Annotated in this window: 50 protein-coding genes and 1 riboswitch (2 of these 51 cut by a window edge); of the genes, 15 read left to right on the top strand and 35 right to left on the bottom strand. The window is 69.9% G+C overall.

Annotated features, from left to right (window positions below):
* The 9 genes from ACFC09_RS00525 to ACFC09_RS00485 form a co-directional block, all read right to left on the bottom strand.
* Positions 1–2,057 carry the beginning of a DNA repair ATPase gene (locus ACFC09_RS00525; RefSeq protein WP_376522262.1) on the bottom strand. It extends 2,806 nt beyond the left edge of the window, so the window shows 2,057 of its 4,863 coding nt (coding positions 1–2,057); the start codon lies at positions 2,055–2,057; the stop codon falls past the left edge of the window.
* Positions 2,058–2,138: 81 nt separating this feature from the next.
* Positions 2,139–4,172 carry an SPFH domain-containing protein gene (locus tag ACFC09_RS00520; RefSeq protein ID WP_376522259.1) on the bottom strand — a complete coding sequence of 678 codons (2,034 nt, stop codon included), beginning with the start codon at positions 4,170–4,172 and terminating at the stop codon, positions 2,139–2,141.
* A 678-nt stretch (positions 4,173–4,850) separates the two neighbouring features.
* On the bottom strand, positions 4,851–6,152 hold the full coding sequence (locus ACFC09_RS00515; protein WP_376522256.1) for a cytochrome P450: 1,302 nt from the start codon (positions 6,150–6,152) through the stop codon (positions 4,851–4,853).
* A gap of 333 nt (positions 6,153–6,485) precedes the next feature.
* Positions 6,486–7,205 carry a GntR family transcriptional regulator gene (locus ACFC09_RS00510; RefSeq protein WP_376522806.1) on the bottom strand — a complete coding sequence of 240 codons (720 nt, stop codon included), beginning with the start codon at positions 7,203–7,205 and terminating at the stop codon, positions 6,486–6,488.
* Positions 7,206–7,423: 218 nt separating this feature from the next.
* Complete coding sequence (locus tag ACFC09_RS00505) at positions 7,424–8,425, bottom strand: proline racemase family protein (RefSeq protein ID WP_376522253.1); 1,002 nt, start codon at positions 8,423–8,425, stop codon at positions 7,424–7,426.
* A gap of 30 nt (positions 8,426–8,455) precedes the next feature.
* Complete coding sequence (locus ACFC09_RS00500; protein ID WP_376522250.1) at positions 8,456–9,385, bottom strand: dihydrodipicolinate synthase family protein; 930 nt, start codon at positions 9,383–9,385, stop codon at positions 8,456–8,458.
* Between the two features lie 178 nt (positions 9,386–9,563).
* Positions 9,564–11,105, bottom strand: a complete 1,542-nt coding sequence (locus tag ACFC09_RS00495; protein WP_376522248.1) for an FAD-dependent oxidoreductase — start codon at positions 11,103–11,105, stop codon at positions 9,564–9,566.
* The gene (locus ACFC09_RS00490; protein ID WP_376522245.1) at positions 11,086–11,406 is read right to left on the bottom strand and encodes a (2Fe-2S)-binding protein; all 321 of its coding nucleotides are present in this window, start codon (positions 11,404–11,406) and stop codon (positions 11,086–11,088) included. Before ACFC09_RS00490 ends, ACFC09_RS00495 begins: the two co-directional genes overlap by 20 nt.
* An 87-nt stretch (positions 11,407–11,493) precedes the next feature.
* Positions 11,494–12,663 carry an NAD(P)/FAD-dependent oxidoreductase gene (locus tag ACFC09_RS00485; protein WP_376522242.1) on the bottom strand — a complete coding sequence of 390 codons (1,170 nt, stop codon included), beginning with the start codon at positions 12,661–12,663 and terminating at the stop codon, positions 11,494–11,496.
* A gap of 279 nt (positions 12,664–12,942) precedes the next feature.
* Between ACFC09_RS00485 and ACFC09_RS00480 the strand changes: the two genes are divergently transcribed.
* From ACFC09_RS00480 to ACFC09_RS00465, 4 genes are all read left to right on the top strand, one after another.
* A complete protein-coding gene (locus tag ACFC09_RS00480) occupies positions 12,943–15,324 on the top strand; it encodes a collagenase (protein WP_376522239.1) in 2,382 nt (793 codons plus the stop codon).
* Positions 15,325–15,871: 547 nt separating this feature from the next.
* A riboswitch (cobalamin riboswitch) is annotated at positions 15,872–16,048 on the top strand.
* Positions 16,049–16,106: 58 nt separating this feature from the next.
* Complete coding sequence (locus ACFC09_RS00475; protein WP_376522236.1) at positions 16,107–17,132, top strand: ABC transporter substrate-binding protein; 1,026 nt, start codon at positions 16,107–16,109, stop codon at positions 17,130–17,132.
* A complete protein-coding gene (locus ACFC09_RS00470) occupies positions 17,129–18,142 on the top strand; it encodes a FecCD family ABC transporter permease (RefSeq protein ID WP_376522233.1) in 1,014 nt (337 codons plus the stop codon). The genes ACFC09_RS00475 and ACFC09_RS00470 overlap by 4 nt, the downstream gene beginning before the upstream one ends.
* Entirely contained in the window at positions 18,139–18,930 is a 792-nt protein-coding gene (locus ACFC09_RS00465; protein ID WP_376522230.1) for an ABC transporter ATP-binding protein, read from the top strand. The genes ACFC09_RS00470 and ACFC09_RS00465 overlap by 4 nt, the downstream gene beginning before the upstream one ends.
* Here ACFC09_RS00465 and ACFC09_RS00460 read toward each other — a convergent pair.
* From ACFC09_RS00460 to ACFC09_RS00420, 9 genes are all read right to left on the bottom strand, one after another.
* Positions 18,918–19,697 carry a GntR family transcriptional regulator gene (locus tag ACFC09_RS00460; protein ID WP_376522227.1) on the bottom strand — a complete coding sequence of 260 codons (780 nt, stop codon included), beginning with the start codon at positions 19,695–19,697 and terminating at the stop codon, positions 18,918–18,920. The two genes, ACFC09_RS00465 and ACFC09_RS00460, sit on opposite strands and share 13 nt — an antisense overlap.
* A 133-nt stretch (positions 19,698–19,830) precedes the next feature.
* Positions 19,831–20,799, bottom strand: a complete 969-nt coding sequence (locus ACFC09_RS00455; protein WP_376522226.1) for an SIS domain-containing protein — start codon at positions 20,797–20,799, stop codon at positions 19,831–19,833.
* A 3-nt stretch (positions 20,800–20,802) separates the two neighbouring features.
* Positions 20,803–21,702 (bottom strand): PfkB family carbohydrate kinase, encoded by a 900-nt coding sequence (locus ACFC09_RS00450; protein ID WP_376522223.1) that lies wholly within the window; start codon positions 21,700–21,702, stop codon positions 20,803–20,805.
* Positions 21,699–22,148 (bottom strand): secondary thiamine-phosphate synthase enzyme YjbQ, encoded by a 450-nt coding sequence (locus ACFC09_RS00445; protein ID WP_376522220.1) that lies wholly within the window; start codon positions 22,146–22,148, stop codon positions 21,699–21,701. Before ACFC09_RS00445 ends, ACFC09_RS00450 begins: the two co-directional genes overlap by 4 nt.
* A 101-nt stretch (positions 22,149–22,249) precedes the next feature.
* On the bottom strand, positions 22,250–24,352 hold the full coding sequence (locus tag ACFC09_RS00440; RefSeq protein ID WP_376522219.1) for an ADP-ribosylglycohydrolase family protein: 2,103 nt from the start codon (positions 24,350–24,352) through the stop codon (positions 22,250–22,252).
* 216 nt (positions 24,353–24,568) lie between these two features.
* Positions 24,569–25,408 carry a carbohydrate ABC transporter permease gene (locus tag ACFC09_RS00435; RefSeq protein ID WP_376522216.1) on the bottom strand — a complete coding sequence of 280 codons (840 nt, stop codon included), beginning with the start codon at positions 25,406–25,408 and terminating at the stop codon, positions 24,569–24,571.
* Positions 25,405–26,331 (bottom strand): carbohydrate ABC transporter permease, encoded by a 927-nt coding sequence (locus ACFC09_RS00430; RefSeq protein ID WP_376522213.1) that lies wholly within the window; start codon positions 26,329–26,331, stop codon positions 25,405–25,407. Before ACFC09_RS00430 ends, ACFC09_RS00435 begins: the two co-directional genes overlap by 4 nt.
* A gap of 13 nt (positions 26,332–26,344) precedes the next feature.
* Positions 26,345–27,700 (bottom strand): ABC transporter substrate-binding protein, encoded by a 1,356-nt coding sequence (locus tag ACFC09_RS00425; RefSeq protein ID WP_376522210.1) that lies wholly within the window; start codon positions 27,698–27,700, stop codon positions 26,345–26,347.
* Between the two features lie 126 nt (positions 27,701–27,826).
* The gene (locus ACFC09_RS00420; protein WP_376522207.1) at positions 27,827–28,720 is read right to left on the bottom strand and encodes a nucleoside phosphorylase; all 894 of its coding nucleotides are present in this window, start codon (positions 28,718–28,720) and stop codon (positions 27,827–27,829) included.
* Positions 28,721–28,732: 12 nt separating this feature from the next.
* Here ACFC09_RS00420 and ACFC09_RS00415 point away from each other — a divergent pair, with 12 nt between their 5' ends.
* A complete protein-coding gene (locus ACFC09_RS00415) occupies positions 28,733–28,909 on the top strand; it encodes a hypothetical protein (protein ID WP_376522205.1) in 177 nt (58 codons plus the stop codon).
* A 150-nt stretch (positions 28,910–29,059) separates the two neighbouring features.
* On the opposite strand, the gene ACFC09_RS00410 is transcribed toward ACFC09_RS00415, so the two are convergent.
* Positions 29,060–30,097 carry a PfkB family carbohydrate kinase gene (locus ACFC09_RS00410; RefSeq protein WP_376522203.1) on the bottom strand — a complete coding sequence of 346 codons (1,038 nt, stop codon included), beginning with the start codon at positions 30,095–30,097 and terminating at the stop codon, positions 29,060–29,062.
* 171 nt (positions 30,098–30,268) lie between these two features.
* On the opposite strand from ACFC09_RS00410, the gene ACFC09_RS00405 reads away from it, so the two are divergent.
* The 3 genes from ACFC09_RS00405 to ACFC09_RS00395 all read left to right on the top strand — a co-directional run bounded on the left by ACFC09_RS00405 (position 30,269) and on the right by ACFC09_RS00395 (position 33,204).
* Complete coding sequence (locus ACFC09_RS00405; RefSeq protein WP_376522201.1) at positions 30,269–31,225, top strand: nucleoside hydrolase; 957 nt, start codon at positions 30,269–30,271, stop codon at positions 31,223–31,225.
* Positions 31,209–32,249, top strand: a complete 1,041-nt coding sequence (locus ACFC09_RS00400; protein WP_376522198.1) for an adenosine deaminase — start codon at positions 31,209–31,211, stop codon at positions 32,247–32,249. Before ACFC09_RS00405 ends, ACFC09_RS00400 begins: the two co-directional genes overlap by 17 nt.
* Positions 32,250–32,673: 424 nt before the next feature.
* Positions 32,674–33,204 (top strand): DUF302 domain-containing protein, encoded by a 531-nt coding sequence (locus tag ACFC09_RS00395; RefSeq protein WP_376522197.1) that lies wholly within the window; start codon positions 32,674–32,676, stop codon positions 33,202–33,204.
* A 95-nt stretch (positions 33,205–33,299) separates the two neighbouring features.
* On the opposite strand, the gene ACFC09_RS00390 is transcribed toward ACFC09_RS00395, so the two are convergent.
* From ACFC09_RS00390 to ACFC09_RS00380, 3 genes are all read right to left on the bottom strand, one after another.
* Positions 33,300–33,488 (bottom strand): hypothetical protein, encoded by a 189-nt coding sequence (locus ACFC09_RS00390; RefSeq protein WP_376522195.1) that lies wholly within the window; start codon positions 33,486–33,488, stop codon positions 33,300–33,302.
* A gap of 463 nt (positions 33,489–33,951) precedes the next feature.
* Entirely contained in the window at positions 33,952–34,842 is an 891-nt protein-coding gene (locus ACFC09_RS00385; protein WP_376522192.1) for an RNA polymerase sigma-70 factor, read from the bottom strand.
* Positions 34,839–36,038 (bottom strand): NAD(P)/FAD-dependent oxidoreductase, encoded by a 1,200-nt coding sequence (locus ACFC09_RS00380; protein ID WP_376522191.1) that lies wholly within the window; start codon positions 36,036–36,038, stop codon positions 34,839–34,841. The genes ACFC09_RS00385 and ACFC09_RS00380 overlap by 4 nt, the downstream gene beginning before the upstream one ends.
* A 414-nt stretch (positions 36,039–36,452) precedes the next feature.
* Here ACFC09_RS00380 and ACFC09_RS00375 point away from each other — a divergent pair, with 414 nt between their 5' ends.
* Positions 36,453–36,962, top strand: a complete 510-nt coding sequence (locus ACFC09_RS00375; RefSeq protein ID WP_376522189.1) for a GNAT family N-acetyltransferase — start codon at positions 36,453–36,455, stop codon at positions 36,960–36,962.
* Between the two features lie 56 nt (positions 36,963–37,018).
* On the opposite strand, the gene ACFC09_RS00370 is transcribed toward ACFC09_RS00375, so the two are convergent.
* From ACFC09_RS00370 to ACFC09_RS00335, 8 genes are all read right to left on the bottom strand, one after another.
* The gene (locus tag ACFC09_RS00370; RefSeq protein ID WP_376522186.1) at positions 37,019–38,458 is read right to left on the bottom strand and encodes an FGGY-family carbohydrate kinase; all 1,440 of its coding nucleotides are present in this window, start codon (positions 38,456–38,458) and stop codon (positions 37,019–37,021) included.
* 93 nt (positions 38,459–38,551) lie between these two features.
* Positions 38,552–40,015 (bottom strand): FAD-binding oxidoreductase, encoded by a 1,464-nt coding sequence (locus ACFC09_RS00365; RefSeq protein WP_376522184.1) that lies wholly within the window; start codon positions 40,013–40,015, stop codon positions 38,552–38,554.
* 105 nt (positions 40,016–40,120) lie between these two features.
* Positions 40,121–40,897, bottom strand: coding sequence for an SDR family NAD(P)-dependent oxidoreductase (locus tag ACFC09_RS00360; protein WP_376522182.1), 777 nt, complete (start codon positions 40,895–40,897; stop codon positions 40,121–40,123).
* A 42-nt stretch (positions 40,898–40,939) separates the two neighbouring features.
* Positions 40,940–42,235: a nitrate/nitrite transporter gene (locus ACFC09_RS00355; protein ID WP_376522179.1), complete on the bottom strand. Its 1,296-nt coding sequence runs from the start codon at positions 42,233–42,235 to the stop codon at positions 40,940–40,942.
* Between the two features lie 245 nt (positions 42,236–42,480).
* Positions 42,481–43,059, bottom strand: coding sequence for a glycerol-3-phosphate responsive antiterminator (locus ACFC09_RS00350; RefSeq protein ID WP_376522177.1), 579 nt, complete (start codon positions 43,057–43,059; stop codon positions 42,481–42,483).
* Between the two features lie 176 nt (positions 43,060–43,235).
* Positions 43,236–44,675: a M1 family metallopeptidase gene (locus ACFC09_RS00345; protein WP_376522174.1), complete on the bottom strand. Its 1,440-nt coding sequence runs from the start codon at positions 44,673–44,675 to the stop codon at positions 43,236–43,238.
* A gap of 34 nt (positions 44,676–44,709) precedes the next feature.
* Positions 44,710–45,573, bottom strand: a complete 864-nt coding sequence (locus ACFC09_RS00340; protein WP_376522171.1) for a M20/M25/M40 family metallo-hydrolase — start codon at positions 45,571–45,573, stop codon at positions 44,710–44,712.
* A gap of 361 nt (positions 45,574–45,934) precedes the next feature.
* Positions 45,935–47,059, bottom strand: a complete 1,125-nt coding sequence (locus tag ACFC09_RS00335; RefSeq protein ID WP_376522168.1) for an alpha/beta hydrolase family protein — start codon at positions 47,057–47,059, stop codon at positions 45,935–45,937.
* A gap of 378 nt (positions 47,060–47,437) precedes the next feature.
* Between ACFC09_RS00335 and ACFC09_RS00330 the strand changes: the two genes are divergently transcribed.
* Positions 47,438–48,496, top strand: coding sequence for a PrsW family intramembrane metalloprotease (locus ACFC09_RS00330; protein ID WP_376522166.1), 1,059 nt, complete (start codon positions 47,438–47,440; stop codon positions 48,494–48,496).
* Positions 48,497–48,677: 181 nt separating this feature from the next.
* On the opposite strand, the gene ACFC09_RS00325 is transcribed toward ACFC09_RS00330, so the two are convergent.
* Positions 48,678–49,583: a hypothetical protein gene (locus ACFC09_RS00325; RefSeq protein ID WP_376522164.1), complete on the bottom strand. Its 906-nt coding sequence runs from the start codon at positions 49,581–49,583 to the stop codon at positions 48,678–48,680.
* 603 nt (positions 49,584–50,186) lie between these two features.
* Positions 50,187–50,603, bottom strand: coding sequence for a hypothetical protein (locus ACFC09_RS00320; RefSeq protein ID WP_376522161.1), 417 nt, complete (start codon positions 50,601–50,603; stop codon positions 50,187–50,189).
* Positions 50,604–50,723: 120 nt separating this feature from the next.
* On the opposite strand from ACFC09_RS00320, the gene ACFC09_RS00315 reads away from it, so the two are divergent.
* Together ACFC09_RS00315 and ACFC09_RS00310 are read left to right on the top strand one after the other, a co-directional pair.
* Positions 50,724–53,645 (top strand): NACHT domain-containing protein, encoded by a 2,922-nt coding sequence (locus ACFC09_RS00315; protein ID WP_376522158.1) that lies wholly within the window; start codon positions 50,724–50,726, stop codon positions 53,643–53,645.
* A 139-nt stretch (positions 53,646–53,784) separates the two neighbouring features.
* Positions 53,785–53,937 (top strand): hypothetical protein, encoded by a 153-nt coding sequence (locus ACFC09_RS00310; RefSeq protein WP_376522836.1) that lies wholly within the window; start codon positions 53,785–53,787, stop codon positions 53,935–53,937.
* 92 nt (positions 53,938–54,029) lie between these two features.
* Here the strand turns inward: ACFC09_RS00310 and ACFC09_RS00305 are convergent, their stop codons facing one another.
* The gene (locus ACFC09_RS00305; RefSeq protein ID WP_376522155.1) at positions 54,030–54,398 is read right to left on the bottom strand and encodes a VOC family protein; all 369 of its coding nucleotides are present in this window, start codon (positions 54,396–54,398) and stop codon (positions 54,030–54,032) included.
* A 63-nt stretch (positions 54,399–54,461) separates the two neighbouring features.
* On the opposite strand from ACFC09_RS00305, the gene ACFC09_RS00300 reads away from it, so the two are divergent.
* The gene (locus tag ACFC09_RS00300; RefSeq protein ID WP_376522153.1) at positions 54,462–54,920 is read left to right on the top strand and encodes a MarR family winged helix-turn-helix transcriptional regulator; all 459 of its coding nucleotides are present in this window, start codon (positions 54,462–54,464) and stop codon (positions 54,918–54,920) included.
* Positions 54,921–55,119: 199 nt separating this feature from the next.
* Positions 55,120–55,383, top strand: a complete 264-nt coding sequence (locus ACFC09_RS00295; RefSeq protein ID WP_376522151.1) for a Smr/MutS family protein — start codon at positions 55,120–55,122, stop codon at positions 55,381–55,383.
* 121 nt (positions 55,384–55,504) lie between these two features.
* Here the strand turns inward: ACFC09_RS00295 and ACFC09_RS00290 are convergent, their stop codons facing one another.
* Entirely contained in the window at positions 55,505–56,362 is an 858-nt protein-coding gene (locus ACFC09_RS00290) for an alpha/beta fold hydrolase (RefSeq protein WP_376522148.1), read from the bottom strand.
* Between the two features lie 104 nt (positions 56,363–56,466).
* On the opposite strand from ACFC09_RS00290, the gene ACFC09_RS00285 reads away from it, so the two are divergent.
* Positions 56,467–56,877 (top strand): winged helix-turn-helix transcriptional regulator, encoded by a 411-nt coding sequence (locus ACFC09_RS00285; RefSeq protein WP_376522146.1) that lies wholly within the window; start codon positions 56,467–56,469, stop codon positions 56,875–56,877.
* 512 nt (positions 56,878–57,389) lie between these two features.
* Here the strand turns inward: ACFC09_RS00285 and ACFC09_RS00280 are convergent.
* A protein-coding gene (locus ACFC09_RS00280) for a TetR-like C-terminal domain-containing protein (protein ID WP_376522144.1) crosses the window boundary here: on the bottom strand, positions 57,390–57,671 show its end. 378 nt of this gene lie beyond the right edge of the window; only the last 282 of its 660 coding nucleotides appear in the window; the start codon falls outside the window, past its right edge — the gene reads right to left on this strand; it ends in the stop codon at positions 57,390–57,392.

Genomic DNA, 57,671 nt, shown 5'->3' with positions numbered 1-57,671 from the left:
GCGAACTCGGCGGCGAACTCGGCCCGTCCTTCACCATCGAGGAGTGCGCGGCGGCGGCCGTCGAGCGTGGCGCGGGCACGGTTGACGTCGCCCAGGACCCCGGCGATCCGCTCCAGTACGGCCGTGCGGACGGTGGCGTCGCCGATGTCGAGGCCGGCGACGGTCTCGGTCACCGTGCGCAGTCCGTCGGCGAGTTCGTCGAGGCGGACGGTCAGGGGCGCCGCCTCGGCCACCGTGGTGATCGCCTCGGCGTCGGCGACGAGGTGCTCGATGTCGGCCCGGTGTCCGGCGAAGGCGTCCTCGCGGGCCAGCTGGGTGACGGCCCGCCGCCCGAAGGAGGCCAGGTCGGCCGCGGCCCCGGCCGCGAGTTCGTCGATGCGGCCGGTATCGACGTACCGCATGTCCTTCAGGGTGAGCAGATGGCCCTGGGCGCGGCGGAGTTCGGTCAGGCCGGCCACCCAGGCGGCGGCGCTTCGCGGGACCTCACCGCGCAGCCGCCGTACGACGGCGGCCATCCGCGCCGCGCCCTCGTCGAGCGCCTCGGCGGCCCGGCGGGTGAGGGCCTGGACGGTCTCGAACTCGGCCAGGACCTGTTCGGCGGTGCTCCGCAGCTGCGTGAGCGGCTCGCGCAGATCGCCGAGTTCGGGCTCGGCCAGCCAGTGGTGGGAGTCGGCGATGCGGACACAGGCCGCGGCGAGCGCCTCGTACACCTCGCTCGTCGGTGTCGTCCCGGTGACGGTGCGGGCGAGGGACAGGCAGTCGGAGATGCCGCGCACGAGGTCGGCGTTGCCGACGCGGGCCAGCGGGCCGGAACCGGCCGGCTGGGCGGCGGCGTGGGTGTCGGAGACGTACGGGGAGTTCCACCGCTGGACGGGGTGCACGCGCTGCGGCTCGTCGCCGTCGGCACGCAGCACGAGGAGGGCGCCGTCGTCGAACAGGGCCCAGCCGCGGCAGGACAGCGGGGTGGCGACCTCCTTGCGGATCACGTTGTAGGGCAGCAGCAGGCCGCGTCCCTCCCCGCGTGCGTGGAAGGCGATCAGCACGTCCTCGCCATTGGGCGAGCGGACCAGACGCTCGAACTCCAGACCGTCGGTGTCGACGCCGTCGAACGTCCGGTACGAGCCCGTGGCCAGGCAGTAGCCGCCCGGGAACACGATGCCCTGGTCCTCGGGCAGCCTTCGGCACGCCTGGCCGATGCCGTCCAGCCGGACCACCGACCTGGTGAGCGTGTGGAACACCAGGTAGCGGTCGGTGTCCTCGTTGTAGGGGCGGATCCGCAACAGGATCAGGGCACCCACGCGCGCGTACGCGATGTCCGCGTCGGCGAGGGACTGGAGCGGCTCGGCGACCGGCTCGGCATAGACGCCCGCACCGGTCCCGGTGTCGTTCTCGACCTTGACGGTGAGGGTGCCGCCGATGGTGTCCACGAACACCTCGCCCCCGATGGAGACGTGCGGATGGCGGCCGGGGACGTGGTCCTCGCGGGTCGTACGCGTCCAGTCGAAGTCGTGGGAGGGCGGGAAGACGTGGTCGCGGTCGCCGCGCGCGTCCAGGAAGGACACCTGGCCGTCGTCGCTCACCGCCCAGCGCAGGACGCGGATGTCCCCGGCCTTTTCCCCGGTCTGGAAGACGGCCAGCAGTCTGCCGTCGACCCGGCGGAGCCGGCGGAGGTGGGCCTGGCGGTAGTAGCGGTACAGGGCCGCGAACTCGCGGCGGAAGGCCGGGTCGTCCAGCAGGCCGGGCACGGCGTCGTCCGGGAGCCGGTTCAGGTCGCGGTCGTGCAGCGTGAAGACGTCGCCGACGGTCCTCCCGGGCTGCGGGCCGAGGAAGACGTTGTGGCCGAAGAACAGGACGTCGCCGATCGGGACGATGTCCCGGGGCACACACGTGTGTTCCGTGCGCAGCCGCCCGGTGCCGGCGAGTTCCAGTCGTGTGGTGCCGAACTCCTCGATCCTGCGGGCGTCGAGCGCCTCGGTGCGGCGGGCGAGTTCGGCGGCCTGCGCGGTGAGGCGGTCGCGCAGCACCTCGTACGTGCCGGTGTCCAGGCCGGTGGTCATGGAGCCCTCTCAGGAAGTCGGAGGAGAGATGTGGCCCGGAGCTGCCGTCCCCCCGTGCGGCAGCTCCGGACCACGGGTCGGTCAGCCCTCGGCGCTGCCGTTGAGGGCGGCGAGGGAGGTGTCGGCGAGGCCCAGCTCACCGGCCTTGTCCAGGAGCTGCTGGACGTGCCCCGCGTTCGCTCCGCCGTTCTTCATCAGCTTCGTCAGCAGCGCGGACACGGTCAGGTTCTGCACGTCCGCCGTGGAGATTGAGCCGAGGACGCGGCCGAGGTCGTCGGTGAAGCTCGACGAGCCGTCCAGCCAGGGCCGGGCGAGGGCCTGTGCCGTCTCGGAGTGCTGCACGAACCCGTCCACGCTCCTGCCGAGCGAGATGGCGGAGACCAGGCGGTCGAAGAAGACCGACTCGCCGCCGACGATGTTGATGTCGGCGTTCTCCAGGCCGGTGGCGAGGACGGTGGCCTGGGCCTCGGCGACCTGCTTGTGCACGTCGAGTCCGGCCAGCCGGATGTCCTTCTCCGCCTGCAACCGCAGCCGGTACTCCTCGTGACCGCGGGACGCCTCGTCGAGCGCGGCCATCGCCGCCGCCTTCTCGGTCAGGCCGGCCGCCTCCGCCTTCAGCTTCTCCCCGATGCCCTCGGCCTCGGCGAGCGCCTTCGCCCGAGCGCCCTCCGCCTCGGCCCGCAGCCGCGCCACGGCCGCCTCGGCCTCCGCACGGCCTGCCTTCTCGACGACCTCGGCCTCCTTGTCCCGGACCTGGACGGCGGCCAGGCCCTCCGCCGCGGCCTCGGCCCGGACGCCTTCCGCCAGGCGCAGCTTGGCCTGGGCGTCGAGGTCGGCCGACTTCAACCGCGCCTCGGCCAGGGTGAGTTCCTCGGCGGCGCGGTGCACGGCGGCCTGCTCGGCGGCCTCGGCGGCCTTGATGTCCTTGACGAACTTCTCCTGCGCCTCGGCCTCGGCGGTGATGACGACGGCCTGGCGGTCGCGTTCCGCCTGCTCCACGGCCCGCAGCTTCTTGATCGCCTCCTCCTGTTCGGCGACCGTGCGGTCCACGGCGACGCGCTCGCGGATGACCTCGGCGATCTCCCGCTTCTCCGCCTCGACCTCCTTGTCGGCGGCGATCCTCGTCAACTGCGTCTCCCGCTCCCGGGCGATGGCCTCCAGCACGCGGTCCTTCTCGATGCGTTCGTTCTCCACGGCGATGACCCGCTCACGGTTCTTCGCGGCGACGGCGACCTCGCGGGCCTGGTTCTCCCGCTGGACGCCGAGCTGTTCCTCGGTGCGCAGGAAGGCCCCCTGCGACCGCAGCCGCTCCTCCTCCACCACCCGCGCGGTCTCCGCCTCCTCGCGGGCGCGCACGGTCTCGATCTCCCGGCGCTGCTTGATCTCGGCGTCCGCCTGCCGTCGCTCCAGCTCCAGAATGGCCTCGCGGGCGTCGACGTTCTGCCGGGTGATCTCCTTCTCCTCGCTGCGCTGGGCCTCGTTGGTGCGCACGTGCTCCACGGCCGTCAGCTCGGTGATCTTGCGGATGCCCTGGGCGTCGAGGACGTTGGCCGGGTCCAGTTGGGTGATCGGCGTCTGCTCCAGGTAGTCGATCGCCGCGTCCTCCAGGTGGTAGCCGTTGAGGTCGACACCGATCAACTCGATGATGTTGTAGCGGAGTTCCTCCCGCTTGGTGTACAGGTCGGTGAAGTCCATCTGCTTGCCGACGGTCTTCAGCGCCTCGGAGAACTTCGCGTGGAACAGTTCCTGCAACGTCCTCTGGTCGCTGGCCCGCGCCGTACCGACCGCCTGGGCGACCTTGATGACGTCCCCGACGGACTTGTTGACCTTCACGAAGAACGAGATGCGGATGTCCGCCCGGATGTTGTCCCGGCAGATCAGCCCTTCTTTGCCGGCCCGGGTGATCTCGATCGTCTTCACCGAGATGTCCATCACCTCGGCCTTGTGCAGCACCGGCAGTACGACCTGCCCGGTGAAGGTCACGTCGACCTTCCGCAGCTTGGAGACGATCAGGGCCTTGCCCTGCTCCACCTTGCGGAAGAGCTGGGAGACGACGAGTGCGGCGAGCAGGCAGACGATGACGAGCACGCCGATGCCCACGGCGATGGTGTTCATGCAAAATCCTTCGAGTCTGCGGGAAGTCGGTGCCTCGGCGGGAGGCGGGGCCCGCTCGGCCACGGGAAGGCGCGCGGAGGTGCGGCCCCCGGTGCGTCAGCGAGGGCGTTCGGCCGGGCTCAACCGCGGGAGCGGGGACTGCCGGGGTCGTACAGGGTGCCGGCGGCCGCGGTCAGCCGGTGAGGGAACGGCCCGGCAAGAAGGGACGCGCACCGTCGCGGCCGGGCGGCGATCGGAATCCCGCCGCGGGACCGGGGCGGCGGTGGTGCGTCGGCGTCGAATCCACACGGGTCGATCCGGCCCGGCCGAACCGGCGCCCGGAAACCGAGAGCCACCACGAGGGCCGGGGTGAGGGCGACGGCGGGGAAGCGCACGGATACGTCGACGACCTGTCCCATGTCCTCGCCCCCCGATCCGGGTTCCCGGCTCCCCTGTCGCTGCCGCCCCCATCTTGAACGGGGAATGCCCCCTCACACACTGCCGTCGCCCGGCAGTCTTGACGTCCCCTGAATGCCGGTGAATGCCGGTCGCCGCACCTCGCCGCGGGTACCGGAGCGGGGCGCGGCAGGAGGCCCGGCTGTGAAATCCCTTGACGTCGGGCGGACCTTCCCTCAGGCCGGTCAAGGGTTCCTCCCGAGCCGGTGCGGGCCCCGGCCTGGAGCGCGCCTACGACCGCCCTCAGTCGCGCAAGGTGGCGCGCAGGCGCAGGCCGACGGTTGCGAGACCTCCGAAGGTGGTGACCTGGTAGCCGGGTTCCGGTCCGGGCGGCTCGCTCAAGCGGTGGCGGCGGGCGGTCTGCGCGGTCAGGAGTGTCAGCATCGCCATGGCCAGAGCCGCTCCCTCGCAGCCGTGCGGCCCGGTACCGAAGGCGAGGAAGACCCCGGGTCTCGACGGCGAGCCCGCATCGTCGAGCCAGCGTTCGGGCTGGAACCGGTCCGGCTCGGAGTGTTCCCGTGCGTCGCGGTGGGCGGTGTAGGGGCAGACGAGAACCGTGGACCCGGCGTCGATGGTGTAGTCGGCGAGTTCGGTCTGTCGCGTGGCGTGCCGGGTCAGCAGCCAGCTCGGGGGGTGCAGCCGGAGCACCTCGCGTACCAGTGCCTGGGTATATCGCAGGCTGTCGAGGTGGGCGCTGGTCGTCGCGGCCGGGTCCGCGGGCAGCAAGGCGGCTTCGGCCGCGACGCGGTCCGCTGCCCGGGGGTACCGGGCCAGGTGGAGCAGGATCCATCCGGCTGCCCGGGAAGGTGTCTCGAAGGTGGCTACGGTGATGCCGGGGAGGGTGTCGAGGACGACCTCTTCCGGCAGCAGGCCGTAGTGGGGGGAGGGCTGGAGCATCTGTCCCAGCATGTCGTCACCGAGCCGGCCCGATGAACGGCGCCGCCGCACGATGGGCCGCAGAGCGTCGGTGAAGGCGACTTGCTGCCGGGTGCGGAACCGCCGTGCCGGTGTGGGGATCCAGCGCGGCCATACCCAGCGCGAGGGACGTACGAGCACCTCCCGGGCCAGGAAGAGTCGTGAGGCGAGGGGCAGCAGGGTGGGCGTGTCCTCGGAGAAGAGGTAGCGCACGCCGATCGCTGCCAGGGCGTCCCGGACCGGGGGCAGGATCTCGACGTCCCGGCCCGTGGGCCACTGGTCGGCAAAGCGAGCGGTCCCGGGCGCGATCTCACCGATCCGGGCCGCAACCGCCTGCGGGCGCAGTCCACGCATGCGGGCGGCGTGAGCGTGCGCACGCTCCTCGGACGTCGGTGCTCCGCCCGGCCGCTTCAACGGCGGGAAGAGAGGCGAGGACGCCCGGAGGAAGTCCTGCGCGCGGCGCAGAACCGCCTCGCACGGCCCGGCCGCAGCGGCCACGTAGACACCCGGCTCCAACTGCCAGACGTCCCCGCACTCGTCGGCGCCACGGCGCGCCATGGCCAGCCGGTCGCGGCTCCAGGCCGCGAAGCTGCCTTCGGGCAACCGGGGCGGCTCATGCATTCGGCCCATGGGATCGTTCCTGACACTCGTGCCTGTCCAGGCCGATGTCGTCGGGTGGTCGGCTGCGAGTCCGGGAGCCGGCGGGCACCCGGGGGCACCCGCCGACAGTGCGGTCAGACTGTCTCGTCGCCGGTGTACGCATCCCATCCGGCCCCGTACGCACCGTAGTGGCGGGTGAAGGACAGCTTGCCGAGCAACTTGGCGATCATGATGCGCTCCTCTCGCCTGTCTTCGGCAACAAATGCCATACAACCCACCTTGCCACATATGGCACATATCTCATATGCGGGGCATTGGCCGTGGGCGTGGATGTCAGACGTGGTCCCCGTCCCCTGACCGGGCTCAGCGGGCCGCGCCCAGCCTTCTCTTGGGTGTGCGCCCGGTCGGCTCCGGCTCCCGCTCGCCCATGGCCCAGAGCGAACGCACATGCCCGAGGTGGCGGGCGATGCACTTCTCGGCACCCTTCGCGTCACCCGCGACCATCAGGTCGAGGAGTTCGATGTGCTCTTCGGCGGACGGGATCAGCTGGTCGCGCTCGTCCAGAGCGGTCAGTCCGTACAGGCGTGAGCGTTTGCGCAGGTCGCCGACGGTTTCGACGAGCCGGTCGTTTCCGGTGAGCGCGAGCAGGGAGAGATGGAACCGGCGGTCGGCCTCCAGATAGCCGATGAGGTCGTGCTCGCGTGCGGCGCGCACGATGTCCTCGGCCACCGGACGCAGCGCCTCCAGTTCCTCGCGGGCGGCGCTGCGGGTGACCCGGCCGATCATGGGGACCTCGATCAGGGTGCGGATCTCGGTGTACTGGTCGAGGTCGCGTTCGTTGACCTCGGTGACGCGGAAGCCCTTGTTGCGGACCGGCTCGACGAGGCCCTCGCGGGCAAGGTCGAGCATCGCCTCGCGCACCGGTGTCGCCGAGATGCCGAAGTCCTCGGCCAGACCGGGCGCCGAGTAGACCTCGCCCGGCCGCAGTTCGCCGGAGATCAGCGCGGCGCGCAAGGCGTGGGCCACCTGGTCGCGCAGCCGCTCCCTGGTGGTGATGAGGTTGCGCTGCTTGAGGTGGCCCATGGCGGTGGTGTTCCCTTCGTGCCCCGTGCCCTCGCGGCCGAGCGGATCACCAGAGTATAATGTCATGTTGTTCTGCGAGGGCCTGCGCGTGTACGGGCATCCGTGTGCAGGTGGCCACTGGTGGAGAACGCCAGAGCCTCAACTCCTTGTTCGCGTGGGCCGTGGCCGGTTGCCTCGGCTGCGCCGAAGGGCGGACGGAATCGGGGCCGGCCCGGTGGTCAGAGGAGGAAGCCTCCGGGGAAGGGGTCGTCCGGGTCGAGGAAGTACTGGGCGGTACCCGTGATCCAGGCGCGCCCGGTGATGCGGGGAACGACGGCGGGTGTCCCGCCGACCTCGGTCTGGGCCACGAGACGCCCGGTGAACTCGGTACCGATGAAGGACTCGTTGACGAAGTCGCGGTGCAGCGGCAGTGCGCCACGGGCGTGCAGTTGCGCCATCCGTGCCGAGGTGCCGGTGCCGCACGGTGAACGGTCGAACCAGCCCGGGGCGATGGCCATGGCGTGACGTGAACGGTGCGCGTCGGAGCCGGGGGCAGCGAGGTAGACATGCTTGACCCCGGCGATCTCGGGCTGCTCCGGGTGGACGGGGCGGTCCGGCGACGCGTTGATCGCGTCCATGATGGCCAGCCCGGCCGCGAGCAGGTCGTCCTTGCGGGACCGGTCGAACGGCAGCCCCAGCGCGTCCAGTTCGACAAAGGCGTAGAAGTTTCCGCCGAAGGCGAGGTCGTACGTCACCGTCCCGTACCCCGGCACGTCCGCCTTGCGGTCCAGGCCGACACAGTAGGCGGGGACGTTGGTGAGCGTGGCCGACTTCGCCGCGCCGTCCTCGACGTGAACGTCGACGGTGACGAGTCCGGCCGGGGTGTCGAGGCGGACGGTCGTGGTCTCGGCGACGGGGACCATGCCGGTCTCGACGAGGACGGTGGCCACACCGATCGTGCCGTGTCCGCACATCGGCAGCACACCGGAGACCTCGATGTACAGCACGCCGAAATCGGCGTCGGGGCGCGTCGGCGGCTGGAGGATCGCGCCGCTCATGGAGGCGTGACCGCGGGGCTCGTACATCAGGAGTGTGCGCAGGTGGTCCAGGTGCTCGATGAAGTGGAGCCTGCGCTCCGCCATCGTGGCGCCGGGGATCACCCCGACACCTCCGGTGATCACCCGGGTCGGCATGCCCTCGGTGTGCGAGTCGACGGCGTGGAAGACGTGACGGGTACGCAATGGAGGTCCCTTCCGGTAGGGCTGACGGGGTCAGCGGAGGCCGTCGGCGACGGCCTTCTCGGTCGCCGCGCGCACCGAGGACTCCGGCGCGGCGGGCAGCGGCATACGCGGAGGGCGCGTGGGGCCGCCGTGGCGGCCGACGAGGCCCATGGACAGCTTGATGGCCTGCACGAACTGGGTCCTGGAGTCCCAGCGCAGCAGCGAGTGCAGCGACTTGTACAGCGGGAGCGCCGTGTCGAGGCGGCCTGCGGTGGCGGCGTGGTACAGCTCGGCACAGGTGGCGGGGAAGACGTTCGCGTAGCCGGCGATCCAGCCGACCGCGCCGGCCAGGGACAGTTCGAGCAGGACGTCGTCCGCGCCGATCAGCACGTCGAGTTCGGGAGCGAGTTCGGCGATCTCGTAGGCCCTGCGGACGTCGCCGCTGAACTCCTTCACGGCCACGATGCTGCCGTCGCCGTGGAGTTGGGCGAGGAGCGCGGGAGTGAGATCGACCTTGGTGTCGATGAGGTTGTTGTAGCCCACGACGGGCAGCCCGGCCCGCGCGACATCCGCGTAGTGGGCCCGCACCGCCGGCTCGTCGGCGCGGTAGGCGTTCGGCGGGAGCAGCAGCACGCTCCCGCAGCCCTGCTCGGCGGCCTGTTCGGCCCAGCGGCGGGACTGCGCGCTGCCGTAGGCGGAGACGCCCGGCATCACGCGCGCGCCGTCCCCCGCGGCCTCGACGGCGGTGCGGACGACACGGGCACGCTCGTCGTCGGTGAGGGTCTGGTACTCGCCGAGGGAGCCGTTGGGCACCACTCCGTCGCAGCCGTTGTCGATGAGCCAACGGACGTGCTCGGCATAGGCGTCGTAGTCGACGGAGAGGTCCGCGCGCAGCGGCAGTGCGGTGGCGACCATGATGCCGCGCCATGGGCGGTCGGCGTTCCAGGTCGGGCTGGAGGTGGACGCGGTGCTGGCGGTCATGAAGGAACCCCTTCTATGATGTGTGACATTTTATTTAGCTGTGCGCGACACCCACCAACGATGCCGGGTCCGTCAGCCGGCGGACTGGTGGTGTGTGTGTCGGTCGGTGGCTCGTCCGGTTCGTTCGCCATTCGACGGGCTGGTGGTGTGTGTGTCGGTGGGTGGCTCGTCCGGTTCGTCATGCGACGGGCTGGTCGGGCCCGTTCGGACCGGCCGCGTCGGGCCGCCCGGACGAGTCGGTGGGCAGGGCGACCGTCTCGCCCGGTTCGAGCGAGCCGAGCACCCCCAGTGGTACGGGCACTGCGAGCGGCCGGCGCTCGGCGGACGCCGGTGCGGAATCGCCGCCCGCTCCCGCCACGAGGCAGGCCACGGCCGCCGCGCACACCCTGCCCTGGCACCAGCCCATGCCCGCGCGGGTGAGGAGTTTGACGGTACGGGCGTCACGGGCGCCGTAGTCGGCGAGGGCTTCACGGACGGCTCCGGCGCTCACCTCCTCACAGCGGCACACGTCCGTGGCGTCGTCGAGCCAGTCGGCCCAGCCCGGCCCCGGCGCGTGCACGGCCGCCATCGTGTCGGCGAAGGCCCGCAGCCGATCACGGCGGCGTCGCAACTCCCGCACGCGGCGGTCGCGGGCCAGGTCGGACCGGTCGCGCGCCCGAGCGGCCACCGCGATACCCGCGAGCTCACCCTCGGCGCGGGCGAGTTCCGCACCGCCGACCCCACCGGTCTCGCCCGCCGCCCACAGACCTCGCACCGAGGTCTCCTGCAACGCGTCCAACGCCAGGGCGTACGTTCCGTCCCGGGTACGCCGCGTCGCACATCCGAGGCTCGTGGCGAGTTCCACTTGCGGGACGAGACCGTGCCCCACCGCGAGCACGTCGCAGGCCATCCGGCGGCCCGTCCCCGGCAGGGGCCGCCAGTCGCGGTCGATGCGGGAGACGGTGACCGCCTCCACCCGGTCGGTGCCGTGGACCTGGGTCACCGCGCTGCGGGTGCGCAGGCGCACGCCGCGCCGCACCAGCGCCGCACCATGGACCACGGCCTCCTTCAGTTTGTGCGGGTTCGCGACGAGGACGCCGGGGCGGCGGACGTACCCCGTAAAGCCGGACGCCTCGACCACCGCGGGGACGCGCGCGCCGGCGGCGGAGAGCGAGGCGGCGACGGCGAGCAGCAGTGGGCCGCTGCCCGCCACGACGACGCGCCTGCCGGGCAGGACCAGCCCGGACTTCAGCATCGCCTGCGCACCGCCGGCACCCACGACGCCCGGCAGCGTCCAGCCGGGGAAGGGGAGGTGGCGTTCGTACGCACCCGTCGCGAGGAGGACCGTACGGGCCCGCACGCGGGCGGGGCGTTCGCCCGTGCCGTCCGCGCCCGTGACCGCGTGCACCGCCCATTCCGCTGCGCCCACCCGCGCCACGGTCCAGACATGGTGCCCGGCGAGGTGGACGACGTCGCTCGCCTCAAGGCGGCGGCGCAAGCGGTCGAAGACGGGCCAGTCATGGTGCAGTGCCTGGGGGCGCACCGCGCCGCGGGCCGGGGCGGGGTGGCGGTAGAACTGGCCGCCGAGTTGACCGGCGGCATCCAACAGGGCGACGGACAGGCCCCGTTCGGCTGCGGCGACGGCACCCGCCAGGCCCGCGCAGCCCGCGCCGATCACCGCGAGGTCGTACAGCGCGCCATACGTGTCATCGGTCGCCTCGTCAGACGGCGAGTTCGGCATGCCCGTGCCCTTCCTGGGTGGTGATCACGTCTCCTGGGCGGGCGGGGACCAGGCAGGCCCGCCTGTTGGGCAGGTCATTGACCGTGGCGAGACAGTCGTAGCACTGGCCGATGCCGCAGAAGACTCCGCGCGGACGGCCGTCGCGGCGTGTGGTGCGCCAGGCGAGGACGCCCGCCGACCAGAGAGCGGCGGCGATGGTCTGTCCCGGCAGCGCGGTGAGCGTGCGCCCGTCGAAGGTGATCTCGAAGGGCGTGCCGGGTGTCGCGCCGACCAGCTCGGCGGGGGTGCGGTCACGCGCCATGGAGCGGCTCCTTTTCAGGTGGGGGCGTGCGGGACGGGCGACCGGTCGACGCACCGCCGACGACGGACACGGCCGGCGTCCTGGTCGTCATCCCGCCACACCGAAGCGGTCCGGTCTGAACGGATCGATGTCCAGCGGGAGTTGGGCGCCGGACAGGACTCGGGCGATGATCAGCCCGGTTGCGGGGGCGAGGCCGATCCCCGCACCCTCGTGGCCGCAGGCGTGCAGCAGTCCGGGAACGCGGGGGTCCGGGCCGATCGCGGGCAGATGGTCGGGCAGGTACGGGCGGAAACCGGCGTACGTCCGCATCGCGCGGACCCCGGTGAGCACCGGGAACAGCCGGGTGGCCTGGGCCGCGAGGCGGCGCAGCGCCTCCACCGACAGGGTGCGGTCGAAGCCGACCCGCTCCCTGCTCGCACCGATCAGGACCGGCCCCGACGGGGTGCCCTCGACGACGGCGGAAGTCTGCAACCCCGCCGATCCGCTGGCGACATCGGCGACATAGTCGGCCGCGTACACCTTGTGCCGCACCACGCGCGGCAGCGGCTCGGTGACCAGGACGAAGCCGCGCCGGGGCAGCACCGGCAGGCCCGCGCCGGCGAGCCGGGCCAGTGCGCCGCCCCAGCTCCCGGCGGCGTTCACGACATACGGGGCGCGCACGTCACCGCGCGCCGTGCGTACGCCCCGTACCTCCCCGTTCGCACCTGTCAGGACGCCGGTCACCTCCTCGCCGAGCCGCAGGCGCACCCCGCCGGAGCCCTGCCCGCCTGCCGCGGCGCGCAGCAGATGCGCGGCGGCGCGTGCGGGCTGCACCTGGGCGTCCTGCGGGTAGCGGAAGCCGCCCGCCAGGTCCGGGGCGAGGTGCGGCTCCAGGTCACGGAGCCGGTCGCCCGTGACCTGCTCCGCCTGTACGCCCGCGCGCTCCTGCCGGGCGGCGAAGCCCCGCAGGGCTGCCATGGACGCCTCGTCGGAGGCGACGACCAGCCCGCCCTTGGCCTCGTACTCGATCAGGGGTGGCAGCAGGCCGGCCAGCTCACGCCACAACCGCACGGACAGCAGGGCCAGTTCGAGTTCGGGGCCGGGTTCCTTGTCGGAGACCAGCAGATTGCCCTCGCCGGCTCCCGTGGTGCCGCCCGCGACGGCGCCACGGTCGATCACGGTGACGCGGAGACCGGAGCGGGCCGCGTAGTAGGCGCAGGCCGCGCCGACCACACCCGCCCCGATGACGATGAGATCCGCCGAGCTTCTCGTGGGCACGACAAGTAATATTTCACATTGCACTTTTCTTGCCAAGAGGCTCGGCGACACCCGAACCGTCCGGCGGCATGCCTCCCGCAATCCGTTATGCCGAGGCTCTTGCAAGTCAGTGCAATTTCACATAATAACGTTACGCATCACATGGCGACATGTACTCAACAACTCAACATCTCAACCCTCGCCCCCTCACATGTCGCCATGGGCGGGGCAGTTGAGGCCCCGAGCCACCACTGCCCCTGGCACCCGCGTCACTTGCCCTCTCCCACACAGGAGCCAACGGTGTACAAGTCGAGAAACCCGCGCACGCTGCTGCGCGGATCCACGTACAGAAGCCTGCTCACCGCCGCGGCGGCGGTGACGCTCTGCGTGACGGCGTCCCCGTCCGGTTACGCGGCCGCCCCCGCGACCCCGTCGCCTGCGCCGGCACGCCCGGCATCGGTCGCCCGCCCGTCCGCCTCGCCGAACCCCTTCGACACGGTCGACCACCTGGCCGAGGCCCCGAACCGCGCCCGGAAGGTCCCGGCCCCCGGCGGCCTCGCCGAGGGCCGCGTCCCCGGGCCCCGTACGCCCTTACCGAAGGGCGAGGGCCACGCCGGCACGCCGCATGCCACCCTCGGCACGGCATCCGTGCCCTGCACGCTCGACGGCGTCACGGGTCTGTCCCCGGAGAGTTTCGCCGACTTCCTGGCCGACCCCGCCGTCACCGCCGACGGCTGTCTTCGCTCGATCCTGTGGACCTGGGACCAGCGACTCGTCCCCGTCATGTCGGACGAACACGTCCAGGCCGTCTCCCGCCGCATCACCCGGCTCGCCTCCTCCCACGACGGCCAGGACGGCACCCACCTGCTGGAGATGTTCACCTACCTGCACGCCGTGGCGTACCAGGACTTCTCGCACGACGAGATCGACATCACCGACGCGCCGACCGTGGACACCATGCGCGAGGCGGTCGACGCCTTCGGCTCGGCCGCCCACACCTTCGACGTCACCCGCTCCAACGCCGAGACCCTGCGCGAAGCCCTCGACGCGGCTTCCGCCCCCGGCCTGCGCCAGTACCAACTCCCCCTGATCAAACGGGTCCTGGCCACCATGGACGCCCAGCACCCCGCCACCGCCCAGGACACCTCCTGGGCCGGTGCCGCCCTCGCCGCGCTCACCGTGAACTACCTCGGCGTGTACCCCGGCAACAAGGACGCCGCCTTCCACGCCGCAGTGGCCGCCGACCCCTCGTACCGGACCGAGTTCCGTTCCTTCGCCGACCACACCCACCTCAAGGACGGGCCCAACGCCTGGGTCATACGCGACGCGCTCAGCGAGTACGGCCGCTTCGGCCAGATCGACGGGCTCCGCGACGAGACCGTCTCCGGTCTCGGCACCCTCCTGGACACCACGGCCCGCAACTTCGGGGACAGCAGCGCGCCGTGGGCGAAGGTCGCCACCTGGCTGGTGTGGTTCGACGCCTGCGCCCCGTACCACGTGTGCAAGGACGACATCGAGAAACGTCTCTTCCCGTCCACGTACACGTACGGCACCGACGACATGGACGGCATGCAGGTCCGCACCGCCCTCGACCGGGACACCGTCGACCAGCTCTACTACGCGAGCAAGCAGGTCAAGGCACAGTTCCACCGTGTCCTCGGTACGGAGGATCCCCTGGCGGGCGACACCAACGCCACCCTGCACATCGTCCTGTACGCCTCCCGCGCCGACTACGAGAACTTCCATCCGCTCCTCACCGGCATGGACACGAACAACGGCGGCATCTACATCGAGCGGGGAGTGACCTTCTACACCTACCAGCGTCGCGTGCCGCAGGACTCCAGCCTGACCCTGGAGGAACTGTTCCGCCACGAGTACACGCACTACCTCAACGGCCGCTGGGCGGTGCCCGGCTCCTTCGGCGAGGGCCCCTGGTACGAGGGCGACCGGACCACCGCGATGGACGAGGGCACCGCAGAGTTCTTCGACGGCGCCACCCGCGACGACGGCATCCGGGTCCGCAAGTCCCTGGTCCAGGGCATCATCAACGACACGGCCGGCGGCGGACCGCGCATGACCGTGAACCAGCTCCTGCACGCCACCTACGACGGCGACGGCTTCCGTTTCTACGACTACGCGGGCACCTTCTTCGAGTTCCTGTGGGCCGAACACCCCTCCCTGCTGAAGGAGATGTACCGCGACCTGCGGTCCGACGACCCGGCGGCCTTCGACGCCTGGCGCGACCGACTCGGCAGGGACACGGGGTTGCAGAGCGCGTACGACCGCTTCCTCGACGAACAGATCTCCCACGTCGACGACCTGTACGTGCCCGACACCACCTATACGCCCCTGGACCAACTCCGCGACACCTCGCCCGACCAGATCCGCTCCTCCTTCACCGCGACGACCGAATCCGTCCCCGACTGCCGGGCCGGCGGCTCCGCGGAGCGTCCCCGGTTCGTGTGCACCGGCCGGATCACCGCGAACCTGACCGATGCCGGCGACACGGACGCGGTCTTCAAGGACATGTCCGAGACGGTCGACTACTTCCTCCTCGACCGTGCCGCGGGCGGCGACAACAACCTGACCGACATGAACTGCTCCTTCGACGACGTGGACATCTGGTCCAACCGGATCGCCGGCACGTCGGACTACACGTGTGAGGGTCCCATCCGACGCTGACACACCACACGACGCCCGCGCGCGACACCACCCACCCGGTGACGCGCGCGGGCCCTTCCCCACGGTGTCGCTCGCACGGCACCCCGGAAGTCAAGTTTGCTGCCGACCGGCGGAGGAGGCCCCTGATCCCCCGGCGCCGGGTGCTTGACGCGATGGCAGCGAGCCGTGCGGGGCCGATCAGCTCTCTTCGGTCGTGGCGATCCGGCCGGCGTACCGCTGCGTCCCAGTGGTGTCGGTGTCGACGGTGACGACCACGTCGTCGTGCTGGAGAACGGCTGGTACTTGTCGGGGAAGACCTGGAAACTCACGGCCTTGCCCTTCGCGCCGCCGGTCAGGGTCATCGTGGCGGTGACCGTCCCCGACGTGCGGTCCTCCGAGATCGTCGCGTGCGGATGGAAGCTCAGCGGGCGCGGCTTCATGTGGTCGGCGGCGATCGACACCGGCTGCTCGGCGAGCGGGTCCGGGAAGGCGGCGCAACGGTGCGTCACGCCTCGCGGACCGCCCGCCGCACCAGGCCGACGGCGGCCTGCCCGCCGGACAGCGGACTTGATACTCTCAGCGGGCCAGTCGAGCCACATCCGAGGCCAGGGAATCCGGTGCGAACCCGGAACTGACGCGCAGCGGTGAGGGGGACGGGCGGGGCACGACGCCACTGGGAGACCGGGAAGGCGCCCCGACCGGACGAACCCGAGTCCGAAGACCTGCTGGCACCTCCGCGCCCCGGCGCGGAGGACGTCCGTAGGCCAGGCTCCGCGAACGAGCCCCGACCCCCAAGGCTGCCCGTGTTCCTCCGCGCCCCCGCGCTCCTGCTCGCCTCCGCCCTGCTGCTCACCGCGTGCGGCTCGTCCACTGACGGGAAGTCGCAGCAGACGTCCGCCGCCGGCTACCCGCGCACCATCGACAACTGTGGCCACAAGGTCACCCTGAAGTCCCCGCCGAAGCGCGCCGTCTCCCTGAACCAGGGCACCACGGAGATCCTTCTCTCCCTCGGCCTCGGCGACCGCATGGCGGGCACGGCGACCTGGACCGACCCGGTGATGAAGGGCCTGGAGCACGCCAACGCCTCCGTGCCACGCCTGGCCGAGGACAATCCCTCCTTCGAGAAGGTCCTGGACGCCGAACCCGACCTCGTGACCGCCTCGTTCGTCTCCACCCTCGGCAAGGGCGGGGTCGCCACCCGCGAGCAGTTCGAGAAACTGGGCGTACCGACGTACGTCTCACCGTCCGACTGCGCCGAGGGCAAGGACAACGACAGCGGCGGCGACGGATCGCGCGGCAGGCCGCTCACCCTGGACGCCGTGTACGGCGAGATACGCGACCTGGCCCGCGCGTTCGGCGTCGACGCGCGGGGCGAGACGCTCATTGCCGCACTGAAGAAGCGGGTGAGCACGGCAACCGCCGGATCGCACGGCTCGGACGTCTCGCTCATGTACTGGTTCGCCAATTCCCAGTCACCGTACCTGGCCGGCTGCTGCGGAGCACCGGGTGCCATCACCCGTGCGGTCGGCGCCGAGAACGCCTTTGCCGACACCCACGACGAGTGGCCCCAGATCAACTGGGAGACCGTCGCCGACCGCGACCCCGACGTGATCGTCCTGGGCGACCTGACCCGCAAGCAGCAGACCGCCGAGACGGCGCAGGCCAAGATCCGTTTCCTGGAGACCGATCCCGCCACCCGCAATCTGACCGCCGTGAAGAAGAAGCGGTACGTCATGCTGAGCGGGCAGGCGATGAACCCGTCCATCCGCACGGTCGAGGGGATCGAGCAGGTCGCAGCCGCACTGCGTGACTTCGGGCTCGTCAAGTGACCGTCCGCACGCTCCTGTTGACCGGTGGCGGCCTTGCCGCGCTGCTCGCGTCGATCGCCTGGGCCGTGACCATCGGACCGGCCGACATCTCCACCGGCGACGTGTGGGCCGCCGTCGCGGCCCATCTCGGCCTCGGCGAGAGCACGTTGACACCGCTGCGGGACGGCATCGTGTGGAACCTGCGGATGCCGCGCACACTGCTCGCCGCCGTGAGCGGGGCCGGACTCGCCGTGTGCGGTGCGGTGCTGCAGTCGTTGCTGCGCAATCCGCTGGCCGACCCTTTCGTGCTCGGGGTCTCCTCCGGCGCGTCCACCGGAGCGGTCGCCGTGGTCGTGCTGGGCGTGGGCGGGGGAGCGGTGTCCCTGTCGGCGGGCGCCTTCCTCGGGGCGCTGCTCTCCTTCGCCCTGGTGCTGCTCCTCAGCCACACCCTCGGCGGCAGCACCGACCGGGTCGTGCTGTCGGGCGTGGCGGCCATGCAACTGTTCTCCGCGCTGACCTCGTTCACCGTCCTGACCTCGGCGGACGCCGAGACCACCAGGGGCGTACTGTTCTGGCTGCTCGGCTCGCTCACCGGCGCCGAGTGGGGACAGGTGTTGCTCTGCACCGGCGTCCTCGCCGTCGTCCTGGCCGTCTGCCTCGGATACGCGAACACGCTGGACGCCTTCGCCTTCGGTGACGAGGCCGCCGCGGGACTCGGGGTCGGCGTCGCCCGGACCCGCCTGGTGCTCCTCTCCGCGACCGCGCTGCTCACCGCCGTCCTGGTCAGCTGCGCCGGCGCGATCGGCTTCGTCGGCCTGGTCCTGCCGCACGCCACCCGCGCCCTCACCGGCTCCGGGCACGGCCGCCTGCTGCCGGTGACGGCACTGACCGGAGCCGTGTTCCTGGTGTGGGTGGACACCCTGGCCCGTACCGCCCTCGACCCCCAGGAGGTCCCGGTGGGCGTGGTGACGTCCCTCATCGGCGTGCCGGCGTTCGTGGCCGTGCTCTACCGCGGACGGAGAAGGACGTGAGCAGCCTGCGCGCGGACCGCGTCGTACGGCGCCTCGGTGACAAGGTCGTCGTCGAAGGCGTCACCCTCACCCTGCGCCCCGGCGAGACCGTCGGCCTGCTCGGCCCCAACGGCTCGGGAAAGTCGACGCTGCTGAGGCTGCTGGCCGGGGTTCTCACCCCCACCGCCGGGGTGGTGACCCTGGACGGACAGCTGCTCAGCGACGTCGGCCGCCGCGCCACCGCCCGCCGCATCGCCACCGTCGAGCAGCACACCGACACCCGGACCGAGCTGACCGTCCGGGACGTCGTCGCCCTGGGCCGCATCCCGCACCGCCGCGCCTGGACACCCGCCACGGCGGCCGACACGGAGGCCGTCACCGAGGCCCTGGCGCGCACCGGCATGACCGACCGGGCCGGCCAGTCGTGGTACACCCTCTCCGGCGGCGAACGCCAGCGCACCCAGGTCGCCCGCGCGCTCGCCCAGGAGCCCCGCGAACTCCTCCTCGACGAACCCACCAACCACCTGGACATCCAGCACCAGCTCGACCTGCTGGACCTCGTCGTGAGCCTGCCGGTCACCACCGTGATCGCCCTGCACGACCTCAACCTCGCCGCGATGTACTGCGACCGCCTGCTCGTCCTGCGCGACGGCCGCGCGGTCACGGAGGGCACCCCGGCCGAGGTCCTGACCCCCGCCCTCATCGAGCAGGTCTACGGCGTCCGCGCCGAGGTCACCCACGACCCCGGCCACCCCGTGATCCGCTTCCTGCGCCCGGCCGCCCGGGACGAACCCGCTCAGCCCGTGTAATGGAAGCGGACCCGGCTGCCGAGCCAGACGGTGCGGGTGGTTTCCAGGAGGCGGCCGTCGGAGAGGTGGGAGACCGTCCAGACGACGAAGAGGGGGGCGTCGAGGGTGGCGTGGAGGAGTTCGGCCTCGTGGGAGGTGGCGGCACCGACCTCCAGGTAGTTGTTGGACGTGGTGGGGGTGAGGTCGTAGACCTCCTGGAGGGTGCGGGAGACGGAGCCGTCTATGAGGGTGCGCCGGGACAGGCGGGGGACGAGGGCCCGGACGACCCAGGAGTCGGTGATGCCGATGGCCCGCTGGTCGACGACGTGGAGTCGCTTGAGGTGGACCCGTTTGGCGGCCGTCTCCTCGGGGGTGAGGAGTCTGCTCAGCTCATACGGTTCGGGCACGGCGGGCTCGTCGCGCAGATGGATCGACCGCGCGTCCTGGCCGGCCGCGGTGAAGCGGTCCCGCCACGGGGTGCTCAGTCCGAAATCGTGCTGGACCGGTCCGGGGCGGTCCGCGACGAAGGTGCCCGAGCCCTGGCGGCGCTCGACATAGCCGTCGGCGGCCAGTCCGCCGAGTGCCTGACGGATGGTGATCCGGCTCACCCCGTAGATCTCGGACAGATCGCGCTCGGTGGGGAGTTGACAGCCCGCCGGGAGTTCCTGGTCGATCTGCCGGCGCAGATCGCGATGCACCTGCGCCCACGCCGGCATCGGCGATCGCCGGTCGACGGGGCGCGCGAAGGTGCGTACGGGATGGGTCGTCGGGGTATGCGGGGTGGACAACGGCGACAACTCTCCATCTGAACGCTGCGGGCCGGCGGCACACAGCCCACAATTGGTTTTAATGTTATCACCTCTCTGACGTCCGCACCCGCACCCCGGACCGCCCGTCACCGGCGGCAGGCAGCGGGCCTGCTCAGATGTCCAGCTTGATGTGGCTCGCGTCCATGTTCACCGCCCCTCCCCGGAACGGCGGCCGTCCCCATCGGCGGGCCGCGCCGTCCGCGAACCAGGTGCCCGCGACAGCGGCGGCCAGGTCCCGCACCAGCGGGCCGGCCGGCCCGTCCGTGGTCGCCGGCCCGGACAGGTCGATCTGCTGGACACGCTGGCCCGTCGAGCGCAGGGCCTGGGCGAGGCGGTCGAAGCGGGGCCGGCCCAGCAGGCCGATGAGCTGGAGCGTCAGGTGCTCCTGCGGGCCGATGAAGTAGTCGACGTGGCCGCTCTCCTCCAGCGGCACGTTGCGTGCCGCGAGCCCGCACGCCTCGATCAGCTTCAGCACCCAGAAGTCGGCCCCGCTGCGCAGCTCGGGCAGAGCCAGGACCGATATCGCGGCCGGGGCGTCCGCGGGCAGCGCGTCGAGCTGGGCCGTGACGAGATCCCGTACTCCGTCCAGGACACCGGCGAGGGCGGACCCGACCGGCGCGGTGTCGACACCGCAGACGGCGGCCACGCCCTGCGCGAGCATCACATGCCCGGCGCACGGCACGGTCTCGGCCAGCTCCAGCGTCGGCACGAGATGCACCGAGTCCGCGCTCTCCGCGAGCGGCGAGGAGGGCTGGGAGGTGATCGCGACGGTCTTCAGCCCGGCGGCCCCGGCCAGCCGCAGCGCCCGGACGGTGGCGCCGGAGGTGCCGGAGTGCGAGATGCCGACCACGGTGTCGCAGCCGGCCGGCATGGTTTCGCTCCAGGTCAGGTCGCCGGCCGACAGCGCGCGGTGTCCGTGGGCGGTGGCCACGAGCGCGGAGGCGAGCGAGTCGCCCGAGCCGGTGAACACCGCCCGGCCCAGGTCCGGGACGGCGCCGCCCACGACCGGCGGGGTGGCGAGCAGCGCGGCCTTCAGAGCGGCGCTGAGCTGCGCGGTGCCGGTGGGTTCGGTGTGTTGCATGGGTCAGTGCTCCTTGCGTACGGCGATACCGGGAAACGGGCGGGTGAGCGGGGTGGCCGCCGCCAGGGCCTCGTGGCCCCAGCCGGCCAGCGCGACGCGGGCGACGCTGACACCGACGGCGGCGGCCTCCACGGCGTCGGCGCCCAACGCGAGGGCGGCCACGACCGCGGCGGCCGAAGCGTCCCCCGCGCCGGTCGTCTCCACCACCTCGGCGGCGGGATCCCGCACGGACCAGGCACCGTCGGTGGTGACGACGTAGGCGCCCTCCGCGTCGAGGCGCGCCACCACCGGCAGCCGCAGCGTGTCCGCCAGACGCCGCGCCGCCCGGCGCGGATCGGTGTCCAGCAGGAGCAGTTGAACGCGGCTGGGGAGGAGGACCGCGGTGGGTGTCGTCACCTGGCGCAGGTAGCGCAGGCCCGCGGCGGCCACCAGGTCCTGGTGCGGGTCGATGCCGACCCACGTTCCCCCGCCGCTCGGCGGCCGGTCCGTGGGCGAGGACGCCACCAGTCCGTCGAGGCCGTCGTGGAAGGCGTCCGGCGCCGGGGGCAGCCGGTCGGGCGCGGGGTCTTCGGGGCCGGAACCGGGCTGTTCCAGTTCGGTTCCGGTGTCCGCCCGCTGCCGGACGATGCGCCGTCCGAGGGCGGAGTCGAGGATCCACAGCCGCGGCACCTCGGGGACCCGTACGCAGTACCGCCGGTCGACTCCGTACGAGTCGAAGAGACCGGCGAACCGGGGATCGTCGTCCGGCAGCGGGCAGCTGACCCGTACGTCCGTCCCGGCGACGAGCCGGGCGCCGAGCGCCGCGAACAGGGCGGGCCCGCCGGGGCAGGAGAAGCGTGCCCCGGCAGGCTCGGCGACCAGGTGGTCGACCGACAGTCCCGCGTGGATGCCGACCAGCGTCACCGGGCGAACCGGGAGACGGCGAACTGCACGGTGCGGTCGCGTGGCCCGTCCAGTTCGAGCAGGTAGATGCCCTGGCTGTGGCCGAGCGCGAGGGCGCCGTCGATCACCGGCACGGTGAGCGACTGCGTGCCGAAGACACACCGTACGTGGGCGGCGGCGTCCTGCGGTCCGTCGTGCAGATGGACGAACGGGCGGTCCACCGGCACCTGCTGCTCGATGAACAGCCGGATGTCGTGCAGCGTCGTCCCGTCCACGCCGGAGTTGAGGATCAGCGTGCACGTGGTGTGCGGGATATGGACGTTGAGCGTCCCGTCGCCGAGATCGGCCGGTACGACAGCTCGCAGCTGCGGGGTGAGGTCCAGGTAGCCGACGGGTGCGGAGAAGCCTTCCGCCGGCTTGGTGTTCACGCTGAAGCTCGACCACTTGCCGATCGTGGGGGTGCTCATGTGCCTGCCTTTCGATGGTTGGTTGGTGATGCGCCGGGCGGTTCGTGCACCGCCCGGAGAGTGATGCGGCGGACGATGACGTCCGTGTCCCGCATCCCGCGCTACAGATCCGGTGCCAGTCGCCGGACCCGCAACCCGTCGGCCGCGACGGCGCCGCGCTCGACGAGGAAACCGGCGCCGCCGCCGAGCACGTCGGGGTCCTCGCCCACGAGCCGGCTCTCGCCGTCCACGAGGAGGTCGAGCCGTGGGCCGCGGCAGCGCAGTTCGACCTCGTACGGGCGGTCACGCTCGTAGGCGAACGGTGTCTCGGCCAGCACCTGCCGCCGCCCGTCGTGCTGGCGGATCAGCAGCAGCCGGTCGCCGCCGGTCAGGATCCCGGCGCAGAAGCGGCGGTGCCCGCGGCTGCGGACGACCAGGCCCGCCGACTCGTGCAGGGACAGCGAGAGCCGGCTGGCGACGGCGTAGTCGGTCCAGTCCCGGGTGCCCGTGGTGACGACCCCGAGGGGGCCGGGGTGGGAGACGGAGTAGGTGGCGGCGAAGTCGGCCTCGAAGTTCTTCGCCGAGCTGACCCAGCAGGCGAGCGCCGCCGGCTTGGTGTCCCAGATCGAGGAGAGCAGGACGCCGGACTGCTCGAAACTCTCGGGCGCACCGCCCCAGTCGAGTTCGTGGACGCGCGCGTCGGCGCTCGTGCCGGGGGCGGCGGTGAAGGCGAAACCGACCCGGAAGGGCACGAGGTTCCCGGTCCGCGGGATCTGCCAGCCGACCGTCCGCGGGGTGGGACCGAGGTCGTACGACGGCCCGTACACCGCTCGGGCCGCCGCGCCCTCCGGACACAGGACGTACGGGCGGACCGAGACGCCGTCCCGGGCGGCGGACAGCCGCGCGGTCAGTGTCTGCCCGGGGTAGAGCGAGGGACTGGCGACGGTGGAGAAGTCGCCGCCGGCCTGCTCCGCGTCGAGGAACGTGGGGGTCGACACATGGGCTGCCGTGCTTCCGGCGCCGGTGAAGCGGATCCGGAGCGCGTCACCGCCGCCGTCGTCGTTCGCGTTGCCCACCTGCACCGGGCCCTCCGGGTGGCCCAGCCAGGGGCACCCGGCGAAGCCCTGGACCGAGCCCCGGTAGGCGAAGGCGAAGCGGGGCCGGACGGCCTCCGGCGGTTGGCAGGCCAGCGAACGGGCGGAGGCAACGATGCGATCGGCCTCCCGGGCCGCGTCGCTGACGCACTCCCCGCCATCGGCCGTCACGACCAGCAGACGGTCCGCGACCGGCGTCCTGAGGTCCGCCGTGCCGGTGCGCAGCGCGTCGAGGCCGAGGCGTACCCCGTTGAGGCAGCCGACGGTTCCCGCGTTGCTGTCGGTGTCGAAGCCCACCGAGGAGGCGATCATCACCGACCGGTGGAAGTCGTCGCCCGCGCCGAGCAGCGCGCCGAGCGACATCGCGAGGTTGGGCAGCGCGTGGCAGGGTCCGGGGAAGGCGGCGTACCCGTAGGTGTCGTCCACCCAGCGGCGGATCTCGCGCCAGTCCTGTCCCGGCGCGCAGTGGGCGCGGACGTCGTCGACGAGGGCGCGGACGGAGGGGGAGCCGACGAAGGCGACTGCGGCGTCCAGCAGCCGGTCGAGGTCGCTGTCGGCGAAGGCCAGCGCCCGCATCGCGGCCAGCAGGCCGGCGCAGTCGAGCGCGTCGCCGTCGTGGCTCACGCTGGCCGCGGCCCGGGTGAGGGCCACCGCCCGCTCGGGATCGCCGGGGCACATCAGGCCGAACGCGTCGCTGAAGATCTGGGCCCCGATCTGCTCGGCGAGCGTGCTGCCGTTCTGCGCCGCGGACCCGCTGCGGGGGGCCGGGATGCCGCGGCGCAGGTTGAGGTACGCGGTGTGCTCGGTGGAGCGCCCCATGCCGCCCCACCACAGGATGGTGCGGTCCTCGATGATGTAGTTGAGCCAGGTGTCGCCGACGAGCGCGGGTTCCACCGGTCGGCCGGGGTTGTCCAGGACGACGCGGGCGAAGGCCAGCGTCCCGGAGATGTCGTCGTCCGCGACGATCAGGGGAGCCCCCAGCTCGTCATTGACGAAACGATCCACCTGACCGAACCGGCTGACGATCTCCGGGTACGGCCAGCCCTCGACCGGCCGGCCCAGGTAGACACCGATGATCTTGCCGAGGACACCCGCGTACACGCGCTCGGCGTACGGCTCCGTACTCGTCATGTGTGGCTCGCCCCTCGACACGGGTCCTGCGACCGCACTCATCCCTTTCTCACCTCTTTCCGCACTTCTTTTCCCACCCCTTTCGTCACTTCTTCTGCCATCCTGCTTCGCGTCCCTTTTCTGGTTTCTCCTCTGTTTTCTCCTTGGTGCCTCCTCTGGTGTCTCTTCTGGTGTCTCTTCTCGTTTCCTTTCCGGTCCCTCTTCCGGTTTCGCTGCTCATCCCTTGACCGCGCCGTTCGCCATGCCGTCCACGACGTAGCGCTGGAGCGCCACGAAGACACAGAGCACCGGCAGGATGAGCAGGAGGGCGCCGGCCATCATGGCCCCGAGGTCCGTAGAGAAGGTGCCGTTCATCGACAGGAATCCCAAGGTCACCGTCTGGTGGCCGGGATCGTGCAGGAAGGTCGAGGAGATGAGGAAGTCGTTCCAGGCGTTGAGGCCCACGACGACCCCGACCGTGATCAGCCCGGGACGTACGATCGGCACGAGGACCCGCCAGAACAGGTGGAAGACACCGGCTCCGTCTACCCGGGCTGCCTCTTCCAGTTCCTTGGGCACATTGAGGAAGAACGTGCGCATCAAGAACGTGGCGAACGGGATGTTGACCGCGGCCAGTACGACGCCCACCACGAAGACGTTGTCGAGCAGGCCCAGTTGGGCGACACCGGCGTACAGCGGGAAGACGAACAGCTGGATCGGCACCGTCATGGCCATGGTCAGGTAGACCATGACGGCGGGCCACATCCTGATCTTCTGCCCCGCCAGCACGTAGCCGGCCAGGGTCGAGCAGACGAGGACCACCACCACCGCGGTCCCGGTCAGCAGGATGCTGTTCACGAAGCCACTGCCGAGATGGCCGTAGGTCCAGGCCGTGTTGAAGTTCGACAGGGAGAAGGACTTCGGCAGGGCGAAGGGGTCGGCGGTGACCTCGGCGTTGGTCTTGAAACTGTTGACGAGGACCAGCAGGAGCGGAATCAGCGCGGTCGCGGCGAACAGCACGAGCACGAGGTGCGCGCCGGCCCCCTTGAAACGGGCCTTCATGAGGTGGGTCTTCATGAGCTGAGCTGCCTCCTGCTCATCCAGGTGTAGACGCAGGAGGCGATCAGCCCGAAGAAGCTCATCACGATCCCGACCGCGGACGCCTTCCCGAACTCGAACGCCGAGAACGCGAAGGCATAGGCGTAGGTCCCCATCACTTCGCTGCCGTGCGCCGGGCCGCCCTGAGTGAGCAGGAAGACGTAGTCGAAGGCGAGGAAGGAGAAGATCACCGTCATCACGCCCATGAGTATCAGAGTGGGCCGGATGCTCGGCAGGTAGACATGTTTGAACACCTGCCAGGAGTTGGCGCCCTCGACGATCGCCGCCTCGACCTGGTCCACCGGGGTCTGCCGCATCGCGCCGAAGTAGACGACGGTCAGAAAACCCCAGTAGTGCCACATGTCGACGCCGGCCGCCGCGTAGATCGCCCCGTGCAGGCTGGACAGCGGCGAGTTGAGGTGGAGGATCCCGGTGACCCCGCCGTTGGGGTTGTAGATGACGCTCAGCCACACCATCGCGTTGACGACGGGAGCCAGCACGTACGGCATCAGGTACACGACCTGGTAGAAGGTCCGGGTCCGGCGTCGGCGCAGCAGCAACCACGCGGTCAGCAGCCCGATGACGGCGGGGAGGGTGAGGAAGAGGGCGACCCATTTGATGTTGTTGCCCAGCGCCGTGGTGAAGACCGGGTCCTTGAAGATGTCCTTGAAGTTCTGCAGGCCCACGAAGTTGGCGTGGTAGCCGATACCGGTCCAGTCGGTGAAGGCGAAGACGGCGGTCAGTACGCCCGGGACCACGACGACGAGAACGGACAGCAGCAGTGCGGGTGCCACCATCAGGTGATTGACCAGGGACTGGCGCCTACGGTGGATCGGGTTGCGGGGATGCGGTGAGGCGCTCGTCCGGTCCCGGGAGGCTGCCAGGGCTGCTGGGGCGGTCATGATCATGCCCCTTTCACTGGGACGGTGCAGGCACAGGCGGCACGAGTCCCTTGGCCTTCTCGGTGTCGAAGTCGGACTGGACCTTCTTGAGGAAGTCCGGCGCGCTCTGCGTGCCGAGCCAGACACTGTCGATGTCGGTGAAGTCCGTCGCGGTGGTCGGCGGGAAGAACGTGCCCGCGAAGAAGCCGTAGTGACCGGCGGAGACACCCGAGATGGTGCTCTTGATCGACTTCACGAACGTCTTCGACAACCCGGTGTAGGAGTTGGGGTCGAGATCGAAGTTCTTCAGCGGGACCGCCCAGTACCCGGGCCAGTCCTTGTTGATCTCCTGGGCGAACTTGTTGCTCATCATGTAGTCGATCACCTCGGCCGCCCCGTCCTTGTTCTTGGAGTGGGCGTTGATGGACAGCGAGGCGGTGGAGCCGAGCGTGTAGTTCGGGGACGGCAGGCTGGTGTCCACGTTGGGGAAGGGTACGAAGCCGAGGTCGGAGGTGTTCCCCGCACTGTCGTTGAAGTAGTCGCTCGCGAACTGGAAGGCCAGGGTGGGGCCGATGAAGAACGGCGACTTGCCCTGCGACAGCAGTTGCATGGACTCGGTGAAGTTCAGGTTCGAGTAGTCCTTGCCGCCGAGGTAGCCCTTCTTGTAGAAGTCGGCGGACTCCGTGACCGCCTTGGCGATCTTCGGATCGGTCCACTTGCCGGTGCCCTGGAGCGCGTCGTAGACAGCCTTGCCTCCGGCCCCATGGGTCAGGAACAGCGAGATGTAGTTCTGGTTGACCGGCTTCCACCCCTTGTTGCCGGTCACCGACGGGTACATGCCGGCCGCGGCCGCCTTGTCCATGTCGGCGGTCAGTTCGTCGAAGGTGGTCGGCACCGGGACGCCCAGCTTGTCGAGCACCTTCTTGTTGTAGAAGAGGCCGATGTTCTCCAGGGAGTTGGGCAGTGAGTACAGCTTGCCGTTGACGGTCCCCGACTCGTACATCGGCCCGAGGATCCGGTCCTTCCAGCCGTACTTCTCCGCGTACGGAGTCATGTCGGCGAGTTTGTTCTGTGCCGCGTAGGCCGCGGAGAAGGAGGGACCTGAGCCGTAGACGATGTCGGGGCCCTTGTTCGCCGACAGCGCCACCTGGATGTTGCTGTCGACCGAGTTGTTGTAGGTGACTTCGAGGGTGTACTTGCTCTGCGACTGGTTGAACGCGTCGACCAGCACCGACTTCAGAGTCTTCTGCTGCTGCGGCGATGCGCCCCAGAACCACAGCTGGAGGGTCTGGCGGCCACTCGCCGTGCCGCTGGACCCGGAACAGGCCGACAGTGCGATCATTCCGCTCGCGAGGCCGATGCCGATGATCCTTATCCGTGATCTGGCCATGGATCAACTCTCCTGTTTTTCAGGTCTGGATGTCGTCACTTCCCCACGGCTCGGTGGCCATGAGCACTGCCAACCCGATCCTCATTGGTATTAATTTGAGTACCATAGGACCAATGGTGGGGGGTGTCAACGAATCTCGGCAGCCGTTTGGCCGCTGTCCTTGGCGGCGTCGGAACGGGCGAGGTGGACAAGGCCGCGGAGCGCCACGTCGATGGCTGCCACGTGTCCGGCGCCCGCCTCGAAGGCCCGCCCCGCGATGACGTTGTCGGCGACCGAGCAGACCGAACCGCCCCGTCGGCCGAACAGCGCGGCGAGGGTGACCACCGCCGCGGACTCCCGGTCCCCGTTGAGCACACCGGCCCTGGCCCAGGTCTCCAGGATGTCGGTGTGCCAGGGCTGGAAGTAGCCGCCCACGCCCGGCCGGCCGACACCGCAGAAATCGGAGTCGCTGGATCTGGTCACACCCTGGTGGTAGCGGCAGCCGAGTTCCTCGGCGGCGCGGGACATCGCGGGCACGATCTCGTGGTGCACGACGGCCGGGTACGAGGCCGGTATGTAGGCACGTGTCATGCCCTCATCGCGTACGACGCCGGTCGAGACGACCAGGTCACCGGGCCGTACCCGGGGGTGGATGCCGCCCGATCCGCCGACCCGGACGAAGGTGTCGGCGGCGGTGAACTCCAGCAGCTCGTGCATGATCAGCTCTGCCTCGGGTGAGCCGCTGCCGCCCGAGACCACCGTGACCGGGACTCCCTCGTACTGTCCCGAGTAGGTCGTGAACATGCCCGACCGGCCGATCCGCTCCGGGGTGTCGAGTCGCCGGGCGATCTGCTCGGCCGGATCCTCGTCGTAGGCGCAGAGCGGGTCGCGCACGGTGATCAGGACATAGCGGGCCACGCGTTCGGGATCGATGCCGGACAGGGCGGGGCGGCCGTCCACCAGGAGTCCGCGCCTGGGCAGGTTGTCGGCGAAGCGGTAGCTGTCATAGATGCCGGTGGGATCCCAGCCGGAGTCGGGCATGTGCGCTCCTGGGTGAAGAAGTCGGAGGTGAGGGGCGTGGTGAGGGGCGTGGTGAGGGGCGTGGAGAGGGGCGTGGAGAGGGGGTATGGAGAGCGGGTGCGGAAAGGAGGTGCGGGAAGGGCGGAAGCGAAGGACGGGGAAGAAGGGGTGGAAGTGAGGAAGGAAAGGGGTGGGGAGGCTGATAAGTGAAGAATGGTGGAGACAGGGGCGAAAGTGAAGGGTGGGGGAGAGAGGAAGGCGCCTGGAGCGAAGGGCGTCCGCGTGGGGAGGGCCCCGGGGCAGGTGGGTTCGGCCGCGGGCAACCCGGCCGTCATGCGGGTTCGACGAGCGCTTTCGCCGTCATGTGGGCTCGGCCGTGAACACCTTCGTCGCCCCGTCGCGGACCTCGGCGCGGATCTCCTCGCCGACGGGTGGAGCGCCGTACTGCCCGATGACACGGGCCGCGGCACTCGCCGCGAGCCGTGCCGCCGACACGATGTCACCGGTGGCGGCGAAGGCGGTGAGGAAGGCGCCCGAGTAGGCGTTGCCCCCGCCGGTGGGGTCGGCCACGGCCCCCGGGGCCACGCCGACGCGCACACGTCTGCGGCCGTCCTGGACCAGTGAACCGGCCGCGCCGCAGCGCAGTACGGTCACTGTTCGGGTGCGCGGGAGCCGGTCCAGGGCGTCGAGAGGGTCGCGGTGACCCGTGAGGGCGGTGGCTTCGGCGATGTTGAGCGACAGGACGTCGACCAGCCCGGCCAACTCCAGTACGCGGGGCAGGTGCCCCGGAGAGCAGGAGTCGGCGGCGATCTCCCACAGCACCGGGCCGGCGCAGCGGGCGCGCAGGCCGGGCACTTCGCGCCAGAAACGCGCGGCGACGTCATCGGCGCCGAGGCCATGGGTGTCTGGGCCATGAGTGTCCGTGCCGTGGGTGACTGCGCCGTGGGTGTCTGTGGCGTGGGTGTCTGTGCCATGAGTGTCTGCGCCGTGGAACAGATACGCGCCCGCCAGTTGCTCCGGCCGCGGGGGCATGCGGCTGGGGTACGGGGTGTGCGCGGCGAAGTGGGCGTGACCGTACAGGGATTCCTCGACGCGTTCCCCGTCCGCCCGGTAGCGGACTCGGGTGACCGGGCTGTGCTCGCCCACGTCGAACAGGCCGCCGGGATCGATCCGGCGCGCACGGAACCAGTCGCGCAGCCGCGGCCGGTCGGCGGTTCCCACGCCCGAGACGATCAGTGGGCGCTGGGACGGTGCGACCAGGCTCGCCCCCACGGCGGCATAGGCGCCCGCTCCGCCGACGGTCCGGGCACGCAGCCCGCCGTCGGGTGCGTACACCTCGTCGGTCACGACGTGGGAGAACAACGCGACGGGGCCCGGCGTTTCGTGGCGTCCGGACACGGCAGCCTCCTCCCGTGCCTATGACGGCACCCGTTGATTCTTCATGTTGTCATGCTTACCATACCTTTCACGCTTCCGGGGCCGACCGTTCCGGCGCCACGTCCCGGGGCGAACCCTTCCCCTGCGACCGGAGCGCCACGGGTGCCCCGCCGCCGCTGCAGACAGGCACATATGAAGAATCTGCTGATCGACACCGACCCCGGCATGGACGACGCCCTCGCGATCGTCCTCGCCCTCCGGTCGCGCGCCGTGCGGACCCTCGCGGTCACGGCGGCGACCGGCAACCTGCCCTCGGACCGGACCGCCGCGAACGCGCTGCGGGTGCTCGACCTGCTCGGCCGTGACGACATCCCGGTCGCCCAGGGCCCGCTGCTGCCGCTGGACGGCGACTACCCCGTCGACCCCTTCTCGCACGGCAGCGACGGGCTGGCCGAATCCCACTTCCCCGCCTCGGCACGGCAGTTGGACCCTCGTCCGGCCCCGCAGCTGATCGCCGAGACGGTCGACGCCCACGCCGGCGACATCTCCGTCGCCGCCCTCGCCCCGCTGACGAACCTCGCCCTCGCCCTGGAGATCGACCCCCGGCTGCCGGAGAAAGTGAGCGAACTCGTCGTCATCGGCGGGTCCTACGGTCTCACCCCGTACGCCTGGTCCCAGGCCACCGGGGACAACGCGGTCAGCGAGTGGAACGTCTTCGTCGACCCCGAGGCGGCACACCGGGTGTTCAACGCCGGGTTCAACCTCACGGCGGTCGGACTCGACATCGCCACCCACCCACGGATCAACTTCCGCCCGCACGACCTTGAACGGTTGGCCGCCGCGCACACCCCCGAGGCCGACCTCGCCCTGCGGATCGTGGAGTACGTCCAGGGGCGCGGCTACCAGTCGTACTGCTCCCTGATCGACAGTGCCGCGGTGGCCGCGGTGATCGACCCGACGCTGGTGGAGACCGTCGAACTGCGCTGCGACGTCGAGCGGCGCGGTGAGCTGACCCGCGGCATGACGGTCGTGGAGCGCCGGGCCCACCACGGGCGTACCGATCTGCCCGTCATCCAGGCCGTCTGCGGGCTGGACTTCGACCGCTTCCTGGACCTCGTGACCGGAGTGTTCTGTGCCGACCACAGCTGAGCTTGACACGTCCGTACCCCTTCCGGCGCCGCTCGCGGAACTGCACCTCCATCTGGAGGGCACGCTGGAGCCCGCGGCCATCTTCGAACTGGCCGGGCGCAACGGGATCGTGCTGCCGTATGCCGGGGTGGACGACCTCGCCGAGCGCTACCGGTTCACCGGCCTCCAGTCCTTCCTCGATCTGTACTTCGCCAACATGAGCACGCTCGTGACACAGGCGGATTTCGAGGACATGACCCGGCGATATCTGCTCCGGGCGCATGCGGCGGGGGTGCGGCACGCGGAGGTCTTCGTGGACCCGCAGGCGCACACCGCGCGCGGGATCGCGACCGGGACCGTGCTGCACGGCGTGCACGCGGCCATGCGGCGAGCCGCCGCCGAGCTGCACATGACCGGCGGCATCATCGTGTGCGCACTGCGGGACCAGCCGCCGGCCGACGCCATGGACATGCTGGACACCAGCCTCGCCACCGGCGTACCGCTGCTGGGGCTCGGCCTCAGCTCCGCCGAGGCGGGCCACCCGCCCGCCGACTTCCGGGAGGTCTTCGCCGCGGCCGGGGAGGCGGGACTGCGGCGGGTGGCCCATGCGGGGGAGGAGGGTCCGCCCGAGTACATATGGCAGGCACTGGACCTGCTGGGCGCCGAACGCATCGATCACGGTGTGCGCTGCCTGGAGGACCCGGCGCTGGTCGCCCGGCTGGCCGCCGAGCGGATCCCGCTCACGGTGTGCCCGCTGTCCAACGTCTGTCTGCGGGTGGTGGACAGGCTCGCCGACCACCCCCTGCGGCGGATGCTGGACGCGGGCCTGGCCGTGTGTGTGAACTCCGACGATCCCGCGTACTTCGGCGGCTACCTCGACGACAACCTGCGAGCGTGCGCGGACACCCTCCGGCTGGACCGGGCCGCACTGGACCTCCTCGCCGCGAACTCGATCGCCGCGTCCTTCGCCTCCGAGGCCCGCAAGCGTGATCTGCTCGACCAACTGGCCGCGCACGCCCCCGCCGACCTGCGGGGCGCCCGGTGAGGAGGGCTGCCCGTCGCCGTCGCGCGCCCCTGCGGCGCGCACACGACGTGTGGCGTTGACACCGGCGAGGGCACCGGCATCGCCGACCAGGTCGGACACGGACTCCGTGCCTGGGGGACGCCGGCCCGGCCGACACGTTTGCCGCGGATCGACTGGGCGGCTTTGTCGATCGCCTGCCGTCGGTGTCGCTCGATCGCGGCTCGTGACATGCGGGGCATAGTTGCCCGGACGGCCACGAACGCGCCGAGGAGAACCGCATGACCGCGATCGAAGGTTCGATTGCCCGGCCACCGGGGGCCGGCGGGGCATGAGACAGGTATGCGTCGAAGAACTGCCGGCCCGAGGCGCGCGGCGGCGGTGTCCTGTGGGCGCACCGAGCCTGCGAGTGACTGGGACGAACCCGATGAGAAAGGTATGGATCACCATGACCAAGGTTGCCACTGCCGCCATCGCCCACACGAACGTGCGACTGGTCGTGCCGCTGCCCGGCTCCTTCGACGACGCAGTCACCAGGTACGAGCAACTCGTACCGGTGCTGGACTGCTCCGCGGTCGCCGAGTTCGTCCGGCGGAAGGCTCCGTGGGAGACGGTGATCGCCCAGGCCGGGGAGAACGCCCCGCACGGCTTCATGATCTATTGGCGCAGCGCAGTCACACCCGTCATGAGCCTCGCAGGCGACGAGTGGCCCTGCGTCACGTACCTGATGGGCAACCACACGATCGCGCAGCGCATGTTCCACCACAATCCCGCCGTCATGCTGAGCGCGCCCTTGCGTACGGTCATCTGCCAGGACGCCTCCGGTGTCGTGACCTTGCAGGTCGATCAGCCGAGTTCCCGATTCAGCAGCTACGACGATCCGGAGATCGCCGCAGTGGGCCGGGAACTCGACTCGAAGCTCGCCGCACTCCTGGCAGCTCTCGGAGCCCCCGTACCCCCTGAGCTTCGCGCCGGTTGAGAGTCGAAAGTCGTCCCGCCTCCCGTCCGGCGGTCGGCCGGCAGCCTACGGCTGAGCCGCCAGAGGGCGTGAGCAGCGCACCGGGGGCGGCCGTCTCACGCTGCCTCCAGGGCCTCCCCGAACTCACGCAGCGCCTTGCCGTGGTGGCTGCGGGCCAGTTCGTGCCCGACGGCTATGGCGAGCGCGACCGGCCATTCGATGAGTTCCACCGCGGTGAGAACGCCGAGACCGGCGAGGAAGACAAGCTGGTCCGGCGGCGGCAGTTCGAGTCGCATGTCACCCATGCGGACAGTCACCGAGTTTTCCGAGACGACACGGTCGGCTGCCGCGCGGGGTCCGGTCGCCGCAACCGGCGACCCGGTGGGCGCGGTCTCAGGCGCTGTCCTGCCTGTTCGCACGGTCATCTTCCATTCCGTTCCAGCGACCGGTATCAGGCATCCGTTCGATGCCCCTCTCCCTCCACGCTAGCCCCATATGTCCGGCTGGGCAGCTTCTGGCCGGCGTGCCCGTGGCAGGCGGACCGGTGTGTTCTCCCGCCCTGCTGGGCACCCCACACCGCGTCTGTGGGGTGCCCGCCTACGCCCGCCTACGTCGGCCTGGCTCAGGCGCCGCTCCGGGCGTCGACCGGTGCGAAGGGGGCGACCGGTGCGAAGGGAACGTATAAGGCCCCCCGGTGGTCTCGGCTCCCCGACCGCACTTCCGCGGTGGGGAAACACCTCGACGAAGACGCCGTACCGTCTTCTTTCCTCACCGGCTGATCTGACGCGGAACCGCCACCGCGACGAGCTTGTCAGGGTTGCGGACGGCGTAGATGCCGGTGATCTTCCCGTCGGTGATCTCGACCAGGAAGACGCCCTGCGGGCCTTCGCCGCTGTGGACCACCATCGCGGGTGTGTTGTTGCAGTTGACCACCTCGATCCGCAGGTCCGGCCGTCCTATGGGGAAGATCTTCATGAGGACCGCGGCCACCTTCTCCGCGCCCACCACCGGCCGGCGCGCCGCGCGGGTCCTGCCGCCGCTGTCGGCGGTCCAGATGGCGTCCGGAGCGAGCAGCGAGAGCAGGCCCTCCAGGTCACCGGTGGCCGCCGCGGTCATGAACTGCTCGGTGATCCGCGCGTTCCTCGCAGTGTCGACGGGCCCGAAGCGCCTGCGCCGGGCCCGTACGTGCTCCCGGGCGCGGTGCGCCACCTGGCGCACCGTCACCACGGACTTGTCCACCGCCGCAGCGATGTCGTCGTAGTCGAAGCCGAACACCTCGCGCAACACGAACACCGCTCGCTCATCGGGTGTGAGTGTTTCGAGCAGCACGAGCATCGCCATCGACACGGATTCGGCGAGCACCACATCGGCAGACGGGTCGTGCTCGTCGAGCAGCAGCGGTTCGGGCAGCCACGGACCGATGTAGTCCTCGCGGCGGCGCGCGCTCGCCCGCAGTGCGTTGAGTGCCTGACGGGTCACCAGTTGGGCCAGGTACGACTTGGTGTCCCGCACCCTCGCGAGGTCGACGGCTGCCCACCGTAGGTAGCTGTCCTGCAAGACGTCGTCGGATTCGGTCGCCGAGCCGAGTATCTCGTAGACGATCGTGAACAGCAGCGGCCGCAACCGGGTGAATCGCTCGGCGTGCTCGTCGGCGGTCACGGGGAGGTGATCTCCTGCGCAGCGGGGGTCTGCTGCTCGGGGCGCGGGGCACCCTTGGGCCAGATCAAGGAACCCGGCTTGCGGGCCTCGCGGCGGATCTTCCACACCGCGACCTTGCAGGACATTTCCTTGATCCGCGCGCCCGCTCGGCCGCCGATGTACACGTTCACCACGGTGTCGTCCTTACGGGCGAGCTGCCGGACCGCGGCGCGTCGGCCGAGGCTGACGCACGACCCCGAGAAGGCCAGGCCGACCCCCGCCGGTTCGGTGCCCGCGAGGTGACTCAGCACGGTGTCGGCGGCCTGCGCCCCGAGCGGCCCAGCCGCGTAGCAGCTCATCCGCAGCGGCCGGCCCGACGGCGCGGCGGCATCGCCCGCAGCGACGACACGGTCGTCGTCGACGCTGGTCAGCGTCTCGTCGGTGAGCAGCCGGCCGAGCGCGTCGGTGCGCAGCCCACTTTCGGCCGCCAACCCCGGCACGCCGAAACCGGCCGTCCATACGGTCAGTGCGCTCGGCCGCACCGCATCCGCACCGGTACCGTCGGCAAGGACGACCGCATCCGGCCGGACCTCGGTCACCACGTCGGCCTCCTGTACGGCGACACCGTGCCCGGACAGCCACTTCGCGACGGACCGACGACCCGGCGCACTCAGTGACGGCGCCAGGGTTCCGCCGCACACCAGGGTGACCGTGCGTCCCTGCTCGGCCAGTTCGGCGGCCGTCTCGATGCCGGTCAACCCGCCGCCGACCACGGTGACCGGGGCATCGGGAGGCAACTCGGCCAGCCTGCCGCGCAGCCGCCGGGCGGGTTCGAATTCCGCGATGGGGACGGCGAATTCGGCCGCTCCGGGCACCGACGACGGTGTCGTTCCGGTGCTGCCGACCGCGTAGATGACGTAGTCGTAGTCCAGCGCGCGGCCCGACGCCAGCCGTACCGTGCGGGTGGCGGTGTCGATGCGTGTGGCGCTGTCGACCGCCAACTGGATGCCCGCACCGAGCAGCGTGCCGTAGTCCAGTGTGGCGTCACCGGTGCCGGCCACGAACTGGTGCAGCCGGATGCGATCGACGAACGTCGGGCGGGGATTGACCAGTGTGATGTCGACGCCGGCACGCACGCGCAGGCGGTTGGCCGCGACCGTCCCGGCGTAACCACCGCCGATGACCACGACCTTGTTGGATTCGCTGTGTTGAGTCATGCCCTCAAGACACCGCGGACCACCCGGACGTGACATGACGCGAACGTGGAAGCGAGGTCGCCGGCCGTCGCGATGGACGGTTCCATCGGGTTCGGGACCGCCACCGCCGAGGAGCTTCCCGATGCCGTTGCGGTAATGGGCCCCTTCCCCGTTTGAAGCCGACGTGACGCACTGGGGTGTGAGCGGCCGCATCGGGCGGGATGATACCCTGCCTGGCGTTCGTGTTCGATCCGGATCGGGAAAGTCGGGAGGTGAGGTTGATGACCGCGCTCAAGGCCACTGCCATGTGCTCTGCCCGGACCGCCCTCACGTCCCGGGCCGCGGCCTGACCTCATCTGGATTCGCCTCGCTGGGAGCGTGAGCGCGCGAGGCAACACCGATACGAACCAACCATGAAACGGATCCCCGTCCATCGTGAGCATCAACTGGATCACGCGCGCCGAGACCAGCGCCGACATCCCCACCATTCGCGACATCAGCCTCGCCGCGTTCGACACCCCGTTGGAGGCCGACCTCATCGACGCCCTGCGCGCCGACCCCTCCTGGATCAAGGGACTGTCCATCGTCGCCACCGACCACGGCGGCAAGCTCGTCGGCCACGCGCTGCTGACCCGCTGCCACATCGACGACACCCCGGCCCTGTGCCTGGGGCCCGTCGCCGTCCGGCCCGAGTACCAGAAGACCGGCGCCGGCTCCGCGGCAGTCCGCGCCTCGTTGCAGGCTGCCAAGGAACTGGGCGAGCACTTCGTCACCGTCCTCGGACACCCGGCGTACTACCCGCGGTTCGGCTTCACTCGCGCTTCCGAGTACGGCATCGGACTCAGCATCGACGTCCCGGACGAGGCCATGATGGCCCTCACCCTCGACGCCGGCCACCCGCTGCCCAGCGGCACGGTCCGCTACGCCGCACCGTTCGGCATCTAGTCGGAGCGCGCCGTGCCGGGGTGGCGCCACCGAGCCCCGGCACGGCCCGGACCGACTCAGCCGAAGATGTCGTAGGTGCGCCGGTAGAGGGCATCGGTGTGGCCGCGCACATCACGGTGCACCTGCTCCAGGCACTGGTAGAGACGGTGGTGGGCCCGGCTCGGCAGGAAGATCTCGCCGGGGCGGACCATGGCCGCGACGGCCCCGTCGAAGTCGGCGTACGCGCCCACGCCCACGGCCGCGCAGATCGCCGAGCCCAGTCCGGCCGCGCTCGGGGCATCCGCTCGCCGGGCCGGAACGCCGTGCACGTCCGCGTGGATCTGCATCATCAGGTCCGAGCGCGAGCCACCGCCGGAGACGATGACCTCCTGGTACTCGGTGCCCAGTTCCGCCGACATCCGCGTCGCGGTGTCGTGGATGGTCATGGCGAGCGATTCGAGGATCGAGCGATAGATGTGGAAGCGGCCGTGGCGCCCGTCGAAGCCGAGCATGCTGCCCTTGCGGAACGGCGCCTCGTCGGGGGCGAGCCAGTCGAGCACCGTCATCAGGCCGTCGGAGCCCGGCGGCACCTCGCCCGCTCGGGCGTTGAGGTAGTCCTCAGCGGACAGGCCGAGTTGCCGGGCCTGCCCGGACGCCTCCGCACCGAGCAGGTCCCGGTACCAGCTGACCGTCCACATGCCGCGCCGCACACCGCCCGACTCGTAGAGGTAGGAGTGCGGTTCGGAGGCGTAATTGGTCCAGAAGCCGGATGCGCCGGCGATGTGACGCGGTCCGACGGCCATGCCGGCGACGTACGTGCCGAGCGAGACGAGCAGGGTGTCGGGGGTGCGCAGGCCGCATCCCAGGGCCTCGACGGCCTTGTCATTGGCGGTCGCCATGACGGGGACACCCGCCGGGATGCCGGTGTGCGCGGACGCCGCCTCCGTCATCGGGCCGAGGAGGTCGCCGGGCTGCACGAGATCGAAGAGCATCGAGCGTGGGATGCCGCACTTCGCGTACGCCGCCTCGTCGTCCGTCCAGCGCATGCTCCTCGGGTCGAGCGGCCACATGCCCGCGTAATTGGCCGCCGTGTCACGGAAGTTGCCGGTCATGCGGTGGCTTATGTAGCCGGAGGAGGTCGTGACGTACGCGGCCTCCGGGTCGGTCGGCGCGTACGGCATGCCGACCCGGTCGTCCATCCAGCTCATCACCGGCTGGGCGAGGGTGCCGTCGGCCTTGAGGACGGCTCGGCAGAAGCGGATCGTGCACAGGCCCACGCCCGCGATGTCCGCCACGTCCCCGTCGAAGGCGGCCATCGCGGCGCGGCTCGCCTCGCCGATCGACGTCCACAGGTCGTCGTCGGGATGCTCCACCACGCCGGGGCGCGGAGTGTCGTACGGGCGCAGCTCGGCCCGCCCCTCGGCCACGGCCCGGCCTCGGGCGTCGAACACGGTCACCTTCGACGACTGGGAGCCGTTGTCGATGCCGATGAAGTAGCGGGGACGGGTGTTGGTCATGCCCACTCCGGAGAACTCGCGAGACGAAGAAGGGGGGTGCGTGCGCGGTCGGCCACCCAGGGCCGACCGGCCGCGCGGACTTACGGGGAGGGATCAAGCCTCGATCGGGAAGATCGTGCCCCTGTTCATGATCCCGTTGGGGTCGAAGGTCTCCTTGAGCTTGGTCAGGATCGGGTACGCGCTGCCGTGCTCCTCGGCGGCCCACGGGGCGCGGTACTTGCCGATGCCGTGGTGGTGGACGATCGAGCCGCCGACCTTCAGGGCCTCCTCGACGATGATCGCGTTGAGCGGGATGTGGTACTTGTGGATCTCCTCGCGGGGCTCGCAGTCGATCTTGTAGTCGTAGACGAAGTACAGGTTCGTTCCTGTCTGGTACGAATGCGAGGAGTGGGCGCCTAGCAACGTCAGGTCCGCGGCGTGCGGGTACTCGTTGCGGATCCGGCCCATGACGTTGTCGTACATCTCGACCGTGCGCGACCAGTCGACCGAGACCTCGGTGGTGTAGCCCAGCTCGGCCTGGGCGAGCATGACCTGCTTCTCGGCCTCGATCTTGTCCTGGCCCCAGTTGAGATGGTCGAACCAGCTCTCGATGCGCTTCGGGTCGACCTTGACGTGCGGGTACTGGTCGACGACGCGCCTGATCTCCTCGGACGTCGCCTTGACGATTCCCTTGGGGCCCTCGGCGACGAAGACGACGACGACCTTGTCGTCGTAGAAGTCGGCGAAGTGCTGGCGGGCGTCCTCCGGCGAGTACACCCGGACCACGGACGGCTTGAAGCCGTCGGTGACGACCTCGCGGATCACCGAGATGCCGGTGGCCATGTCGTCGACGAGGAAGCCGTGGAACTCGTTGTTCTCCGGCATGTACTTGAAGATCTTGACGGTGACCTCGGTGATGTAGCAGAGGGCACCCTCGTTGCCGATGACGACGTGTCGGATGTCCGGACCGGCCGAGCGGCGCGGGACGTTCTTGATACGGGTGACCGAACCGTCGGCGAAGACCGCCTCCAGGCCGACGACCATGTCCTCGATGGCTCCGTAGAGGGTGGAGAACTGGCCGATCGAGCGGGTGGAGACCAGGCCACCGTACTGGGCGAGCGGCTTGGACTGCGGCGAGTGCCCCGTCGTCAGTCCCTGCTTGCGCAGCTCGTCCTCAAGGACCTGGAGCTGGACCCCGCAGCCGACCGTGGCCTGCATGTTCTCGGTGTCGATCCTGATGATCTCGTTGATGCCGGAGCCGTCGAGCACGATGGTGTCCTCGACCGCGGTCTCCAGGCCGCCCTCGGTGCCGGTGCGGCCGGTGCGGGCGACGACGTTGATCCTGTGGTCGTTGGCGAAGGCGAGGACCTTCTGTACGTCCTGGGTGGAGCGGGCGTTGACGATCGCGACCGGGATCGGGCCGTCGAAGATGCCGTGGACCGACTGGTACTTCTTGAAGCGGTCGACGCTCGCCTCCTTGAGCTGCTGCTCGTCGACGACGATCTGGTCACCGGCGACGAGTCCCTTCAGCTGGTCGACGATGTCCTGTCCGGTGAGCTTCGAGAGCGACTTGGCCATGGGAATACCTCTGCCTCGGTGTGGTGCCGTGTGGTGCCGTGTGGTGCAGTGTGGTGCCGTGTGCTGTGTGTGCGGTCGGGTGGGGTGGTGTTGCGGGCTTCGGTGTCAGCGGACCAGATAGCCTCCGTCGACCGGGAGAACGTGGCCGTTGACGTATTCCGATGCCCGGGACGCGAGGAAGACCGTCGTGCCCATCAGATCGGCTACGTCGCCCCAGCGGCCCGCCGGGATGTGGTCCAGGACGCGCTGGTTGGTCTCGGGGTCGGCCCGCGTCTGCTCGGTGATCCTCGTGGCGAAGTAGCCGGGCGCGATCGCGTTGACCTGGATGTTGTACTGGGCCAGCTCGTCGCAGTACGCCTTGGTGAAACCGGCGATGCCGTGCTTGGTGGCGGCGTAGGCCGGGGACCACTGGCCACCGAGGAAGGAGAACATCGACGCGATGTTGATGATCTTGCCGGAGCGCTGCGGGATCAGGTGGCGGATCGCCTCGCGGCCCAGTTCGAACGCGGCGGTGAGGTTGAGGGCCACCATCGGGTCCCACTGCTCACGGCCGAATTCCTGCACCTCGCGGTTGATACTCATGCCGGCGGAGTTCACGAGGATGTCGAGCGAGCCGAGACGCTCCACACAGGTGTCGATGACGTGCCTGGCCGCACCGGGCTCGGTCAGGTCGGTCCGGAGGAACTCGTAGCGCACGCCCTCGCCCTCGATGAGCTTGCGGGTCGTGCCGTCGTCGTCGGCGATGGACGGCACGAAGACATCGGCGCCCGCCTTGGCGAGGGCCAGCGCGAATGCCTGGCCGAGGCCGGTGTTCCCGCCGGTGACGATGGCGTTCTTCCCGTCGAGGGAGAAGAAGTCGCGGTTGAACTCGGTGATGTCCATGGGAGTTGACTCTTTCCTTGTGTGTACGACGTGGCAGCGGGGTCAGGAGGCGACCGGCTCGAGCACGGTGTCGGCGGCGGGCTCGCGGACCTTCAGTTCCCGCTCCCAGGCGCGAATGGTGAGCGTGGCGAGCACCAGGCCGATCACCGCCATGACGGCGAGGAAGGCGAACATCGCGCGGTAACCGCCGCCCTGCTCCGGCACTCTGTTCGCCGGGTCGCCGATCCACCAGGCGCACAGCGCGGGCAGGAAGGCGTCCGGGAGGTAGGCGACACCGGAGGCGAGGCCGATCACGCCGCCGCGTTCGTTCTCCGGGGTCTCGACCTCGCCGATGGTCGCCCAGTACACACCGCGGGCTGCGAAGACCATGAACGTCAGCACGAACATCAGCAGCAGTGCGAGCCACGCCAGCGAGGAACTGTCGGGCAGGGCCAGAAAGGCAAGGACGATCAGGGCCGCGGCGGCGAAGAGGTAGCGCAGCAGCTTCGGCGAGGAACGGGTCACCTTGTCGGCGAGGAAGCCGCCGACCGGGGCGCCCACGAACTGGAAGACGTAGGTACGGATGACACCGACCACGGCGACGGTTCCGGCCGCGACCCCGTAATGGTTCTGCAGGAGCGGCGAGAAGTAGCCGAGCGTGGTGTAGAAGCAGTACATCATCATCGCCGTACCGCCGATGAGCCACGTGTACTTGTTCTTCGCCGCGGCCGTCAGCTGCTTCAGCGTCATCGCCGAACTTCCCTGCTGCGCGAGTCGCTCCTTGTCCTGCGCCACGAAGAACCAGACCAGGACCGCGAAGACCAGCGCGAGCACGCCGTAGACGCGGATCAGTCCGAGCACACCGTTCGAGGCGACGGCGGCGGCCGAAACGAGTGCGGTGCCGACGAAGCCGAGCACCGTCGAGGTGATGCCGCGTGCCGCTTCGTTGAGGCCGAACAGGCGGCCCTGTTCGGAGGCGTCACCCAGCATGCCGATCGACTTGACCAGCGCCGACCAGTACAGGCCCATGCCCGTCACGGCCATCACGATGTGCACGGCGAGGATCGCCCGGTAACCCGGCACGGTGGCCAGATACAGGTCCGCGAGACCGGTTCCGGCCAGCGCGATCACGATCAGCTTCCTGGGGTCGAACTTGTCGGCGAACCAGCCGCCGACGAAGTACATGACCATCGCCACGACGCCGACGATCGAGATGATGTTGCCGTACTGCTGCGCCGTGAGGTGGAGCGCCTCGTACGTCGGCTCCAGGAAGAGGAAACGGATGTAGACGACCTGGAAGATGATTCCCCCGGTCATCGACAGGACCAGGAAGCTGATCCGTCGCTGGATTTTGGTCACCCTGCCACCTCTTCGTGGAGCCGCCGACGATCCGCACAAAGCGGACATTAATAAACAAAAAAAGAACAGCAAACCTCCGCAAAAATTCGGAAGGTTACTGTTCTCTGGGCTCTAGTAACTGCCCCGGAATATGAGCGCAGCGCTCATGTCCAGCAGGCCAATATGTCGTTGTTGAGCGAGTGCGGGCCGCCATCGGACCGCTCGGCAAAAGTAAGCCGGGAAGGGCGCGACTGTCAATACTGGATTTACATGGCCCACACGTCGTGGTTCGAGGAGGCGATGGCGCTCGCACCCGCCTTCAGCGCGGCGAACACGTCGTCGCGGTCGCAGACCAGGCCCCCGGCGATCAGTGGTACGTCGATGTCGGCGACCACCCAGGAGATCACCCGGGGCATGCAGCCCGGCAGGATCTCGACGCAGTCCGCTTTCGACTGCCTGACCTGCGGGGCCAGGTTCCGGTACGACATCGAGTCGATCAGGAAGAACCGGTGCACCGCGAAAAGCCCCAGCTCGCGGGCGGCGCGCACCATGAACGCCTTGGAGCTGAGGATGCCGTCGGCGTCGGTGCGCTCCTTGATGTAGCGGACGACGATCTCCTTGCCTGCGAACCCCTCCAGCAGATCGACATTGACCAGGACGATCCGCCCCGCGTCCTTCAGCCTGCGCACAACCGCCGGCAGGTCGAGGACGGTGCCGTACAGCAGGAAGACGATCTTGCAGTCCGCGCGCAGCACGGCCTGGAGGTCCGCCTCGTCCTTGACGCTGGCGACGACCGGGTGCTCCTCCAGGAGCGCGGGCAGGGACGGGGTGTCCAAAGGAGCCAAAGGGGACCTCCGGGAACGGCGCGAGGCTGTGCGGAACAGGTTGTTCCGCACAGCCTACGGCGGGTCTCGGCGGACGGTGCACGCGGAGTGCGCGAGGTGTCCTTCGGGCGGCCGGCGGGTGCAGCCTGCCCTCGTCCTTGAAGCAGACGCAGCCTCCGCAGGCCCCGCTGGCTCATTTACCTCGGCGAACCCGGCGTTCCGTCGGCCGGGTCGAGCGCCCCGAGGGAGCCGGGGTAGAGGTACGCCTTCTCCGGGGCGGTGGTGCCCTGCACCCAGGCGGCGAAGAAACCGGTGAGGTCCTTGCCGGAGACCTTCTCGATGAGCGCCTCGAACTGCGGCCAGGACGCGTTGCCGTAACGGTGCTCGCGTTGCCAGCGCTTGAGGGTGCCGAAGAACGCATCGTCGCCGACCGTGCGGCGCAGGGCGTGCAGCATCATGGAACCCTTGCTGTACAGGGCGTTGTCCAGTTCGCGCCCTTGGCCTGGGTCATACAACTTCGTCTTCCAGAAGTCGGGGTCCGCCGCGCTCTCCTCCAGCATGGAACGGTAGAAGTTCTGGTCCAGGTCGTCTCCGTCCTTCTCGTACCACAGCTGGACGGCGTACTGGGCGAAGCACTCGGCCAGGCAGCCGTCGCGCCAGTCGGAGAACGACACGTTGTTGCCGAACCACTGGTGGGCGTTCTCGTGGACCATGGAGGTGTCGAAGAACCCCCAGTGGTAGGTCGGGCGGCTCTGCGTCTCCAGCGAGAACGGGCCGCTGCCGTCGTCATTGGTGATGACGATCGCCCCGGCCGAGGAGAACGGGTAGGGGCCGAATTTCGAGGCCAGGAAGTCGATGACCTTCGGCAGCAGGGCCTCGTTCTTCGGATCGATGGTGGCCCCGGGACTGTAGGCGTTGATGACGGGGGTGCCGTCGGAGAGCGCCGAGGTGCGCACCGTGAACTTGTCGATGGCGATGGTGCTGAGGTACGTGGCCATCGGCCGGTCCTCGTACCAGCGGAACGTGGTGGTGCCCTGGTCAGTGGTTGTGGCGCCGGGCCTGCCGTTGCCGACCACTGTCCAGCCGGTGGGGACCGTGGCCGTGAGCCGGAGGGTCGCCTTGTCCGAAGGGTGGTCGTCCGCCGGGTACCAGGCCGTTGCGGAGTGCGGCTCGCCCGAGACGTTCGCGCCGCCGTCGGCGAGGGTGTGCCAGCCCTCGCCGACGGGTTCGCCGGAGTAGCGGACGCGTACGGCGAAGTGCGCGTTCCTGGTGAGCGGCCGGGCGGGGGTGACGACGAGTTCGTGCGCCCCCTCGCGGGAGACGGAGGCGGCCGGGGTGCCGTCGACGGTGACGGAGGTGACCTCGAAGCCCTCCAGGTCGAGGTGGAACTGGGTCAGGTCCTGCGTCGCGACAGCCTCTACCGTGGTGTCGCCCTCCAGGTGGCGGGGGTGGGCCGGGTCGTAGGTGACGTGCACGTCGTACTGGGTGACGTCGTAGCCGGAGTTCCCGTCATCCGGGTAGTACGGGTCGGCGGCGCCGGAGGTGGCGGAGGCGGGCAGGGTGGTGAGCACGACACTGGCGGCCAGGGTCGTGACCACAGCGGTGGTGCGGCTGTGATGTTTCCGGCAGGCGGGCATGCGTATCCTCCTCGGAGGTGTCGGAAGGGTGGCGTCAGTGGCGTCCGGCGAGCTGCCAGACCGTGTTGATGAACGCGTTGGTGCTGGTGGTCTCGGTCGTCGGGTCCACGTTCTCGACGCGGTCGCACGCCTCGTGGTAGCAGGCGTCGAGTCCTGTGGCGAATCCCCCTACGGGGATGCCGGCGTCACCGAACGACACGTGGTCGCTGCCGCCGATCCCGATCCCGAACGTGGGCAGGTTCCGGGCCGCGAAATAGTCGTTGAACGCCTTTGCGGCCGCGGGGTCGTCCTCGACGACGAGCCACGTCCGGTTGCCCTTGGTGCCGGCCATGTCCATGTTCAAGTAGACGTCGATCCGGTCGCGTTCGGCGGCGGGCAGGTCCCGCACATAGGCGGCGGACCCCACCATGCCCGCCTCCTCGGCACCCCACCAGGCGAACCGTAGATGGCGCTGGGGCGTCATGCCTGCCTTGGCCACCTCAAGTGCGGTGGCGAGCAGGGCAGCCGAGCCGGAGCCGTTGTCGTTGATGCCGGGGCCGGTCTCCACGCTGTCGAGATGCGCCCCGGCGAACACGATGTGCCGTGCGTCGCCGCCGGGCCAGTCCGCGACGAGGTTGTAACCGGCGCTGCCGTCGTGCGTGAAGCGATGCAGAGTGGTGCGGAAACCGGCCGTGTCCAGCGCGGTCTTCACATAGGCGACCGAGTCGCGATAGCCCTGGGTGCCGTGGGCGCGGTTGCCTCCGTCGCGGTCCGCGATCCGCTGAAGTGCGGTCAGGTGCGGCATGACCTGGTCCGCGGTGACGACGGGCGGGGTGGGGTCCGTGTGCGGTTCAGCCGCGGCGGGGATGCCCAAGGGGACCCCCACGAGAACGGTGCACAGGCTGAGGACCGCGGTCACGGCGCGCAGGCGGGTCCATGTGCCGAGCCGGGACGCTCGCGGGCCGGATGCGTGGGGGTGAAAGGTGCCGAGGTCGGCCGTGCGGCGACCTGCGGTGTGGGCCGGGTGCATCGGTGCGGGCCTCTCTGGTGGTGGTGATGAAGGGTGCGCCCTGATGCCCGGACGCGCGGGATCAGGGACGGGCGGTCGCGGTGTTCGCGAGCCCGGACGGAGAGACGGGAGTGGGGCGAAGTCGGCTGTAAAGAGATCGCAAAGCATCGAACGCGGCTCGGTGGCGCACCGGGGCTGGCGCCAGGAGTGGTAGCGCGCGAACTCTGCGGGGCCTGGCGGCAGTTACCGCCTTACGGCCCTGCCGCACACGCTAATGATCAAGCTGGTGTTTGGTCACCGGTTCGACCACCCGGGTCGTTGAGGCGACCCCGGGCAATGCGCGCACTCCGGTGAGCAGTCCTGTACCGGCGGTGTCACCCTTGAGATGTACCTCGAAGAACGCGGTGGCGTACGCGGTCAGCGCGTTCTGCTGGACCTTGGGGGCCAGCGCGTGGTCAGGACAGGTGCTGTCGTCCTCGCCCAGGGAAGCGGGCGGGGTCCACTGGGTGTTGAAGAAGTTGTGGTTCGCGTCGCGCAGCGAGACCGAGTACGCGGGCTGCGCGGTGCGCCCCTGGGCGTCGTCAAGATACTTCTGCCCCGCCTCCCCGACGGCGCCGTCACAGCCGGAGGTCACCACGGCGACGGGAGTACGCGTGACAAGTGTGTCGCTGTTGTCTCCGTCCGGGTCGTCGAATTTCACCGGCGCCAGCGCCAGGACGGCGCCGACGCGGACCCCGGCCGGCACTTCCCCCCTGTGCTTGTCCGACGCCTGCCACATCACGGCCTTGCCGCCCCGGGAGTGCCCGATCGTTCCGACGCGCTGCATGTCCAGGTGTCCGCGGAGCGAGGGGAGCCGCTTGGCGAGAGCCCCACGGCCGTCGGCGAGTTGCCGCCACAAGAGCAAGTGTTCGTTGATCAGCCGTGCGCGGTCTCCGTAGTCGAACGACGCCATGTTGATGCCGTTCGCGCTGAGCGAGACGACGACGAAACCACGCTCGGCGAGACTCTTGGCCAGGTAGTCGTAGCCCTGGTAGCTCGGATAGGACGTGCCCTTGTCGCAGGGCCACGCCGTGGCGTCCTGTTCAGTACAGGCGTACCAGGAACCGTGGGAGACCACCACCAGGGGCAGTCGTCCGCTTACCCGCGCCGGATAGCGCACCACCGCGCGTACTTCACTGACCGTGCCCGTTTCGGGGTCGGTGAACGCGGTGTCCCCCAGATCGTAAGCGGCGGTCACGGTCCGCTGCTCGGTAGCCTGGCCGACGAGGGCGAGGCTGCCGACGTCTCTCGAACCAGTCGTGCCACTCATGGGTTGTGCCCCGTTGGCGCCGGTCAGGGCTGTTCCGAGCAGCAGGGCGGCGACCAGGGCCGCGGGCGTCAGTGCTCGTTGCTTCATCATGACTCTCCTGTCTCAAACGGGTCGGCTGTTCCTTCACCGCACCCTTGAGACGACGCAAGCGCCCTACCGGTTGGGACCAAAATCATGAGGGGCCACGACGTAGGTACCTCGACGCCTACGCGGCAGAGCCCGACGCCGCCGGCACCGAGGTACTGCCGAGCGGCACGTGTGATCGCTCCCTCTCTGCTCAGGACCACCTCGGCTTGAGCATGCCGCGACGGCACGGTGTTTCATCCAGGCGCCACCGCGAACCGCGGGAGGCGGACGCCGAGAAGGAACGTGATGCGAACATCGATGAGTCACAGGCGACGAACCCGGCCGCGGAGCCTGTGGCCCCTGGTGGCAGGTGCCTCATGGATCGGCTCCATCGTCTGGGTGGGCGGTCAGATCGGAGTGGCGGGGGTGCTGGCCGGCCTCGTCGTATCCGCTCTCGCCGCCGTCCCCGTCGCCGGCGCCTTCCTGTGGCTGGGCCGCTGGAAGCGCGAGCGTTCAGAGCGACTGCTTTCCGCATTCGTGTGGGGTGCGTCGTTGGCTGCCTTCGCCGCGATTTGGTCGGAAGAAGCACTGCAATACCTTGCCGACACCGCAGTGAGCACCGATTTCGGTCACTGGTTCCGCCCACTCGTGATCACCCCGGTCGCCGAAGAAGTCCTCAAAAGCCTCTTCTTGCTGTGGTTGGTGATCTATCAGGCCAGGTGGATCACTGGACTGCTCGACGGAATCGTCTACGCAGGTCTCGTCGGCACCGGATTCGCTTTCACGGAGAACACCCTGTACCTCGGGAAAGCCATGACTGCCTTCGCAACAGACGTATCCGATGCACATGCAGCGGGACAACTCGCCGCAACGGTCCTCCTGCGGATGGTGATGCTTCCGTTCTTCCACCCGCTCATGGTCATCGTGTCCGCCTCAGGCATCGTTGCAGTCGTTCGAGAGCGCGGCCGATCTGCGCGCGTGGGCCTTGCCCTGGGCGCCCTGCTCGCCGCCATCGCACTGCACGGTGCGTGGGACTGGGCCGGTCTCGCCAGCAGCGATCCGTTCCTGATCTACAAGGTCTACGGAGCTGTCCTGGTGCCTGTGTTCCTCACGACGCTGGTCCTGGCACTCGTGCTCCGCAGGAGGGCGGGGAAAATGGTGGCCGCCTCCCTGCCCGCGCTGGCGCGCGACGGCCATATCGACCCCGGTGAGGTGACGCCCCTCTCCAACCTCGGTCAACGCCGCCGCTGGAGGAGAGCCGTGCTACGCCACTCGGGTCGCAGCGCGGCCCAGGCCACCACACGTTACCAAGCAGAGGCGAGTGGGCTCAGTATCCGGGCGACCCGTGCGCAAGCCGGCGGACACCGGGACGCGCTGGACGAACAAGTGCGGACGGTGGCAGCAGCGAGGTCGGACATGCTGGGGGCGATCGCAGCCTCGCAGGGCTCTGCCAAATGAGCGGCTCTGTTTCACCTTGGACGGTAGCGAAACGTGAGTGGGCTCGTTGTGCCGGTCCCCTCGCAGCGCGGAGACGATCTGTACGGTCAGTCCCTCGGCGAGGGTGTTCGGTAGTCACGTGCGTGGTCGGTCGGGCTCTTGGACCCGCATACGCTGTGCAGCCGCCTGGCGTTGAGGGCCGTCAAGCGCTGGTCCAGGGAATATGCGGCGTGAGCATGTCGTGGAGGCAGCGGCGCAGTCCGTTGTGGGAGTCGACCGGCGAAAGCCATGGCACCCGCTGAAGCAGGTCGTTGTGTTGACTGGTGCTGGGGTCGGTGAGAAGGGTGCGGAGTTCGTCGGGGACGGGGTCGTCGGCCAGGCACAGCCAGGCAAGGGCGGCGCCGATGCGGATCTGCGGCGGTCGGCCGGGATCTGACCACAGGTGCCGGGCCCACGCGTGAGCATGTTCATCGTGGTGTTCGCGGGCGACTTGGGCGATCGCCAGGATCAAGCTCACCTGGACCACCGGATCGTCTTCCGTTGCCAGCCCGCGGTGCAGGGCTGAGGAGACGTGTGGAATGTCGCCGGTCGCCTCCGCCATGACGAAGGCGGTCGCGGAGCGGACGGCGGGATCGGGGTCGAGGAGAAGAGGGAACAGGAGATGCAGGTCGCTCGTGATGGCGTCGCGTGCGGCCTGAATCGTCCAGTCCACCGGGCATTCTGTGGTGCCCTCCATCAGCAGTGGATCCTCGGAGACCGCGAGAAGGCATTCCCGCGATCCGTCCCCATGGTGCTGACATCGTCCGATCGAGGCGACCAGGCAAAGGGTTTCCGCCCGGAGCCCCGGGGATCCGGTAGCCGCGATCCGGAGCAGGAACGGCACCGTCAGTGCTCCCACCGCGATCGTGCTGCCCTGATGGTGAAGATCTGTCCACAGCTGCCACAAAGCCCGGCCGGCGGCCTCGGCGTCTTTGGAGGCAAGCGTTGCGAGGAGTCCGGGTATCTCCTCGCCAGAGCCGTAGAAGTGCGGAAACCGTTGCCAAGGGATCTCGCCGTACTCAAACCCGTCCTTGACCCCTCGCGGGATCGCGCTCACGACCGTACGCATGTCGCAATCCGTGCCTACCCACGGCTCGGGCCACCTGGCCCAACGGTCATCGTCCATAGCCTGACCTTCAGACATCACAACCATCCTCCACTCGCAGACCACGCGATCCGTGAACACCTTCGTCAACGACCGGGGCAAGCAGACGGCCTCCTCCGTAGGCGGACCGTCGGCTGACGCGCAGGGTGTAGCCCTGGCCGCACAGCACGGCCACGGCCACGGTCGAGCGCGGCCTCCGGCTCAGCTGCGCGGAGGAATTCGGTGACCTCGCCCGGGATGCCGAGGGTACGAGGACTTCGAACGCATCCCCGGCCGGCTGGAGCACGAGGTCGCGGACATGCCTGCCGCACACGCCAACCACGCCTGCCCTTTCCCGCGCTGGTTCCTGCTCCGGCGTACCCGTCGGCGGGCTGACCACGGTATCCGTGACCCCTCGGCCGCCCGCGCCCCCAAAGCCGGCGTCCGTGTGTCACGCGGGCCCGGTCCCGGACGCGGCCCTGCCGGGCGTGGACCGGTCGGGGCCGACGGGGAGGCGCCGGAGTGGGCGCGGGGGCCCGTCCTGAGGGCCGGGACTCGTCGCGTCGGCGAGGACGGCGGCGGGGCGCGTCAGCCGAAGTGGAGGTCGCCCTCGATGGTGCCGGCCTGGATCACGGGACCGCGGATGTCGCCTCCACTGACGGTGTTGTGCACGGTGGTGCCCTGCTCCGAGCGGTGTTCTGCCGCCGTCAGCAGGGCACGCAGCTCGGCCTGCGCCGCGGGGTCCTCGCGGAGCAGGAGCAGCAGCCGCGCCTGCCATCGGGACTCGATCTCGGCGAGGGCCGCCCGGTCGTCGTTGTTCGCGGCCACAACAACCGCGGCGCGGGCCTCTTCCAGCTCCGCGTCCGCCGTCTGCGTCCGACCGGCCCGGTCACCCCCGAACAGCGCCCGCACCCGATCCCTGGCCGTGGCCCACGCGTCGCCCGCCATCAGCTGCACCAGGGTCGTCGCCCCGGACACGGCCAGCGCCGTCAGTTCCGCCTCCACTCCGCCACCCTCCGTTTCCCGCTGCTCAGTCCCGAACTTCGCTCCTTACCAGCCTACTTGGAACACTTCGGGGACGCGGACTATCGTGCTCGACCAGGAGACGGCGGAGGTGCGCGAGACGTGGGGCGAGCCGGGGGGAGCAGGTCCCACGACGTACACAACACCTTCCACGGTGACGCCCAGACGGTCATCCAGGCCGGTTCCATCGGCCGCGTGCACCTCTACGGGATCCCCTTCCAGCTGACGCCCTTGTCCGGCTGGTCCGTGGTCCGGCGCTGTGCGGTCGTGACGGTCCTCGTGACTCTCGGCGGCTTCCTGCTGGGTACGGGGCTCACCGCCGCGACCGGACGGAAGGCGCCCTGGCTGGTCGTAGCCGGGCTCGCGCTGCTGATGACCGCGCACTCCGTGGGATGGGTGACCTGGCAGTGCCGTCAACTGTCCCGCGGCCGCCACGAGAACGCGCTGCGCGCCACGGTGAACGGCGTGCTGGCCGGACTCGCCCGGGAGCAGGCCAGGCAGTGGCGCGACGAGGCGATCACGCGCCGCGTCCAGGGACCGCGCCTGCTGCCCGTGCTGTGCCGGACCGCCGGGCGCGACCTGTTCGACCACTGGTCCAACATCCGCACCGGTGAACGGAGCGACCAACCCCTGCCCCTCGACGGCGACGTCGCGGAGATCGACCGGCTCTACGGCCTGGTGCCCTCCGGACGGCTGGTGATCCTGGGCGAACCGGGCGCGGGCAAGAGCGTGGCGGCGCTCCGGCTCGGGCTGCGGTTGCTGGAGCGACGAGGGCCCGACGGCCGGGTCCCCGTGATCCTCCCCCTCGCCTCCTGGGACCTGGGCGAGACGGGCCTGTGGCGCTGGGCCGCGCAGCGGCTCGCCACCGAACACCCCGAACTGGCGGCACCGACCGGTTTCGGCACCGTACTGGCCGAGGAGGTGGCCGCACCCGAGCGGCTCCTGCTGATCCTCGACGGCCTTGACGAAGTGCCCGCCGAACGGCGTGCCATGGCCCTGCGGACGCTCAACGACACTCTGGACGAGCACACCCACCTGATCCTCACCAGCCGCACCGCGCAGTACCGGGACGCGGTGTGCCAGGCGGACGTGCTCAGCGGCGCGGCGGCCGTGACGCTCCAGCCGTTGACGGTGCGGGAGTTGAGCGAGCACCTCAGGACCAGTACCCGGCGGACCCGGGCGGACGGCGCCCCGCTGTGGGAGCCCGTCCTCGCCCGCATGCGCGACGGTGACGAGCCGCATGCCCGGCGGCTGCGCGCCGCGCTGTCGTCGCCGCTGATGCTCGGGCTGGCCTTGGCCGTCTACGGTGAGACGGCCGCCGACCCGGCTGAACTCCTGGACACCGCCGCGTTCCCGACCGGAGCGCGGATCGAGAAGCACCTGATCGCACGGCTCGTACCGGCGGTCTACACGGCCCCGCCCGACGTGGGGAAAACGCCGCGATGGCGCGCGGAGGACGCCGAACGCCAGCTCCGACGGCTGGCCCAAGATGCCGCCCGGCACGATGCGCCCGGCGGCGAACTCGCCTGGTGGCGCTGGTATCCCGGGCAGGCGAAGGCCGCTACGGCGGTGGCCGTCACCCTGATCTACGGCACGGCTGTGGCCCTCACCGCCGCCCTGCCGCCGCACGGCACGATCCGCTGGTGGGGCATGACGCTGCCGGCGTGGGGCGCGCTGGCACTGATCGGTGTGCTTCCCCTGATCGTCGCTGTCGTCGACGTCTATGCCACCGTGCCGGTGCCCGTGCGTCTGCAACTGCGTCGGCGCGCACCCACGATTCTCCGGCGCGCCACAGGAAGCGCCGCCGGGATCGGGTTCGCCTGGGCGACGAACATCCCCACCAAGGACCATCCCTACCCGTCCGGCTTCCCGATGCCCGTGGCCGTCGCGTTGGGCGTGCTCTTCGTCGTCCGCGCCGCACCGAGCATGACGACCGACGTGGAGTCGGTCACCCCTCGCTCGCTGCTGCGGGCCGACCGGACGTCAGCCCTGACCCTGGCAGTCAACCACTCGGTCACCGGGCCGCGCCGGTGGTGCCTGGAAGCGGTGGTGCTGCTGCCTCTCGTGTGCGTCAGCACCTGGAGCGACCACGCGGGGGCGGGGGTGACGGGTCCGGCGGCGTGGGCCACCGTGGTCTCGGGCACCCTCGCCATCACCGTCCTGCACGGGATCACCCACACGGCCTGGGGGCGCCATGCCGCGGCGCGCGTCGTCCTGGCGGCCACCGGCCGGCTGCCCTGGCGGACTATGGCCTTCCTGGAGGACGCCCACGCGCGCGGTGTACTGCGGCAGACCGGCGGGGTGTTCCAGTTCCGCCACGCACGATTGCGGGAGCACCTGATCAGCGAAGCGCCGCCGGTGCGGGACGGCAGGGTCCGTCTCCGCCGGTGGTCGCGGGCCCCCTGGCTGCTGGGCCGCCGGCCCGCCCTCCTCCTGACGGGAATCGTGCTGTTCTTCGGCAGCGCCTACCTCACCCAGTCCATCAGCCGGATCAGCCTGCCGGCCGGTCCCTATGCCGCGCCTCCGCCGGCCTGCTCTCTCCTCGACAGAGACACGGTCACCTCGGCCCTCCACGGGGATCCGGTGCGCGACCGTGAGGCGCAACGGATGGGCGGGCTGTACGAGCCCTGGCCCAGGCGTGATGACGTGTGGTGCAGCTGGCACACCGAGGCCAACACCTCGACACTGGCACTGGCCACCGATACGGAGACGCCGACCCCCGACAAGAGCGGCGCCGAGATCGCGCGGCGCGTGTTCGTCGGGACGACGAACCCGGACGCCCCGGCCCAGGCCGATCCCGCGGCCACCCCCTGCGACTGGGACCACGAGTCCATCTGGTCGGGGAGCGACGACCGGGAGCCCGGCGTCTTCGTACACGCCTTCCTGCTCTGCCGAAACGTCGTGTTCCAGGCCGACTACCATTCCGACCTCCCAGCGGGTGCGCCCTCCGACGGCACCGCTGTGCTGCAACGACTGCTCCACCTCGCCGTACGCAACGCACTTCGCCCGGAAGAGGCCCGGTAGTCCGCTCTCGGACACTCGGCCGCGATGCGGCCATCCGTGAAGCTCGGGTCGTGGCAGAGGATCATCAGCCTCGCGCTGTCGCGAGTGGGGCTGTCCGAGGGATGATCACATAATCGAGGGGCGCGTCTGAACCGGGACGATGGGATGTGTCCAGGATCCTGGTCTGCTGCGGCCGGGGAACGCGGGCAGTAACACCGCCGCCGACCACATCGAGGCCGCGAAGCTCGCCCTGGCCCAGCCGCCGAAGAAGCACCGGCGAGGACGCCGCGCTCTGATCCGCATGCGCGGTTGAATGCGAAGAGCCGATGAATGTCGCCCGTATTCTCGCGCCTCGGGCGCAACGGCGGTCTTCGGGGAACGGTGATAGTCGGTGGCTCTGGCTCATCAGGTGCGGTCGTGCAGGGTGATCTGGTAGCCGTCGGGGTCGGCGAAGGTGAATGTCCGGCCGAAGGGGCCGTCAATCGGTGCGGAGACGATGGTGTGACCGTCGGCGACGAGAGCATCGTGGATGGCCTGGACGTCGGTGGCGTGGAGCCAGATCGCGGCACCGATGCCGGGCTGGGCAACGGATGCGAGATCGGTGCCGGGAACGACGTCGCGGAGTGCGAACGCGATCGGCTTCGTCTCGAAGACGACGGCGTGCGGGGGTCCGGCCGGCGAGCGGACGAGGCCGAGGTACTGCTCGTAGAACGCCTGCGAAGCGTCGAGGTCGCGCGCCTGGAGCGAGATGAAGTCGGGGCCGGTGGCGGGCATGATGATGCTCCTTCTCTTCGTGTCAGATTCCTGACACGGGTCACTGTATGTCAGACTTCTGACATGAGTCAAAACGATGCCGGCATCGACCTGGACAAATCGCTGGGCTACCTGCTGAAAGAGGCTTCGAGCGCCCTGCGCGCAGCCATGGAGGAGGTGCTGCGGCCACTCGGGATGAGCGTGACGCACTACTCCTGCCTTGAGCTGCTGGCTCAACGGCCGGGCTTGTCGAACTCCGAGCTCGCGCGTGGCGCGTTCGTGACGCGGCAGTCGATGAACGTGCTGCTCCAGGCCCTGGAACGAGACGGCTACGTGACCAGGCCCGCGGAGGCGCCCGTCGGGAAGGTTCTTCCCGCGCGGCTCACGCCGCGCGGCCGCCGGAGCCTGGAGAAGGCGACCGTGGCGGTCCGGTCCGTCGAGGTCAGAATGCTGGCCGGCATGACCGGGACCGAGCAGTCGGACGCGTTCCGGATCCTGCGGAGCATGATTCATTCCCTGCGCGACGGCAGGGACGGTGCATAGCTCCTTCCGCGGCGCACGTCTCGCCGCGCCCGGACAGGAGTGCAGCCGAGCGTGGAAATCCGTGCAGGTGACCTCGAAAACCGACAGCCCCCGACTGCACCCGCTTCTGCGACGAGCCACATTGCGCACCTGGCCGTCGTCCAGCCCGAGGCCGCGCGGACTCCGGGCGGCAAGAGGACGAAGAATACCCGGCAGACCAATGAAAGCGAGAAGTGTCTTGCGTTCCCTCGATCTACACCCGATCTTCCGTAATAACCGGGACATCGATCAGGCGGTGAGGTCCTTCATATTCAACGCGTACAACTCCGGAGATTCCATGGCCGAGATCATCCCGGGAAAGGGAAAACAGCGGCTCAAGAATCATGTTCTGGCCTACTTGAACCAGAACCATATGCGGCGCTTCTATCGCAGGGTGGAGGCTGATCCGACCAACGCCGGGCGGATCGTGGTCCATTTCAAGTAGCGCCGGGGCCACTTCTTTGGACTCCCGCCCGTCCTGGAGGTCACGCGGATGGGCACGGTGGAGGACCTCGGCCGGGACGAACGCCCGAACCGCCGACCGAGATCCTTCGGCCCCGCTCCGTTCACTTCGGCAGATCGGCGGCAAGGAAGGGAGCAAGGAGCGCGAACAATGCGTCGGGGCGGTCGAGGGGGATGATGTGGCCGCAGTCCTGGAGGTGGTGTCCGACCAACTCATCGGCGATGGGACGGAGTTGGCGTTCGAGCCCAGTGCCGACGGGGTGCGAGCCGACGGCCATGGTGGGCATGGTCAGCCGAGCCGTCGCGACAGCGTCCTGGATCTGCCGCGCGCTGGTGGGCAGGGCCCGGTAATAGGAGAACGCGCAGCGCAGGGCCTCGCTCCCGGTGTACGCGTGGACGAAGGCCGTACGGATGTCGTCGGGCACCCCTCGCCCCAGCGTCCCCGAGTCGAGGAACCAGTCGATGTACGGGGCCTCGTTGCCGGCCAGGACGGTCTCGGCAAGGCCGGGGACGGCGTGGAAGCCGAACCACCACGGGGCGCCGCCCGCGACGACGTTTTCGGCTCCGGGCAGACGGCCGAGCAGCGCCTCCATCACGACCAGGCGCCGGACGATGGCGGGCCGGCGCAGCGCGAGCAGGACGGCGGGGGCGGTGCCTGCGTCGATGCCGACCACCGCTGCCGAGGGTTCGCCGAGTGCGTCGAGCAGCCCTTCGGCGTCGGTCGCGAGGGTGTCTGCGTCGTAACCGTCGACGGCACGTGCACTGGCACCGAAGCCTCGCAGGTCCGGGGCGATGACCCGGTACTGCCCGGCCAGCCGGCCCATGATGCCGCTCCAGAGTTGCCAGGTGTGCGGGAAGCCGTGCAGCAGCAGAACCGCAGGTCCGTCCCCGGCGATTGCGACGTTGAGTTGGACGCCGTTCGTCGTGATACGGCGCAGTCGGTGTGCGGTGGTGACGGGCATGACGGCTCCTGTGGCCAGCGAGTTACCATGGGTGACCACAGAACGATAGGTGACTGTACGGTCGCTTCCCAGACGGCACTTTCAGGGAAGGTGGTGAGTTCCAGGTGACCACCCGAGGAGCCGGGGCCGCTGGTCACGGGGTAAGCGGGGATCTGTTCGACCCCCGGTGCCCGACGCGGCAGTTGCTGGACCGCATCGGTACGAAGTGGACGTCCATGGCCGTCAAGACGCTCGCCGATGCCGCACCGGACGAGGTGCGCTTCGCGGAGCTGAGACGCCGGATGCCGGGCGTCTCGCAGAAGATGCTGTCCGTGACGCTGCGAAGCCTGACCCGCGACGGGCTGGTGTCGCGCCGGGTCGAACCGGCCGTGCCGCCGCGGGTCTTCTACCGGCTCACCGGACTCGGGCTGTCTCTGGAAGTCGCGCTCGCGGGGCTGCGGACCTGGGCGGAGGAGCACATGGCCGAGATCGACCGCGCCAACGAAACCGCGGACCAGGGTGTCGATGGGGGATAGGCAGACTGGTTGCGCGCCCAGTACTGGTGGCTCGGGTGCTTGATGTGGTCGGCGTCGTCGCCGTGGTGCGCCGTAGAGGACGCAGGGGATGTCGTCGGCGCAGTGGCCGGCGACGAAGGGACGGGTGAAGGACGACGGGGATGGTGTTCGAGGACGGCATTCCCCGGTTCTGCCCGAAGTGCGCCACGATCCTGAAGTCGGTCGGCGAGACCGCTGGCGGCGGTCGCACTCCCTTGTCGGTCAGCCCACCAACCTGCGCATATCTCACTCCCCAGGACCTACCGGCGTCAGCAGCCGCTGCCAGGCGAACCTTCCCGACATCACTCGATCAAGTTCAGTAGTGATTGCGAGGAATCCGTGCGGTGCGGCCAGCACCTGTTCTTGCTGCCGGTGCCACCGCTCACACTCTTCGACGAAGGCATGCTGTTTCAAGGTTCTGGACGGTCATGTGCGCTCCCTGTACTGAGGCTCGTGAGTGAGCTGCTCCCGCAGGAACATCGAAGCCAGGCCCGTCATTGCGCGAGCAGATTGTCGGATGCGGAGTCAGGTGCCTTGGCGGCGCTGTTCTCATCTGACAGCAGGTGAGACACAAGGTCGTATGCCCACCCGGAGGTGAGGGGCTCGTCGGTGAAGACGGCCCGGTAGTAAAGGGGGGCGAGGATGGCGTCTGTGGTCCGCTCCAGAGTCGGGCGCTCATGACCTCTGGCCTGCTCGCGTTCAAGGATGGCTTCGAGTTGCTGCTGGCGTTCGCCGCGGCATGCGGCAGCACCCTGTTCTCCGCCTGTGCCGATGGT

The organism is Streptomyces sp. NPDC056161 (assembly GCF_042268025.1).
Taxonomy (GTDB): Bacteria; Actinomycetota; Actinomycetes; order Streptomycetales; family Streptomycetaceae; genus Streptomyces.
The sequence above is the reverse complement of the archived record's forward strand: the minus strand, read 5'-3'. Positions and strand labels throughout refer to the sequence as shown.

Excerpts from the sequence above, each read along its gene's own strand:
- ACFC09_RS00455 (WP_376522226.1), bottom strand. The coding sequence starts at position 20,799 with ATGCAACACACCGAACCCACCGGCACCGCGCAGCTCAGCGCCGCTCTG.
- ACFC09_RS00345 (WP_376522174.1), bottom strand. The coding sequence starts at position 44,675 with ATGCCCGCCTGCCGGAAACATCACAGCCGCACCACCGCTGTGGTCACG.
- ACFC09_RS00440 (WP_376522219.1), bottom strand. The coding sequence starts at position 24,352 with ATGACGAGTACGGAGCCGTACGCCGAGCGCGTGTACGCGGGTGTCCTC.
- ACFC09_RS00290 (WP_376522148.1), bottom strand. The coding sequence starts at position 56,362 with ATGCCCGTCACCACCGCACACCGACTGCGCCGTATCACGACGAACGGC.
- ACFC09_RS00405 (WP_376522201.1), top strand. The coding sequence starts at position 30,269 with ATGAAGAATCTGCTGATCGACACCGACCCCGGCATGGACGACGCCCTC.
- ACFC09_RS00500 (WP_376522250.1), bottom strand. The coding sequence starts at position 9,385 with ATGACCGCCAGCACCGCGTCCACCTCCAGCCCGACCTGGAACGCCGAC.
- ACFC09_RS00515 (WP_376522256.1), bottom strand. The coding sequence starts at position 6,152 with ATGGGCCGAATGCATGAGCCGCCCCGGTTGCCCGAAGGCAGCTTCGCG.
- ACFC09_RS00495 (WP_376522248.1), bottom strand. The coding sequence starts at position 11,105 with ATGCCGAACTCGCCGTCTGACGAGGCGACCGATGACACGTATGGCGCG.
- ACFC09_RS00295 (WP_376522151.1), top strand. The coding sequence starts at position 55,120 with ATGAAAGCGAGAAGTGTCTTGCGTTCCCTCGATCTACACCCGATCTTC.
- ACFC09_RS00390 (WP_376522195.1), bottom strand. The coding sequence starts at position 33,488 with ATGGGTGACATGCGACTCGAACTGCCGCCGCCGGACCAGCTTGTCTTC.
- ACFC09_RS00425 (WP_376522210.1), bottom strand. The coding sequence starts at position 27,700 with ATGGCCAGATCACGGATAAGGATCATCGGCATCGGCCTCGCGAGCGGA.
- ACFC09_RS00310 (WP_376522836.1), top strand. The coding sequence starts at position 53,785 with ATGGGATGTGTCCAGGATCCTGGTCTGCTGCGGCCGGGGAACGCGGGC.
- ACFC09_RS00300 (WP_376522153.1), top strand. The coding sequence starts at position 54,462 with ATGAGTCAAAACGATGCCGGCATCGACCTGGACAAATCGCTGGGCTAC.
- ACFC09_RS00360 (WP_376522182.1), bottom strand. The coding sequence starts at position 40,897 with ATGGACATCACCGAGTTCAACCGCGACTTCTTCTCCCTCGACGGGAAG.
- ACFC09_RS00435 (WP_376522216.1), bottom strand. The coding sequence starts at position 25,408 with ATGAAGACCCACCTCATGAAGGCCCGTTTCAAGGGGGCCGGCGCGCAC.
- ACFC09_RS00520 (WP_376522259.1), bottom strand. The coding sequence starts at position 4,172 with ATGAACACCATCGCCGTGGGCATCGGCGTGCTCGTCATCGTCTGCCTG.
- ACFC09_RS00445 (WP_376522220.1), bottom strand. The coding sequence starts at position 22,148 with ATGAGCACCCCCACGATCGGCAAGTGGTCGAGCTTCAGCGTGAACACC.
- ACFC09_RS00305 (WP_376522155.1), bottom strand. The coding sequence starts at position 54,398 with ATGCCCGCCACCGGCCCCGACTTCATCTCGCTCCAGGCGCGCGACCTC.
- ACFC09_RS00395 (WP_376522197.1), top strand. The coding sequence starts at position 32,674 with ATGACCAAGGTTGCCACTGCCGCCATCGCCCACACGAACGTGCGACTG.
- ACFC09_RS00325 (WP_376522164.1), bottom strand. The coding sequence starts at position 49,583 with ATGCGTACGGTCGTGAGCGCGATCCCGCGAGGGGTCAAGGACGGGTTT.
- ACFC09_RS00370 (WP_376522186.1), bottom strand. The coding sequence starts at position 38,458 with ATGACCAACACCCGTCCCCGCTACTTCATCGGCATCGACAACGGCTCC.
- ACFC09_RS00380 (WP_376522191.1), bottom strand. The coding sequence starts at position 36,038 with ATGACTCAACACAGCGAATCCAACAAGGTCGTGGTCATCGGCGGTGGT.
- ACFC09_RS00335 (WP_376522168.1), bottom strand. The coding sequence starts at position 47,059 with ATGAAGCAACGAGCACTGACGCCCGCGGCCCTGGTCGCCGCCCTGCTG.
- ACFC09_RS00430 (WP_376522213.1), bottom strand. The coding sequence starts at position 26,331 with ATGACCGCCCCAGCAGCCCTGGCAGCCTCCCGGGACCGGACGAGCGCC.
- ACFC09_RS00420 (WP_376522207.1), bottom strand. The coding sequence starts at position 28,720 with ATGCCCGACTCCGGCTGGGATCCCACCGGCATCTATGACAGCTACCGC.
- ACFC09_RS00490 (WP_376522245.1), bottom strand. The coding sequence starts at position 11,406 with ATGGCGCGTGACCGCACCCCCGCCGAGCTGGTCGGCGCGACACCCGGC.
- ACFC09_RS00510 (WP_376522806.1), bottom strand. The coding sequence starts at position 7,205 with ATGGGCCACCTCAAGCAGCGCAACCTCATCACCACCAGGGAGCGGCTG.
- ACFC09_RS00365 (WP_376522184.1), bottom strand. The coding sequence starts at position 40,015 with ATGGCCAAGTCGCTCTCGAAGCTCACCGGACAGGACATCGTCGACCAG.